General features: G+C 60.8%; 23 protein-coding genes, 1 tRNA gene and 1 pseudogene. 9 read left to right on the forward strand and 16 right to left on the reverse strand.

Annotated elements, in window-relative coordinates:
• The 3 genes from IFT44_RS20530 to gabD all read right to left on the reverse strand — a co-directional run.
• Nucleotides 1-1,197 (reverse strand): HDOD domain-containing protein (locus IFT44_RS20530; protein WP_192176475.1); only part of this gene is annotated, 1,197 nt, incomplete at its 3' end.
• A 188-nt stretch (nucleotides 1,198-1,385) separates the two neighbouring features.
• Complete coding sequence (gene gabT, locus IFT44_RS20535; RefSeq protein WP_122714248.1) at nucleotides 1,386-2,666, reverse strand: 4-aminobutyrate--2-oxoglutarate transaminase; 1,281 nt, start codon at nucleotides 2,664-2,666, stop codon at nucleotides 1,386-1,388.
• A gap of 124 nt (nucleotides 2,667-2,790) precedes the next feature.
• Complete coding sequence (gene gabD, locus IFT44_RS20540; RefSeq protein ID WP_122480676.1) at nucleotides 2,791-4,233, reverse strand: NADP-dependent succinate-semialdehyde dehydrogenase; 1,443 nt, start codon at nucleotides 4,231-4,233, stop codon at nucleotides 2,791-2,793.
• A 308-nt stretch (nucleotides 4,234-4,541) separates the two neighbouring features.
• Here gabD and IFT44_RS20545 point away from each other — a divergent pair.
• A tRNA-Arg gene (locus IFT44_RS20545) sits at nucleotides 4,542-4,618 on the forward strand.
• A 392-nt stretch (nucleotides 4,619-5,010) separates the two neighbouring features.
• Nucleotides 5,011-6,915, forward strand: a complete 1,905-nt coding sequence (locus IFT44_RS20550) for a HAMP domain-containing methyl-accepting chemotaxis protein (protein ID WP_192176476.1) — start codon at nucleotides 5,011-5,013, stop codon at nucleotides 6,913-6,915.
• Nucleotides 6,916-7,783: 868 nt separating this feature from the next.
• On the opposite strand, the gene IFT44_RS20555 is transcribed toward IFT44_RS20550, so the two are convergent.
• The 4 genes from IFT44_RS20555 to IFT44_RS20570 all read right to left on the reverse strand — a co-directional run bounded on the left by IFT44_RS20555 (nucleotide 7,784) and on the right by IFT44_RS20570 (nucleotide 20,644).
• Entirely contained in the window at nucleotides 7,784-8,308 is a 525-nt protein-coding gene (locus tag IFT44_RS20555; RefSeq protein ID WP_192176477.1) for a hypothetical protein, read from the reverse strand.
• Nucleotides 8,309-9,111: 803 nt separating this feature from the next.
• The gene (locus IFT44_RS20560; protein ID WP_192176478.1) at nucleotides 9,112-9,486 is read right to left on the reverse strand and encodes a barstar family protein; all 375 of its coding nucleotides are present in this window, start codon (nucleotides 9,484-9,486) and stop codon (nucleotides 9,112-9,114) included.
• Nucleotides 9,487-9,498: 12 nt separating this feature from the next.
• A complete protein-coding gene (locus tag IFT44_RS20565) occupies nucleotides 9,499-18,909 on the reverse strand; it encodes a two-partner secretion domain-containing protein (protein ID WP_192176479.1) in 9,411 nt (3,136 codons plus the stop codon).
• A gap of 25 nt (nucleotides 18,910-18,934) precedes the next feature.
• Nucleotides 18,935-20,644, reverse strand: coding sequence for a ShlB/FhaC/HecB family hemolysin secretion/activation protein (locus IFT44_RS20570; RefSeq protein ID WP_192176480.1), 1,710 nt, complete (start codon nucleotides 20,642-20,644; stop codon nucleotides 18,935-18,937).
• A gap of 393 nt (nucleotides 20,645-21,037) precedes the next feature.
• On the opposite strand from IFT44_RS20570, the gene IFT44_RS20575 reads away from it, so the two are divergent.
• Both IFT44_RS20575 and IFT44_RS20580 read left to right on the forward strand, forming a co-directional pair.
• A complete protein-coding gene (locus IFT44_RS20575) occupies nucleotides 21,038-21,925 on the forward strand; it encodes a bestrophin family protein (RefSeq protein WP_122480642.1) in 888 nt (295 codons plus the stop codon).
• Nucleotides 21,926-22,003: 78 nt separating this feature from the next.
• Entirely contained in the window at nucleotides 22,004-22,999 is a 996-nt protein-coding gene (locus IFT44_RS20580) for a zinc-binding alcohol dehydrogenase family protein (RefSeq protein ID WP_185794809.1), read from the forward strand.
• A gap of 46 nt (nucleotides 23,000-23,045) precedes the next feature.
• Here the strand turns inward: IFT44_RS20580 and IFT44_RS20585 are convergent, their stop codons facing one another.
• From IFT44_RS20585 to IFT44_RS20615, 7 genes are all read right to left on the reverse strand, one after another.
• Nucleotides 23,046-24,485, reverse strand: coding sequence for an efflux transporter outer membrane subunit (locus tag IFT44_RS20585; protein WP_122480644.1), 1,440 nt, complete (start codon nucleotides 24,483-24,485; stop codon nucleotides 23,046-23,048).
• A complete protein-coding gene (locus tag IFT44_RS20590) occupies nucleotides 24,482-25,372 on the reverse strand; it encodes an efflux RND transporter periplasmic adaptor subunit (RefSeq protein ID WP_192176481.1) in 891 nt (296 codons plus the stop codon). Before IFT44_RS20590 ends, IFT44_RS20585 begins: the two co-directional genes overlap by 4 nt.
• Nucleotides 25,369-25,578 (reverse strand): DUF1656 domain-containing protein, encoded by a 210-nt coding sequence (locus IFT44_RS20595; protein WP_043191852.1) that lies wholly within the window; start codon nucleotides 25,576-25,578, stop codon nucleotides 25,369-25,371. Before IFT44_RS20595 ends, IFT44_RS20590 begins: the two co-directional genes overlap by 4 nt.
• Nucleotides 25,575-27,665: an FUSC family protein gene (locus IFT44_RS20600; RefSeq protein ID WP_122480646.1), complete on the reverse strand. Its 2,091-nt coding sequence runs from the start codon at nucleotides 27,663-27,665 to the stop codon at nucleotides 25,575-25,577. Before IFT44_RS20600 ends, IFT44_RS20595 begins: the two co-directional genes overlap by 4 nt.
• Nucleotides 27,662-28,114, reverse strand: coding sequence for a MarR family winged helix-turn-helix transcriptional regulator (locus IFT44_RS20605; RefSeq protein ID WP_122480647.1), 453 nt, complete (start codon nucleotides 28,112-28,114; stop codon nucleotides 27,662-27,664). Before IFT44_RS20605 ends, IFT44_RS20600 begins: the two co-directional genes overlap by 4 nt.
• 208 nt (nucleotides 28,115-28,322) lie before the next feature.
• A complete protein-coding gene (locus IFT44_RS20610; RefSeq protein ID WP_122480648.1) occupies nucleotides 28,323-29,699 on the reverse strand; it encodes an HlyD family type I secretion periplasmic adaptor subunit in 1,377 nt (458 codons plus the stop codon).
• On the reverse strand, nucleotides 29,689-31,842 hold the full coding sequence (locus IFT44_RS20615; RefSeq protein WP_122480649.1) for a type I secretion system permease/ATPase: 2,154 nt from the start codon (nucleotides 31,840-31,842) through the stop codon (nucleotides 29,689-29,691). Before IFT44_RS20615 ends, IFT44_RS20610 begins: the two co-directional genes overlap by 11 nt.
• Before the next feature lie 847 nt (nucleotides 31,843-32,689).
• On the opposite strand from IFT44_RS20615, the pseudogene IFT44_RS21455 reads away from it, so the two are divergent.
• The 4 genes and pseudogenes from IFT44_RS21455 to IFT44_RS20630 form a co-directional block, all read left to right on the forward strand.
• Nucleotides 32,690-35,662 (forward strand): annotated as a pseudogene (locus IFT44_RS21455) (retention module-containing protein); the annotation flags it as partial.
• Nucleotides 35,657-39,264: immunoglobulin-like domain-containing protein (locus tag IFT44_RS21460; protein WP_446730967.1), on the forward strand; the 3,608-nt coding region annotated here is incomplete at its 3' end. The pseudogene IFT44_RS21455 and the gene IFT44_RS21460, both read left to right, overlap by 6 nt.
• 419 nt (nucleotides 39,265-39,683) lie before the next feature.
• Nucleotides 39,684-45,902 (forward strand): immunoglobulin-like domain-containing protein, encoded by a 6,219-nt coding sequence (locus tag IFT44_RS21465; RefSeq protein ID WP_446730968.1) that lies wholly within the window; start codon nucleotides 39,684-39,686, stop codon nucleotides 45,900-45,902.
• A gap of 121 nt (nucleotides 45,903-46,023) precedes the next feature.
• Nucleotides 46,024-46,362 carry a tryptophan synthase subunit beta gene (locus IFT44_RS20630; RefSeq protein WP_122480651.1) on the forward strand — a complete coding sequence of 113 codons (339 nt, stop codon included), beginning with the start codon at nucleotides 46,024-46,026 and terminating at the stop codon, nucleotides 46,360-46,362.
• Between the two features lie 72 nt (nucleotides 46,363-46,434).
• On the opposite strand, the gene lapD is transcribed toward IFT44_RS20630, so the two are convergent.
• Together lapD and lapG are read right to left on the reverse strand one after the other, a co-directional pair.
• A complete protein-coding gene (gene lapD / locus IFT44_RS20635) occupies nucleotides 46,435-48,387 on the reverse strand; it encodes a cyclic di-GMP receptor LapD (RefSeq protein WP_192176484.1) in 1,953 nt (650 codons plus the stop codon).
• 11 nt (nucleotides 48,388-48,398) lie between these two features.
• Nucleotides 48,399-49,061 carry a cysteine protease LapG gene (lapG, locus tag IFT44_RS20640; protein ID WP_264382018.1) on the reverse strand — a complete coding sequence of 221 codons (663 nt, stop codon included), beginning with the start codon at nucleotides 49,059-49,061 and terminating at the stop codon, nucleotides 48,399-48,401.
• A gap of 260 nt (nucleotides 49,062-49,321) precedes the next feature.
• Between lapG and IFT44_RS20645 the strand changes: the two genes are divergently transcribed.
• Nucleotides 49,322-50,014 (forward strand): GntR family transcriptional regulator, encoded by a 693-nt coding sequence (locus IFT44_RS20645; RefSeq protein ID WP_192176485.1) that lies wholly within the window; start codon nucleotides 49,322-49,324, stop codon nucleotides 50,012-50,014.
• Nucleotides 50,015-50,146: the final 132 nt, after the last annotated feature.

Raw genomic sequence — 50,146 nt, forward strand, 5'->3', positions numbered from 1 at the left:
CCGCCACCAGTTCAGCTGCGACACGCCTATCTTGAGCAACCGTGCTGGTTTGCCTTGGGCTATCTGGGTGACGTCTTCGTCGGCGCCCAGCGATGCCATCTGCGCTGCAATATTCACGATCAGTTTTTCCCTTGTGTACACCCCGCCGCCCAACTGGTAGGCCGCAGCGATCATCTCGCGCAGCTCGAGCGGCAATCGCCAGCGTCGGCGCAATTCCGAGCCATAAGGCGCACCAAACGTTCGTAGCGCGTAAGTCAGCGTCGTCTGGTCAAGCTCACCGCCTGCCAGACGCCATTCCTGCAAAACGCGCAGCAGCGCCAGATCGCCCAGGCAGTGCAACACGCCTGCGCAATAGCAGCGCCACTCGTCCACATTTTGTTGGCGGGCAATGTTGCGAGCGAATTCGGCCGTGTGGGTCGAGCGGTTCCAGCAGATTTCGGCTTGTTCGAACAGCAGCGGGTCACTCAGGTAGGCACTGGGCCGGGTGGTCATGCCCAGCAGCAGATTCATGCTCTGCGTAGGGCCCAGCGCTTGCAAGGCCTGCATCAGCGTCAACACCGGCGCCGCGCCCTGTTTCGCCGCACTGTTAGCGGCGCTCACCAGCACCCCGGTGACTTGCGGGTCGCTGCGCACGTTGGCTTCCAGCACCTTTAGGTTCAAGCCTTGTGGCCCTAGCGCCCGCTGTACCGCCGCCTGCACGTCGCACAGCAGCGGCCCACCGTCGCAGTCCAGGCGGCGGCGCGTCAGATACTGTTCCAAAGTGGTACCGGCAGCGATCTGCGGAATCCGGCAAACCACCACCTCTGCGGAGCCAGACAACAGCGTCTGCAGGCGCGCCTTCAAACTGGTCATATTCAAGGGTTTGGTCAGATAGGCCGTCGGCGCTAGGGGTAGCACTTCGCGCACGCTCGCGCTGTCGCTGCGCTCGCTCAACAAGATGAACGGCAAGGCCGACAGACGAGGGCTCTTGCGCACTCCGCGCAGCAAGTCCAGACCGCTGATGCCCAGCAACTCGCGCGTTGCAATCACCAAGTCCGGTGGCTCGCGCAGATGCTCCAGCGCCTCAGGTCCCGTGGCGCACGCCTGCAGGCGTGCATCGCAACGTACATCGAGCAGCATCTGCGACAACAGATCACGCATCCAAGGGTCGGATTCGGCGATCAACACACGAGGAGGCATGCTGGTAGCGGTATTCATAGGCGCACTCCATGGGCCAAGGGTGACAGCATGACTCTCGGTAGTGAGTCTGAACGGTACTGCAAAAAAACGGATTAAGCAGAGGGTTTTAGCGCATCACCCGCCTGGCTGCAAACGAGGTGCAAACTAAAACCACCCCATAAAAAAACCCGCCGAAGCGGGTTTTTCCTACCAAGCACTCACATCACTCACGCCAGCTCAGCGAAGCACTCTTCGATGATGGCCAAACCTTGGTCCAACAGCTCGTCAGGCGCAGTCAGTGGAACCAGGATGCGCAGGACGTTTCCGTAAGTACCGCACGACAGCAGAATCAAACCCTTGTCGCGCGCCTTGGCTACGACTTGGGCCACTGCTGCGGCGTTCGGCTTGTGGGTGTCGCCGCCTTCGAACAGCTCGATGGCAATCATCGCGCCCAGTGCGCGCACATCACCGATCACCGGGTACTTGGCCTGGATGGCGCGCAGGCCCGCTACCAAGTGCTCGCCGACTGCCTTGCTGCGATCGAGCAGGTTCTCTTCCTCGAACACTTCCATCACGGCCAGTGCCGCCGCGCAGGCGATCGGGCTGCCGGCGTAGGTGCCGCCCAGGCCACCTGGAGCGATGGCGTCCATGTACTCGGCTTTGCCGCACACGCCGGCCAGAGGGAAACCGCCAGCGATGGATTTGGCGAAGGTGGTCAGGTCGGGCGCAACACCCATTTGCTCCATGGCGAAGAAGGTACCGGTACGGCCTGCGCCGGTCTGCACCTCATCGGCGATCAGCAGGATGCCGTGCTGGTCGCACAGGGCGCGCAGACGCTGCATGAAGGCTTTCGGCGCGACATAGAAGCCGCCCTCACCCTGCACCGGCTCGAGAATGATCGCTGCGATGTCACGGGGCTCGGCGTCGTTCTTGAAGATGCGCTCGATGCTGGCAATCGAATCGTCGACGCTCACACCGTGCAGTTCGCAGGGGTACAGCGCGCGGAACACACCGCCGGGCATCAGGCCCATGCCAGCCGAGTACGGCACGACCTTGCCGGTCAGGCCCAGGGTCATCATGGTGCGGCCGTGGTAGGCGCCGGTGAAGGCGATCACCCCGGCGCGACCGGTGGCAGCGCGCGCAATCTTGATGGCGTTTTCGACGGCCTCGGAGCCGGTGGTGACCAGCAAGGTCTTCTTGTCGAAGTCACCGGGCACCTTGGCGTTGATCTTCTCGCAGACTTCAACGTACGGCTCGTATGCCAGCACCTGGAAGCAGGTGTGAGTCAGCTTGTGCAGTTGTGCCTGCACGGCCGCGATCACTTTGGGGTGGACATGGCCGGTGTTGAGCACCGCGATGCCGCCGGCAAAGTCGATGAACTCGCGGCCTTCGACGTCGGTAACCGTGGCGTTCTGCGCTGACTCTGCAAAGATCGGGTGAATCTGGCCCACACCGCGTGGCACGGCAGCCTGGCGGCGTTGCATCAGGGATTCGTTGGTCTTGCTCATGACATTCCTCATTCGCCGCTCATCGGTCGGCGTGATTCAAGGATAAAGCGGCCGGTACGTACCGCAGCAGCATACGATGATCGACTGCTGCGGCCGCCGGCCGCCAAGGGTTCTGCGCGGTGGGTTACACCGAAATGCAGAGGTATTTTATTTCCAGGTAATCTTCGATGCCGTACTTGGAGCCTTCGCGGCCCAGGCCCGAGGCCTTGATGCCGCCGAACGGCGCCACTTCGTTGCTGATCAGGCCGGTGTTGATACCGACCATGCCGTATTCCAGCGCCTCGGCAACACGGAACACGCGGCTCATGTCGCGGGCATAGAAGTACGAAGCCAGGCCGAACTCGGTGTCGTTGGACATGGCAATCACTTCGGCCTCGTCCTGGAAGCGAAACAGTGGCGCCAGCGGGCCAAACGTTTCTTCCTTGGCCACGGCGGCATCCTTGGAGACGTTGACCAGCACGGTCGGCTCGAAGAAGTTGCCCTGCAGCGCGTTGCCACCGGTGAGTACGGTTGCGCCCTTGCTGACCGCGTCGGCGATGTGTTCCTTGACCTTGGCCACGGCCTTGTCGTCGATCAGTGGCCCGGTAGTGGTGCCTTCTTCCAGACCGTTGCCGATCTTGAGCTTGCTCACTGCAACCTTCAGCTTCTCGGCGAACGCGTCGTAAACGCCGTCCTGCACATAGATACGGTTGGCGCAGACGCAGGTCTGGCCGTTGTTGCGGTACTTGGAAATGATCGCGCCTTCGACCGCCTTGTCCAGGTCGGCATCGTCGAACACGATGAAAGGAGCGTTGCCACCCAACTCCAGCGAGACTTTCTTGATGTCCTTGGCGCACTCGGCCATCAACTGGCGACCGATCTCGGTCGAGCCAGTGAAGCTCAGCTTGCGCACGATCGGGTTGCTGGTCAGCTCACTGCCGATGTCGCCAGCGCTGCCGGTCACGACGCTGAACACACCCTTGGGAATGCCTGCGCGTTCGGCCAGCTCAGCCAGCGCCAATGCCGAGAACGGCGTCTGCGAGGCAGGCTTGAGCACCATGGTGCAGCCTGCGGCCAGCGCCGGGCCCGCTTTGCGGGTGATCATCGCGGCCGGGAAGTTCCACGGGGTGATGGCGGCGGTCACGCCGATTGGCTGCTTGATCACGATCAGACGCTTGTCCGGCTGGTGGCCGGGAATGGTGTCGCCGTAGACGCGCTTGGCTTCTTCGGCAAACCACTCGATGAACGAAGCGGCATAGACGATCTCGCCTTTGGATTCGGCCAATGGCTTGCCCTGCTCCAGCGTCATCAAGCGCGCGAGGTCATCCTGGTTTTCGATCATAAGCTCGAACCAGCGGCGCAGCTTGTTCGACCGCTCCTTGGCGGTCAGCGCACGCCAGGCCGGCAGCGCCTTGTCGGCAGCCTCGATGGCGCGGCGGGTTTCGGCGGCGCCCATTTTCGGCACGGTGCCGAGGATTTCGTTGGTGGCCGGGTTGCTGACCTTGATGGCCTGCCCGCTGTCGGCGCCCAGCCACGCACCATCTATATAGGCTTGCTGGCGGAACAACGAGGTGTCTTTGAGCTGCATGTCGGCTTCCTTGATGGCGCCGTACGTGACGGCACGAATGGAGGGATGAAAAGGCGCCCGGGCTGAGGTGAAATACCGCATGGATGAACGCATGCGCATCAGCAACCAGACAAGAGCGTTTGAAATCTCAAACGAATCCTAGGATCTATGGCGGTAAAGGACAATAGCCGTTCGAAAAAAAGAACGATAAGCCTTGCAAGCCTGGGTATGCCCGGCTTGCGCGAGTGTCACCGTAGCAGATTACAAACGATGTGCCGGTTATCGCAATGGACGACCACCCCCGACATGGGTATCATGGCGCCCGCGTCGCACCAGTAGCTCAGCTGGATAGAGTACTGCCCTCCGAAGGCAGGGGTCATGGGTTCGAATCCCGTCTGGTGCACCATCTTCTCCTTTTCGTCCAACACGTCCTTGTGCTGCACGATCTCAGCTTGATCGCCTCAACCCCTCGCAGCCTTTCAAATCGTCTTCGCATCCAAAAATGGCGCACGCATGTCGGGTACAAACGTCAGTGTTCGTGTCTATGGCGTCAGGCCCACCCCAACGTGACGCTGTTGCTGCCATTCTGCGAGCGAGCAGTAGCTTCCTGGCGTTTCGACCCGCTACATTTAATATTAAAAAAATTGAACTTTTTATGCTTCAAGCAGCATGTAAGAAAACCTCATTTTCGTGAAAATCTTCGCTAAAGATTCCCTGTGCGCTGCCGATTGGATGAACGCAGCACTGGCATGGAGGAGCCGACCGGAGAAACTAAAACAGCGATTTCGAGAGGCTCACATGTTGAAAAGTGCTTTAACCAACTTAACGGTCAGATCGAAGTTAATACTTGGCTTCACACTAGTTATCATACTTACCGTATTGATCGCCTTGACGGGCTGGAGAGGCATCGCCTCCATGAGTGAGCGCAGCGAGCGCATCACGGACATTGCCAAGCTCAGCACACTGACGCGAGACATGCGCATAGCACGGCTGGTCTATGGCCAGACCTCTGACGACGCCAATGCCACGACTTGGCTGAAAGCCTACGAAAATCTCGATAACCATCTCGCCTACCTCAACAGCGTATTGAATTCCGAGCTTAATATTCCTCACGTGAAAGCGGCCATGGCGGCCATGAAGGAATACAAGGATCATTACAACAGCATCATTGCTGCCACCCACACGCGTGAAGCCAGCAGAGATGTCTTCGGCACTGCGGCCGACACCGCAGACGCCAAGTTGCGACAGCTGAATGGGCGGGCCAATTCTATGGATGGCGACGCCGCGCAACGCGATGCAGTGCTCCGGGCAATCATGCTGTTTCAAAAGATGCGCTTCGATGTTCGTGGGTACACCTACACCCTTAAACCCGAGGCTCAACAGCTGGCCGTCGCCTCGATTGCCGCAGCCTCCGACTACATGAAAAACCTGACAAGTTCCGGCCTGGATACCTCCGCTGTCGCCAGCCTGGTGGACTCGATGAACGCCTATGGATCCGCCATCAATGGATTCTCGTCTTCGCAAGCCACCATCAACCAGGGCCAGGCTGGGATCTCGAAGAACATCGAAGTCCTGCTCGGTTCGGCCAACCAACTGGCGCAGAACCAGGTCGACCTGCGCCTTGCAGACGTCAATCAGGCCAACCGGATGTTGATTTTGTGGCTCACCGCAGCACTCGTCATGAGTGCACTGGCGGCGTGGATCATCACTCGCCTAATAGTCGTACCACTGCGCGAGACACTGCAGTTGGCTGACCGTGTGGCCCGCGGTGATCTGACCCACAATGAGCCGAGCACGCGCAAGGACGAAATCGGCATGCTGCAGACCAGCATGTACCAGATGACCCTGAACCTGCGCCAGTTGATAGGCGGCTTGCGTGATGGCGTCACTCAGATCGCAGGCGCGGCCGAACAGCTCTCAGCCGTCACCGAGCAAACCAGCGCTGGTGTGAACAGCCAGCGCACTGAAACCGACCAAGTCGCCACCGCCATGAACCAGATGGCCGCCACCGTGCAGGAAGTTGCCCGCAATGCCGAGCAGGCTTCGGATGCCGCCGTCAGTGCCTCTCGAGAAGTGCGCGAAGGCGATGCCGTCGTTTCCAAGGCCGTCATTCAGATCGAAACACTCGCCACTGAGGTCGGGCGCTCCAAAGTTGCAATGGACGAGCTGAAGCAGGAAAGCAACAAGATCGGTGGCGTGCTCGACGTGATCAAGGCGGTTGCCGAGCAGACCAACTTGCTGGCCCTCAACGCCGCCATCGAAGCCGCCCGCGCGGGCGAGGCCGGACGTGGGTTTGCCGTGGTCGCCGATGAAGTCCGAAGTCTCGCCCAACGTACTCAGACTTCCACGGAAGAAATTGCCACCCTGATCGACGGTTTGCACAGCCGAACCGCACAAGTAGCGACCACCCTGGAAAACAGCCGCCTGCTGACCGATGACAGCGTTGCCTTGACCCGTGATGCGGGCACCTCCATAGGCAACATCAGCCGATCCATCACGACCATCGAATCGATGAACCAGCAGATAGCCGCTTCTGCCGAAGAGCAGAGCGCGGTGGCTGAGGAAATCAACCGCAGTGTGATCAACGTTCGGGACATCTCCGAGCAGACGGCTTCGGCGAGCGAGGAAACGGCATCGTCCAGTGTTGAACTGGCGCGACTGGGTGTGCATTTGCAGGGGCTGATGAGTAAGTTTGTTTTGTGATGTAGGGTTTGGAAGAACTGCGATTATGTGAAGCCCCAAGTGAGCGCTTGGGGCTTGTTTGTGGTGGTTACTGGAGTTGGTAGGGTTTGGTGCAAGTTGAGTGATTAGGCTGAGACGTGACCCAGCTTGGATCAACATCAACGAGTTCGATGCCAAATTGTTGAAAAGTCAGTGGCGCTTGGAAAATCCATAGAGCGTTCGTCACTACAGCGTTATGACCATACTTTCTAGCGGTTTCGTCGTAAATCAGCGCTGTGCGCGAAAGAGCGCAAGGACATCGGCGCAGGAGCGCTGACGGAAAATGCCGCTGTGATGAATTTAACTTAAGTCGACTGACTTCAACCTCCACCCTAATCAAACAAAATTACGACTGTGTCGTGGCGGCAATCCGAAGTTATTATCTTAAGCTTATGGTTAATATCAGCAACCCTAAACTCCTTGCCAACCAAGCAGCCAAATCTGATATTGGGAAATAGACTTCCCCATTCTCTTTATTTGGGAAGGCATTTTTACTGTCTTTGCACAGCCAAGATTTTTGAATCTCTTTGATATTAACTGAAGCCACAACCCCTTCGAAAAACAAAGCTTAAATTCGTCTAACCTAATTCGTTGATAATTCGAAAACCTATGAAATCCTCGCAGCACTGTTAGTCAATTTATATTCTAAAATCAATAATTTAGAGGCGCACTAACCTAAGCTAACACCCGCTTTTAGCGGCCCCACACATGCTAAAAAGTTCTGCATTAAGAAATACACCATCAACAGCGGATAGTTCACATTGTTAGTGCCCGGACGAGGCTGAACCGCCACAGCGCGCCAGGTTAGACATGTGCCACATAACAATTAAGTGAGCAACCCACTAGACCACTATCGGAGCGACCAATCATGTATCGAGATGAACTTTAGGGTTTGATTCGGAGCGTCCTCCAAGGATGCCCTATAATCCGTCACAAAACTTACACCTTCCACTGTATCGCCATCTTTTACAAAAAGAAAATCATCATCCATGCTATTGAACAAAAAATGAGAGCTTACGTCACTAGATACCAGTTCACTTCCAGGAATTAAGCCATAACAGCTTCCTCGACACCCTTTCCCGACAGAAATCCTGTAAAGATCTTCGCTTTTCTCAAAGTACAAAGAGACAAGCTCATTCAAATATACATATGACAACACCATTTCATCAAGCCCAATAGCTGGGCCACATTCCAATTTCAAACCAATCCAGGAATTATTTTTAGCAAGCACTTCGTCTGCTGACGAATCAGACTCATACCAGCTCACCTCCCCTACTCTCCTTACAACCTCAGAGATACTTCCCCCGAGCTTGAATCCTGCTGCACTTACCCCTGGAATAAGCTTTGCATCAATGTCTGGATAATATGCAGTCATTGCGTTACTCCCAAGTTCTCTGGTACCTGAACCAATGCCAAAATTACTTTTACTTTTCGAAGTCTCACTGAGCTGACCACTTAGGGTAGAGCGCGCATCAATTTCCTGCCGTATCGAAGAATACCTTCATCACGATAGTGGGGACGTTGTCATCCTTCGGGGTAATAGTGACAACATTCCGTATTCGCCTGCTGACAGCCCAAGCTAACCATCTAGATTTTTAGCCGCTTTTTCTAAGACAAACATCAATTCCAAAAGATCAACATCCCAAGCGTCGCCTCCGGAACGCGAATATATTTGGACATCAAGCGATCTGCCAGGCTCTTTCGAAACCTCGGCCAGCTGCTCATTTTCTAACCAAATCTCAAATACCGTATTCTCCCGATCTGGAGGGCTGCTCATTAAAGTGTGCAAACTCTTCCACCGCCCAGATAATAAACATCAGTCTCCATTAATTTTGCAACCCATTACGCATCACGCCAAAATATCCAGTCGACGGTTCAAATCTCAGTATAGAGCCATCTGCTCGAGTACCTTGCACAATGCCTTCCCTAGCAGAGGGCGCCCAGAAAGATCGTGCAGCACTAACGTAAGAATCTAATGAAGTAAACTCAGGGGTATCAGCACCGTCTGGCTTCGCTGTCGATTTACCCTTTCCGCCTAAAATCACCCTTTAGAGTGCTTTGCATAGTGCTCGAATGCTTTGCGACCATTTGAGAATTCAGGCAATAGCTGGAGTGCTTTAGAACCCTCAGCAGTGCTCGGGCCAGAACCACCTGTTACTTTTGCACCAGCGGCTTAAGCTATTTTTCTAGCAGATCCTCGACCGTGAGCCTATCAATTTCTCTGAAGACTACTTCTATCTCGTGCCCTTCGTCACCAACCCAATCAAACACCGCGTCACGTAAAATCTCAAGGTATACCTGTAGATCCTCTCTTGGCAATTCTGGAAGAGTCACATGTACAAGGACGATTTTGTGGCATGGAATCCAGCTAAGATCTCTTAAGCAATCATATAAGGCATCCCAATTAAATCCAAAAAACCCCGGCAGCCAAAGTAGGTAATACAGCGCTCTTATCAACTCCTCTGCAATCTCAATGGACGGGTCAATCCGCACATAAAAAACCTCGGCCGCGTCATATGAAGGCGGGATGTCCACAAACTTGAATGGCAACATTTTCGACAGGCCTCAATTTTTTATCGGGATGAAGGTTTTGTAGTGGTCGGCTGTGTAATACATTTCGCCGCCTTTTCCTACGACGATTCGCTGAGGTCCAGGCCCTGCAATACCGGGCGTAGGATGGACGTATTCAGTGTAGTAACCGGCCGGTTTCTGCGGCAGATCCGATGCGCGATTCTGGAATATAGAGCCGTCGTTTCGATGAGGGAAAGATCCACCTGACTTTATCCGATCCAAGGTTGGGCCAAGATCAACTGTGCCTTGGAGGACCTGACCAGTTTTTTGATCAACAACCTTGATGCCATCGATGAATCGAGTAGTGTCTTTCGCCCCACCCGCACTACCCCTACCCGCCTTCCCCCCAACCGCCATCGACGCAGCCGCCACCATAGCGTCGCGAATCATCTCCTTCCGGGCGTCGCTGAACCCTAGCCGGTTTTGCAGCTCCTGCACAACCGAATCGACCTTGGCGCCCGCCGTGACCTGTGCCAGGGCGTTTTGAACCTCATGGTTCTCGGCCAGCAGAAGCGAAAAAACGTGCTGAGCATCCGGAGCCACAGCCGTGGATGCGAGGTCTTTAAGCTGCTCTGCTCTGGCCTGAGCATTGGCCACCATCGACGATGTGGTGACACAAGAGTCAGGGTTGGCAGCGCAAGCCTGGAAGGCTGCAATTTCCTGCTCGCGGCTCAGCGTAACGAACTTCTGAAGAACGTCCTGGGAGCAACCACCGTCTTTGGCGGCGCAAGCGTTGAGCTCTTTGGCTGCGCGCGTGAGGTCGCTGTGGCTCAGGTGGTTGTATTGCGTGGCTGTCGCTGCAATGTCGGCTGCGACCTGAGAATCGCCGCCTGTCACCACGCTGGACAGCAGGCCTACCACATTCGACATGGCCAGCAGAGTGGCCTTGGCCTGTTCGGCGCCCCCTTTGCCGGGCTCATAGCCTTCTGGCATGACCAGGTCCGCCAGGTAGCTGACCATGGCTTCATTCGCGCCACCGGCCAGGGCACCAGTCTTGAAGTCCTCGCCCATGGCCAATGCCTTCATGCCGCCCAACAGGGCGTGCGCCGCGACCTTGCTGGGGCTACCTTCAACCATCGCAGAGTTGCCGAGGGCGGTTGCACCTTGGGCGCCCGCAGCAGTGATCAGTGCGCTGACCATGCTGCTTGCAAAGTTGTCGCTGAGGCTGCCACCGGTGATCGCTGTCTTGGCCAGTGAGTCGGCACCGGCTTTGGCAGCGACCATACCGGCACTCTCCGCGTTGAAGCCGAGCTGGGTGGGGTCGTAGCCCAGCTGACCTGCAATGCCAGCGCTGGTAGCAGCGAGTGCATACCCTTTGAGGCTGTTACTGTTGAAGGTATCGCTGAGCGTATCGCCGACATTACCTTTGTTGTTGATGGCGCTGACGGTTGCGGTACTTGCCATGGACGTAAGCGCGGCAGTCGCTGCCATATTGCCCAGCCCTGCAGAAGCGGTGGCACTGGCCGCGGCCATGGTGCCGGTGGAAGAAGCGCCCAATGCGGTGCCGGCTGAGGCAGCGGCGCCGCTGGCAACGCCTGCGGTGAGAACCGACACGATGATCACGATGGCCAATATCGCCCCTTGGCCCAGTCCAGAGTGTCCATACTTGAACGACTCGTGCACTTCCTTGATCTGCTGCCAGTTCACATCCCCGCGTGCCTCTGCCTCTTTCAACCAGGCCAATTGAGGGGCCGCTTGGACCATGGTGTCGATGGTCTGGCTAACGGTGTTCTGATCGATATGCTTGATATCGATGTTCAGGCCTTGGGTAGCTTTGATTGCCAAGGTTCCTTGCGCAACCAACTCACTCTGCCGCACCGTCTCATCAGTCCTGCCCTTGCCCCCCATCGAAGTCCAGGCAAGATCACTGCTGCTCTTCTCGTGGCTCTCCTGCTTGAGATCTGTCACTCCTTCGAAATCAATAGCGCCGCCGCTGTCTAGGGTCAGGTCTTTGCGGCTTTCCAGTTTGGCGACCTGATACTTTTGATCGCCGCCGCTTTCCAGGGTGAGGTTGCCACCGGTCTTGATTTCGGTGCCCACGTTGGTAACGGTGGTCGTCTCGTCGCGCTGGGTCTTTTTGCTGCCCAAGCTGCCTTTTTTCTTTTTATCGTAAAGGGAGTGGTCGCTGTCTTGAGCGGCCAGCAATTCCAGGTTTTTACCGGCGTACAGATAGGCTTCGTCGCCTGCAGTGATGCGGCTGGAGACCAGGGCCATGTCCTTGCCCGCCGTCAGGGTGATGTCGCCGCCGGCATTGAGCGAAGTGCCAACTTGGCTGACGTGGTCTTCCTGTGCGGTGACCTTTTTGGATTTGAAGTAGGCGTGTTGTTCGTCTGCGGCAGAACTCAATGTGAGATCGCCCAACGCTGCCATGGCAATATTGCGCTTGGCGTCGATGTCACTGGCAATGGCCGTGAGATCACGACCTGCAGTGACGATGACATCCCGGCCTGCGGCAAGGCTGGAGCGGTGCTGGGTTACAGAACTGCTGTTGGCTTTGTGGCCGCGGTCATTGCTTTCAACCTGCTCGGCCGAGGCGATATTGATATCTCGACCCGCGGCCAGTGTCAGGTCATTCCCACTTTGCAATACGCCGCCGACGTTACTGATATCGCGACCCGCCCATATGCTCAGATCATTCGCTGCCTCAATCCGAGCCGCCGTGGCCGCGAAGTCCTTTCGTTCGCTGCGATAGCCGCCACTGCTCTGATGACTGGTCACCGTGCGCTCGTTGATAACGTTGCCGTTGACGGCTGTCAGGCTCACGTCGCGACCGGCGATCACGCCGCCGGTCTTATTGACAATGGTGTTGCCGGCCAGCAAACCGAGTCGGTTACCAGCCTGTACCAAGCCGCTGTTGACGAGAGTATTGCGTGCATTGGCACTGAGGTTTCTGCCAGCTTTCAGAGTGCCTGAGTTGATGAGACTGTTACCGGAAACGAGGTTGACGTCGTGGCCGGAAATCAACGCGCCATTGGGGCCAAGGCGTTTGTTGGCCTGGGCCAGGTACAGCACTGGCACCAGCACGTTCTCGCCATTGACCTCGTACTCTTCCAGCCAGACGATGTCGTGGGTCAATGCTACGACTTGTGCCGAGGTCAGCGTGGTGCCGATCGACAGGTTGAGTCGTTGCTTGCTGGCGATAGCGTTGTTCATCAGGTACCTGAACAGTGCTTCGTCGGAGTGCTGGCCGTCGATGAAGCGTTGGCCGGTACGGGCGACCAAGGCCTGCTGGATCAGCTTCTGTTCATAGAAGCCATCGCCCAGGCGCTTGGCGCTTTCGTCCGGGTTGTAGCCCAGCCTTGCCAGCAGGTAGTCCGAGCTCAGAAATTGCCTGAAGTCAGTGAGTACCGGGTTGGTTTCGATCAGGTATTTGTGCGGTTGTGAAGTGCGCTGCGCATCGGGCAGACCCTGAGCGCGGTTGATGGTGACTGACGCCCCTTCCTCGGCGCGACCGGGCGGCGACACATCCGTCACTGTCGAACCGCCAGCGCCGGAGACGGGGCCGAGTATGTTATCGATGTTCGGAGCCTGGTGAGAGGCGACGTGAACGTCGGGCTTGATGACGTCGAAGGGAGCTCGGCCCTCTACCTGAAAGGTACGGCCCTGGCTTATGTCGGCGGTCTGGGTGCGCTGGACCACATCAATGCTGGCGCTGCCGAGTGTCCAGTGTTGCGGGCCGCTATCGGCCTGTTTGGCAGCACTGTCCGTGACGGGTCGGTCACTGAGGCGGAACAGGCCGTTTCGCCCGGTGGGGAGACTGAAGCCTGACAGGGCCAGCGGGTTGATCTGTTGTTGGGCGAGATCAGGAGGCAGTTGCGCTTTGAGACTGACCCGAGTGCTGAAATCGCTGCCTGATGCACTGGTGTCGGTGCGGGTGCCGCTGCCAACGTAATGGTAGTCGTTGCGTACCACGCTGTTGTCGACGTTGTTCTGGGTGGTGATGTTAACGTCACCGACCGCTTGAATGATCGCCGCATAACCTTGATCGCTGGTCGACAGTTGTGTCACACGGGCGAACTCCGGGAGCTCGGTCTCGGTGTAGGCCAGGAAGTTGCTGATACCCGCTTCCAGACCGCTCAGGTTATTGGCGTCGTATCGAGCACCTTCAAGCCAGTAGTGCTCGTTGAAGGCATTGGCTTCCGAAAGCAGCCCGCTTGCACTTCGCTGGCGGCTGGTGCGGAAGGTCCGCACGAATTCGGTATCGCCCGTTTCAATGCCGCGGTTGAACACGTTGGTGACCGAGGCGCTGAGGCTGCCACCCGTGGCAATGGTGCTGCTCTGGTTGAGCAGATCGCCACCATTGAAACTCAGGTTGCTGCCTGCGGTGATGCTGGATGCCTGGCTAGCCTCGGTGACTTCCAGCTTCTGGCGTTCCAGCACCTTGAAGACAAAATTACGTTTACCCGAGCAGTCGCCGGCGTTGACGCCCTCGATACAAGCCACTGGGTAGATCTTGCCGGTATAGATGCCAGCGTCATTGGCCGTGAGTACTGTGCGCACGTTTTCGATGGTGCTGGCAGCCAGACTCATGGTGCCGTCACTTTGCAGCGTCGAGGAACTGTTGCGAATCAGACTGGCGTGGCCGCCATTGCCGTCCCGATCGATGCGCAGATTGGCCAGGCTGTAGACGTCGGCGTAGCGGTTGGTGAAGCTGTCGACCTGCAAGCCCATATCTCCACCGCTGAAAAGCAGTGCTCGCTCGTTGAGCAAGGAGCCGGCCTTGAGCGTGAGGGATTGGGCGCTGCCGAAGGTGCCATAGTTGTCGATGGAACCTGCCGTGATGTCTGCGTTATCCACAGAAGTGATGCGACCCTGATTGAACAAGGCGCCACCGATGCCCAGCGACAGGTCACCGTTACTGGCCAGCTTGCCCTCGTTGCTCCAATTGGCGCCTTCGCCACGCAGGCTTTGCGAGGCGAGCAACTCGCCGCTGGCGGTTTGACGGAAGTTGGCGACTTTGATATTCAGGCGTCCAGCTTGCAGCGTGCCGCTATTGATCCAGTTGTCGGCATTGAGGGTGAGGCCACCCCGGGTGACCAGGCTGCCACCGGCCACGATGACGTTGGCGCTGGAGATACTGAACTCACCTAGGCCCACGTGTAACAGAGAGCCACTGGTATTGCGGAAGCTGCCAGCGTCCACCGTCAAATCCGAACTGGCAACCTCGATCACCCCGCCCTGGTTATCCAGTACACCGCCCACGCGATACACCGAGGCCCCGTGTGTGCCGAGTGCACGCACGGTGCCGCCCTGGTTATCGAAGTCAGCGGCAGTGATGTCGAAGGATGAGTCGCTTTCGATGATGCCGAACGGATTGATCAGCGCGCCGCCTAAGGCGAAACGTACGCGGCCTCCGGCAATTTGGCCCTCGTTGGTGACAGTGTTGCCGGTCACGTCGATCAGACCTTTGGCATACAGCCCGCCTGCACGGTTGTTGAAGTGGACGGCGGTGATACTGGCGTCGCCGCTTTGCGCGACGATGCGGCCATTCTGGTTGTCGAGCCCGGCCAGGGCCAGCAAGGTCAGGCGTTCGCTTTGAAGGGTACCTTGGTCGTTGAGCAGACCTCCAGCCATGCGCACCTCAAGAGCCCCACGCAGGCTTGAAAGGATGCCGCCGCGATTGTCCAGGCTACCGGCCCCAAGTATCAGGTCGTCGTTCTGGGTGATAAGACGACCGTTGGCGTTGTCGATCGCGCCACTGATTTGCAGGGTCAGGCCGGTTTGGCTTCGCACGACGCCCCCGCTGTTTTCCAGCGCATCAGCGCTGAGGCTGACGACGCCGTTGTGGCTGTAGATCAAACTGTCGGGGAGGCTCTGCTCGCTGCTACTGGCGTCGAGGGTCAGTTGATCGAGTAGAGCAAGCGGCCTTGGGCTGGGGTTGTCCAGGCTGCTGGTGAACAGGCTGCGCAGGTTATGCCTGACCATCTGCCCATCGAGGTTGTGGATGTTTGGGGCGTGCTGAATGCGCGGGGGGCCGCTGCTGGCGAGTTTGCGCTGAGCATTGATCAAAGTGCCCAGCAGTTCGAGGGTAATGTTGCCGTTGCTGGCCAATTGGCCGCCGGTATTGTCCAGCTCATTGCCGGTCAAGCTCAGGGTCTGCTGGCTATTGACGATTCCGGCACGGTTGCTCAGGTCCGTGGCACGGACAATCAGCTCCGCGCCACTGTCGATCAGGCCGCCTTGGCTGTTGTCGAGCGTGTCGTGCACTGAAAGGCTTTGGCCAGCGCTGCTGCTCAGAATGCCGCCTTGGCTGTTGTCCAGGCTGGCACTGTCGACGTCCAGACGTCCGCCACTGGCCAACGCTCCGACGTTGCTGTTGAGCATCGTCCCGCTCAGATTGACCGTCAGGTTGCCGCTGCGGCTGGAAACGGTACCGTTGTCGCGGTTGTCCAGGCTGCTACCCTGCAGATTCACACCCTGCCAGCCGGACAGCAGGCCATTGCGGTTGATGATGGCGCCGCTGACGACGGATAGCTGGGCGCTGCTGATGATTCTGCCCGCACTGTTATCAAGCTGCGCACTGGCCAGCGTGAAGCCTTGATTGCTGGAGATCTCGCCGTTGCGATTGTCGACGGTGCCGATGCGGGTGAAGGTCAGTGGTCCTTCGCCATTGATCAAGCCAGCGCTGTTGTCCAGCGTGCCGTCGTTGAGATCGAGGCGGACAGCGTGGTGGCCGAGCAACTGGCCGCCGTGGTTGTCGAGGTCGGCGCTGTAGATGTCCAGCACGGTCGCAGCATTGATCAAGCCATTGTTGCGGTTTAGCAGACTGCCTCGGCTGGTCAGGTTCAAGTCGCTGCGGCTGGTGAGCACGCCCTCGCTGTTGTCCAGGCTACCGGCCTGCACGCTAAGGGCGGCGGCAGCAATCTGGCCTTTGAGGTTGGTCAGGGCTCGCTCGATGTGCAGGGTCAGGGTGTGGTTGCTGAGCAGCTTGCCGGCGTTGTTGTCCAGGCTGCGGGCTTTGAGCGTAAAGGCCTGGCCGCTGGAAATTTCACCGCCCGGGTTGTACACGGCGCCGACATTGCCCAAGAACAGTTTCGGCGCGTTGAGCAGGCCTTGACGGTTGTCCAGGTCACCGCCGTTGAGGTCCAGCGTCAGGGCGCTGTTGCTGAAAAACTGCCCCGCCCGCGTCGCAAGACCTTGCAGGCTGGCAGTCAAGGCCAGTTGGCTGCCAATACGACCGCTGAGGTTACTGACCTGCTGTGCGCTCAGCTCGAGGGTGTTGGCACTGCTGACCAACCCGCCATCGTTGTTGAAAGCTCCGGTTGTCAGGTTTACTGCGCCCTTGCCGCTGATGCTGCCGCCCTGTTCGTTGTCCAGGCTGGTGCTGGAGAGGGTCAAGCCTTCATCAGTGACCAGTTCACCACCACGATTGAGGATCAGGCCGCGGCTTTCGAGGGTCAACAAGCCTGCACTGGACAGGCTGCCGCCACTGTTGTCGAGGCTGCCTGCACGCAGGTGCACAGTGCCTTCGCTGCTGATCAGGCCTTGTCGGTTAGTGGCCGCACTGGTGACCGAGAGGTCAATGTTGCGGGAACTCAGCAAACGCCCGCCGCTGTTGTCCAGGCTGCCTGCGTGTAGGCTGATGCCCGCCTTGCCGGACAGCAGGCCCTTGGCGCGATTGAGAACATCGAAGTAGGCGAGCGTAAGGGAGCCTTGCGCCAGCAACTGGCCGGCATCTTCGTTGTTGAGCCGGTTACCGGACAGCTCGATGTCAGCCTGCGAAGACAATTCACCGCCACGGTTATCCACAGTGTCGACGTGAAGTTTCAAAGCTCCGAGTGCCGCCACCAAACCGTTCTGGCGGTTATCGAGTCTCGCGCCCGCAAGCAGGAGCGCGCCTTCGGCGATGAGTGTGCCGTTCTGGTTATCCAGCCCTGCTGTACGAACTTCGACGTCTTGCTTGCCGGCGATCTCACCTTCACGGTTGTCGATGCCGGCCGCCTGCACACGCACCAGTCGGTCCCCGATCAAGGTCCCGGCGCGGTTGTCGAACAGGCCGCTGGATGTGATATCAACCGTACCATGGCTGCTGAGCAGACCTTGCCGATTGTTCAGGCTGGCGGTTTGCAGGGTCAAGTTGCGGGCCGCGACCCGGCCTTTGCGGTTGTCCAGGTCATGCGCGCGCAGGTCAAGACGGGTGCTGCTCAGCGTGCCGTTGCGGTTATCGACGTCACCTGCGCTGACAAGCTTCAGGTTGCGGCTGGCGATCACGCTGTTGCGGTTGTTGAAAGCTTGCGCATCGATGCGTACGTCGCCTCGAGCGTTGCGAGTGTTGTCTGCATTGACCCCGGCTTCGATGATGCCGCTGTTGGTCAACTTCCCGCCGCTGCTCAGGGCGACGCTGTCACGGGCAGCGAAGTTGTTGTTGACCGTGAGATTGCCTTGGGTTTGCGCCCGCAACAGGCTACCGGCATAGACTGGACCCACGGCATCGAAGCTTTGCGCCGTGATGTTCACGGCACCGTTGGCTGATGCTTGGCTCAGGCTCAGATGGCTATTGGCGTCGAGCTGAATATCACCGGCGCTGGCCGCCAGGTTACCGGCAAGTCTGACGCCAACCCCGGCTTCGGTGCCTACCAGCTTGATCGCACCGGCATACATGCCGCCCAGCGCGGAACTGTCGATGGCCAGTTGCGGCTTGGCCGAGCCGTCATCGGCACGGGAGGTGGCCATCAGGGTCGCGGCGTCAACATCGTTGCGCCCTGCCACGATGGCAATATTGCGCGCGTTGATCTGTGCATTGATCTGGGCCGAGCGGGTGATGATCTCGAAACCATCGACATTGCTGGCATTCAGGCCCTGGCCGTCGATGGAGATTGCGCCACCGTCGACCTGATAGCGCTGCACCCGGCCGTTCTCGACGATCGGCTTGCCGGTGGTCAGGGTCACCTGCGGGGTGTTGATGAAGCCGCAACCGTTGCAGGTCATGCCATAGGGGTTGGCGACAATGACTTTGGCCGACTGCCCGGCGACTTCGGTATAGCCACGCAGTTGGCTGGGATTGCCGCCGGTGACTTCGTTGAGAATGACGTTGGCTGCCGAGCCCGCCAGGTTGGGATTGCCAACGATGATACCGCCCAACTGAGTATTCTGGGTGTGGCTGATGGCGTTGTTGAGGATTACGCCCGGGCTGCCGACGTTGTAATCCTGGTACTGGTTATGGGACAGGCCTGAGGCATTGGGTGTGGCAATGTTGACGATCGGTACACCGTTGTCGGCCTGTTGCAGACTGGTGCCTGAGCCACTGACAACGATGCCTTCGGCTTGCGCCCATAACGGCTGCCAGAACATCACATTGGCCAGCAGCAACGCCAGTGCGCGCTTGGGCAAACCGCAGAATTTCTCACGGGGCTGAATCCGAGCCGAGGCTTGCCGGGCCAGAAAAGCGAACTGGCGAACGTCCATGTCGATTACCTACTGAAACGTGAGATCAGAGAAGAAGGTCGAGGCGAAAATAGATCGGCGTTTCGCGCTCGCTCAGCGCATCGGGGCGTTCCAGCGAGTGGGCGAAGGTCACCGACGTCGCGAAATGCTGACCGCGGGCGAACAGCTCGACCGAGTTGCTGGACACGCGACCATGCTGGTCGCCGTTGTACCGATCACTGCGGATCACGCCTTGGTCGTAACCCAGGCCGATGCCATATTCATCAAAGGCAGGTCGTAACCAGGCAAGATTGACGGGGCGAGTCCAGCGCAGGTCGTTGCGCCAATAGCCACCGCTGTCACCGGACAGGTTCTGGTCCCTGGTGCCACGCATTGACGACTGACCGCTCAGGCTCATGCGTTGCGGGCTGAACAGCACATCTTCACTGCGTTGACCGTTAGCCAGGCTGGTGAAGCTGAACGTTTCGCCCCAGAGGTTGAAGCCCTGCAGATAGCTCAAGGTGGCGGTGTATTTGCGATAGCGATCGTTGGGATCGCTGTGCTGTTCGATCTTGCGACTTTGTGCATCGAAGGCGCCGATGCCTTGCTGCATGCCTAGATCAAGGTTGACGAACGCATTGCCGATACGGCGGCCGTGGTTGATGCCGAACTGTGCCTCGCTGATGCGGTTGCTGCTGACTTCCAAGCGATTGCCGTTCAAGTGGTTGTTGCTGCGCAGATAGGCCAGGCCGCCGTTGACCGACGTTTTGCTGATGGAGTCGCGATGTATCACGCGCTCGGCACGAAGCTGATGGTTCTGGCTGTCACCGTTTTGCTTGAAGGCAAACCCGTTGCCGTGGGCCCGTGAGCCGTATTCGCTCTGGCTGTAGGAATAATTAAAGTTCCACCAGCCCCACGGCACGCTGTAGTACACGGTGGAGCTTTTGGAGCTTCGATGATGGTCACTGACCGCATCGTGGCTACCGCGCAATACCAACTGGTCGGCCAAGCCTAACGGGCTGTCCCAATCAATACCTGCACTCCACTGCTGCTGACCAGTACTGCGCTGGCCACCGTTGTTGCGCGACAGCGAAGCGCGCCAAGGCTTCTGGGTCGTGTTCCTGACCAGCACGTTACTGCCACCCAACACCTCGCCCGGCGCCAGCTCTATTTGTGCATGGTTGGATGGCAGGCGGTTGAGCTGGTCGACCAGTTGCTCGACTTCGCGCAAGTTGAGCAGTTCGCCTACTTGGCCCGGAAAAGCCATGTTCAGTTCGCGTGGTGTCAGGCCACTTTCACCAGCAGGATGAAGACCTTCCAAGCGGCCCTCAACTACTTGAAGAACGAGAATGCCGGTGGAGAGGTCCTGTTGCGGCAGATAGGCACGACTGGTGACCAGCCCCAGTTGCAGATAGCGATCGGTGATGATTTTCAGCAACTCGTTGAGTTGCGTAACGCCAAGGCATTGGCCCAGGTACGGCAGCACCAGACTGGCTTTTTGAGCAGGACTGAGGGTATCGGCGCCTTGAATGTCGATACGCTGGATGGCAAAGCAGCGCGCGTCTGTGGGCGCTGCAGGCGCAGAAGGGCTGATGTGCTCGCCAGGTAGCTTTTTTAGGTCTTCGAGACGACCTTGCTGTTCTTGCATCAGGCGATCCTGGCGGTCGCGGATGAAGTCCTGTTCGCCCGGCGTAATGGATGCAGCGTGAACTTGCGTTGCACAACAAAAGAAAAACGCAAAGCACACGTTTACGCGGCGTCGTGCCGTTATCCACATATTCAGTCCTTGAAGCCAGAATGATTTATATCCAATTACAGGCGACGGATAATATTGAGCAGACAAACTAACGTCAAAAATTAAAATGTATCTACTTCAGTCAGTCGTAGGAAGATTCAACTATTAACGGAGTACTTTTCGCAATCTACCGACTATATTTCCTTCGGAAAGGAACGCTGACTTATTTATAATTTTTTAAATTAAAAACATAGACCTTGCGGAGGCTCCAGCCTGTGCCTGGCGGGCGCTGGCCTGCTGTTCGCCCGCCGCGGACATACCTAAAACGCCACCATCACCCTGTAGCAACTGGTAACGGCCATTCGTTAGCGTGCAACGAACCTTGTGGCAAAGCCGGCGTCCGACCTAGGCACGCTCATCGCCTAGGGTCCGCTTATGAAAGAAGCCATCGCCAAGAAATACCGTCTGATCATCAAGACCATGGGCTATGTCGGTTGGTCGCTGTTCTGGCTGCTGCTGTGGGATATCGCGGTGACCGTCGACTTCATGCTGTTTCTCAACACCAAGCTGAGCCTGCCGATCATGCCGCTGACGCTGCTGGGTTCGGCGCTGATCGTGCTGATCAGCTTTCGCAACAGCAGTGCGTACAACCGTTGGTGGGAGGCGCGAACGCTGTGGGGGTTGCTGGTCAATGCGTCGCGCAGTTATGCGCGCCAGGTGCTGACCTTGATCGACGACGTGGGCGATGACGTGAATCCGGTCAAGGCCACCTTGCTGCGGCGCCATGTGGCCTATGTAAACTGCCTGGCAGCGCACGTACGGCACATACCCTGCCCACCGGAAGTGGCAGCCTTCATCAGCGCCGAAGAATTCGAACGACGCGACAGCACCAATAACTTTTCCAACGACCTGCTGACCGGCTCGGCGACTCTGCTTGCCCGCGAGTACAAGGCGGGGCGCCTGGACAGCATCCGCCTGGCGCGCCTGGAGTCGACGCTGGTGGACATCTCCAACTGCCAGGGCGGCATGGAGCGTATCGCCAACACCCCGCTGCCCTACCCGTACGTCTATTTTCCGCGCCTGTTCATCACCGTGTTCTGCCTGATCGTACCGATCGGCCTGGTGGATTCGCTGGAATGGTTCACACCGCTGGCGTCTACCGTGGTCGGTTTCATGCTGCTGGCCATCGAGCGGATCGGCACCGACTTGCAGAGTCCGTTCAAGGTCAGCGAACATCAGATCCAGATGGATTCGCTGTGTGAGAACATCGAACGCAACCTGCAGTCGATGCAGCGAGATACTCAGGAAATGCGCTCCGCCTAGTCCTCTGACCTTTTCGTGACCCGCGAGCGCCCTTTGCGAAGGGCGCGCCGACCCATAGCACCCACTTGGGAACCCCTTATGAAAGCCATTGCGTATACCCAGAACGGCACGGCGTCCGTGCTCACCGACCTGCAACTGCCCGCGCCCACCCCGGGCCCGCGTGATCTGCTGGTGCAGGTCCAGGCCATTTCGGTCAACCCGGTCGACACCAAGGTGCGCAGCGGCGCCGCCGTCACCGAGCCGCGCGTGCTGGGCTGGGATGCGGTCGGCGTCGTTCAGCAGGTGGGCGATCAGGTGAGCCTGTTCAAGGTCGGCGACAGCGTGTTCTACGCCGGCGCCATCGACCGCCCGGGCAGCAACAGCGAGCTGCATCTGGTGGACGAGCGCATCGTCGGGCACAAGCCGCAAAGCCTGGACAACGCCCATGCCGCCGCCCTGCCGCTGACTTCGATCACCGCGTGGGAGTTGCTGTTCGACCGCCTGGGCGTGCCCGAGGGCGGTGGCGAAGGCCAGAGCCTGCTGATCATCGGCGCGGCCGGTGGCGTCGGCTCGATCCTCACCCAGCTGGCGCGCAAGCTGACCAGGCTGACCGTGATCGGCACCGCCTCGCGGGACGAAACACGCCAGTGGGTGACCGACCTGGGCGCCCACCATGTTATCGATCACAGCAAGCCGCTGGTGGCGCAGCTGGAAGCCATCGGCGTCGGCCAGGTCGACCATGTCGCCAGCCTGACCCACACCGACACGCACTTCGCGCAATTGATCGAGGCCCTGCGCCCCCAGGGTCAGCTAGCCCTGATCGATGATCCGAAGAGCCTCGACGTGATGCCGATGAAGCGCAAGGCGCTGTCGCTGCACTGGGAGCTGATGTTCACACGCTCACTGTTCCAGACCCCGGACATGATCAAGCAGCACGAGCTGCTCGAGCGAGTGGCCGAACTGATCGACAGCGGCGTGCTGCGTACCACTCTGGGTGAGCACTACGGCGCGATCAATGCCGCCAACCTGATCCGCGCTCACGAGCTGATCGAAAGCGGCAAGGCCAAGGGCAAGATCGTTCTGGAAGGCTTCTAAGCCCCTCAACCGGCCCATTCAACCAGCCCGACCAACGTGGCCCGACTCAACGCGCGCCCGGCGCCTGCCGGGCGCTTTCCCAACCACCGCCCAGGGCCAGGAACAGGTTGATCTGCTCCATGGCCACCTGGGTGTTGGCCGCCGCCAGTTGGCCACGCACATCGGTGTAGGTGCGCGTTGCCTGCAGATCCGCCAGGAACGATGCACGGCCGGCTGTGAAGAACCGATGCGTCTGATCCGCTGCCTGCTTCGCTGACTGCTCAGCGTCGGCCAGGGCATCGCGGCGCTGCAGCAAGGCGGCGTATTGCGCCAGGCCCGTTTGGGTTTCGCGAATGGCATTGAGCACCACACCGTCGAAATTGGCCAAGGCGGCCTGGGTCGAGGCTTCGGTCTCACGAATCCGCGCACGCGCCCCGTTGGTGGGAACGTTCCAGTTGATCAACGGGCCGATGCCCCAGCGATTGGTCGCCGGGTGCCCAAGGTCGTCGAGAATACCGACCGTGCCAACCGTGGCGCCAATGCTGATGTCTGGATACAACTGCCCGGTCGCCACACCGATGTTGGCGGTGGCTGCCGCCAGCCGGCGTTCGGCCTGGCGGATATCGGGACGGCGCTTGAGCAACGCGGCGCCGTCGCCAACCGGCATCAGCTGGCTGATGTGGGGCAGTTCCGCACACCCGACCACATCGGCCGGAAGCTGTGCCACCGGTGTCGCCAGCAGCATCGACAGTTTGTACAGGCCCGCCTGGCGTGATGCCTGATAGCGAGGCAGCTCTGCGCCCAGGGACTTGTACTGTGTTTCGGAACGGGTGACCTGGGTCTCGTCGCCACGGCCGGCATCGCGCAGGCGCTGGGTCAGCTGCACGCCTTCTTGCTGCAACTGCAGCGAGTGCCGGGCGATCTCGTATTCCTCGTTGGCCGCGCACACCTGGGTATAGGCACGCACCACATCCGCCACCACGGTGATGCGCGCCGTGTCGGCAGCCGCCTGTGTGGCATCGGCATTGGCGCGCGCCGCTTCGATGCCGCGCTTGAGCGTGCCCCACAGGTCGAACTGATAGGACAGGTTGATGGACGCGCTGCCCAGGTTATCCACAGGCAACTTTTCCGTCATCAGGAACGCCTCGCCCGACTCCTGCAACCGCTGCGCCTCGGCCTTGGCGTTGAAGTCGAAACCGCCTTCGGCCTGGGCCTGCTCGATCTGCGCGCGCGAACGGGCAATGTTGGCGGCCGCCACGCGCAGGTCGGTGTTGGAGGCCATGGCCTGGCGCACCAGCGCATCCAGGCGCGGGTCGTGGTACAGCTTCCACCAGTCCTGCGGCACCGGTGCCGAGACCACGTTACTGTCACCTTCGGCCAGCGCACCCTGCAGGTCACTGCGGTTGAGCGCGGCCTCCGACGGGGTGTGGTAGTCGGGCCCGACCATCTGGCAGGCCGACAGCAACAGCGCGGCAGCGAGGCTGGATAGGCGCAGGGCCTTGCTCATGGCGTCGCTCCCGCCACCGCACCGTCTTCGATGATGGACACCGTGGCGGTGCGGCCGGCAATCAGGCGATAGCCGTCGGGCAGGTTCTCGAAAGCGATGCGCACCGGAATCCGCTGCGCCAGACGCACCCAGCTGAAGGCGGGGTTGACGTTGGGCAGCAGGTTGCTGCCACTGCTGCGATCGCGGTCTTCGATGCCCGCCGAGATGCTCTGCACCCGGCCCTGCAAGCGGGTGTTATCACCCATCATGCGAATGTCCACCGCCTGGCCAACATGGATCACGCCCAGTTTGGTCTCTTCGAAATAGCCATCGATATGAAACGAGGTACCATCCACCACGGCCATTACGGCGCGGCCTGCGGTGACGAATTCATGCGGGCGTGGTGCGCGATCATTGATAAAGCCGTCCACCGGGCTGCGGATCACCGAACGATCGAGGTTCAGTTGCGCGGCGTCCACCGCGACCTGGGCCTCGGACAAGGCGGCCTGGGCACGCAGCTGGCGCGACTGGCTCTCTTCGAGCTGCTCGCGGGCCACCAGATTGCCGAGGCTGCGGTTACGCCGCAGCTCGCGTTCGGCCTGGGCCACGGTTTCCTTGCGGTCGGCCATGCTCGCCTGGGCCTGGCGCAGGGCCAGACGAAAGCGGTCCTGGTCGATGGTGAACAGCACGTCACCGGCCTTGATCGATTGGTTGTCGTGCACGTTGACGTGTTCGATCAGGCCGGACACGTCCGGCGCGATCTGGATGATGTCGGCGCGCACGTGCCCGTCACGGGTCCAGGGCGCATACATGTAGTACATCACCATGCGCCAGACGATGAACGCGGCCAAGCACACGAACAGCAGGGTCAGTACCAGGCGGCCAAAGGTGAGGATCGGTTTTTTCATAGCATCAGGCTTCGACAGATGGCGTCTACCGCGCCGAGCAGCACAGCGTAGAGAGCGACGTTGAAAAGAGCCCGGTGCCAGACCAGGCGGTAGAAATGCAGGCGGTTGAGCACGCCATGCAGTAGCAGAAACAGGCCGTAGGTGAACACCATCATCACCAGCACGGTGGGCAAGAAGATCCCGCTGATATCCAGTTCACCAATCACAGCGGTGCTCCATCGATGCCATGCGGCAGGTGTTCGGCGGCATCGCCCGCCTCGGTGACCACTTCGGCACCTGGCAGCAGCGCCAGGCGTAGACCGCTCAGCGCGTGCAGCAAATGCTCGCGGGCTTCTTCGGCCTCGCCCATGGCTTGCACGGTCAGGCCACGGCGCGCGCGGTCCATGGTCATGAGCAGACCCATGGGGGCAGGCAGGCGTTCACTGGCCTTGCGACAGGCCTGGAAATACCCGCCCACCTCTTCTATCACCTGATGCAGCAACGGCCGTACGGCAGCGGGCACCCGCGGGCTGTAGGCCTGCATGTCGAGCAGGTTCAGCGCCACGCGCACATCGCGCAGCGCGGCACTGGTGTCCTGACCGGTCATGGTCAGGCGCGGCAGGTGCTGCATCAACCGGTCGAGCATCTGCACACCCATCGCCCGCTGTTCGGCCAGGCTCGCCGGACGGGTGATATGCACCACGTCGCGCCAACTGAAACGGGTCAGGCGCTTGGCCGCCAGCTCCACGCCGAAGGGGCGCACCACCAGGGTCCAGATGAACGCGAACAGCAGCCCGACAGGACCTGCCAGGTTGCTGTTGGCAAAATTCATGAAGTCCGCGTCGTAGGCGCCCTGGATGCTGATGAACGACGACGTGTTGACGATGGTCAGCAAGGTGCCGAGGAAGAAACGTGGCTGCACGGTCAGCGTGCCGACGACGATGAAAGGCACCGAGAAGGCCAGCACCAGCATCGGGAAGTCATGCAGGTTGGGCAGCACCAGAAACAGATAGAGGCTGGCAAACACCACCGACATCACGGTCCAGAAGAAGAATCGGTAGATCTGTGGCGCCGGGTCGTCCATGGCCGCGAAGAAACTGCACGCCACCGCCGCCAGAATCACCGCGCTGGCACCGTCGGTCCAGCCCAGCAGAATCCACAGTACCGAAGCGACGATGATCGCCGTGACCGTGGAAAACACCGAATACAACATCAGGCCGCGATCCAGGAAGGGCTTGAGTCGGCCCAGGCGCCAGTGCCGGTAGACCGCCCGCCAAGGCACGCGGCTATCGGTCTTGATCGCCAGTTCCAGGCTGCGCAGGTCCTGCCATAGGTCGACCCATTCGCCCAGTCGGTACACCGCGTTGGAAAACAGCAGCTCGCGACGGTCGTCCAGTTGCGCAGGGCTCGGGCGGATGGCCTGCAGCTCATCGCGCAGGGCTTGCCAGCGGGCCTGGCTGGGGTCGTCGACGCTGTCCTTGAGCCACTGCCGCGCCAGGGCCATGACCGGCGCCAGGCGTGCCACCAGGTCGGGGGTGCGGCGTTCGATGGCAAACAGCGCATCGTCCAAGGCATCGATGACCGGCAGCAGATGGATCATGCGCCCGCGCAGCTCCCCGGCGTTGCGCACCAACTGCGGCCGCGCGCCTTCGTGGGGAAGCTGGCCGATCATCATCTCAAGCGAGTTGAACGTGCCGACCATGGCCGAACGCAGCGGGCCTACTTCGTCGGCTTTCACATCGCGCGCCAGAAAGTGGTCGCTGTAGCCCGCGGCATCTTCGAACCATTTGCCGGCGGCGCCGATGAACACCGGCGTGAGCCGACGCGGCCAGAACATTGCGCCCACCACAGCGGCGCAGACGATGCCCAGGCAGATCTCCTGGAAACGCGAGCTGGCGATGTCGAACACGGCGGTGGGGTTGTCCACCACCGGCAGGGCGATCAGCGGCAGGGTGTAGCCCGACAGCATGAAGGCGTAGCTGTTGGCCGTGCGCAGGTGCAACGACAGGTACAGCAGCGTGCCGGTCCACAGGGCGATGACCGTGGCCAGCAGGAAGGGCGTCTGCACGAACAGCGGCACGAACAGCACCGCAGCGGCAGCGCCTGTGAAAGTGCCTACCGCACGGTACACCGCCTTGGAACTGGTGGGCCCGACGAAGGGGCTGGAGACGATGTAGACGGTGGCCATCGCCCAGTAGGGCCGTGGCATCTGCAGGAGCATGGCGATGTACAGCGCAATCATCGACGCGGCGAAGGTTCGCACGCCGTAGAACCAGTCACGGGCCGGTGGTACGTCGCTGAAGAAACCTTTCACGGGTAGCCACCCGGCGTGCCCTGTCCCGCTTCCTCGAAGGCACGCACCACACGCAATGCCGCTTCCAGATCCGCCGGGGCGATGTCCTTGAGCACTTCGCGGCGCAGGCGTACCAATTCGCCTTCGATGGATTCGGCCAGATCGCGGCCGCTGGTGGTCAGGCTCAGGGCCTTGGCGCGGCGGTCGGTCGGGTCTTCGGTGCGGACCACGAAGCCAGCCGTGCAGAGCTGGTCGAGCAGCCGCACCAGCGAGGGGCTTTCCAGGCCGGCCGCCTGGGCAACCGTAACCTGCCGGACGCCGTCACCCAGGCGCACGATGAGCAGCAGCGGCACGGCGCAGGCTTCGGACACGCCATAGTTGGCCAGGGTGGCCTGACAGATACGGCGCCAGTGCCGCGAAGCGACCACCATGCCGCTGCTGATGTTCAGCTGGAGTTTGTCGATATTCATCGGGAGCGAATATTCATAGTTTGCTAACTATCTATATTCGCGGAACGGAAACATTTCGTCAAGAATTGGCGACCGAATGCAATCCCTTGTAGGAGCGGTCATCGGCCGCGAAGAACACGCCGCAGGGTGTCAGACATACCCCACAAGCCCTTCGCGGCCGCAGACCGCTCCTACAGCGGAGCATAAGCGGCCGCGAACGGGTGAATCCTTACCGCTCGTGCAACGCTTCGGCGCGGGACTTGATGATGGGCTTGAGCAGGTAGCTCAGCACGCTCTTCTTGCCGGTAATGATGTCAACCGACGCCACCATGCCCGGGATGATCAGCAACGGCTTTTCATCGGAGCCCAGGTGGCTCTTGTTCGTCCGTAGCTTGATCAGATAGAACGTGTTCTTCTTTTCTTCATCCTGCACCGTGTCGGCACCGATCTGTTCGAGAGTGCCTTCCAGCCCGCCATAGATGGTGTAGTCATAGGCCGTGAACTTGATCATTGCCTTCTGCCCGGGGTGCAGGAACGCGATGTCCTGCGGACGAATGCGCGCCTCCACCAGCAAGCTGTCATCCAGCGGCACGATCTCGGCCATGTCGCTGCCGGGCTGGATGACCCCACCTACGGTGTTGACCAGCACCTGCTTGACGATGCCTCGCACCGGCGAGGTCACCATGGTACGGCTCACCCGATCTTCCAGGCCCTTGGCCGTGGCCTGGGTCTTGGCCAGATCGGTACGCGCCTCGTTCAACTGGGTCAGCGCCTCGCTGCGGAACTTGCCGCGCGTTTCGTCGATCTTGCGCTGCACCTCGCCAATCGCCGCCTGGGCCCGCGGCACTGCCAGCGTGGTACCGTCGAGCATGCCGCGGGTTTCCACTTCCGAGCGCCGCAGACGCAGCACTTCGACCGGCGAAATCGCACCCCTGGCCACCAACGGCTCCGACATGCTGATCTCCTGGCGCAGCAGGTTCAGGCTGCTGCGGTACTGTTCGGCCTTGGAGCTGAACTCACGCAGTTCCTGCTGACGCTGGACCAGCTGTTGCTGCAAGCCACCGATTTCATCGGCCAACTGCTGCCGACGGCTCATGTACAGCGACTCTTCGTTGGCCGCCTGGTTGGGCACCGACTTGCGTGCCTGGGCGGTAATGTTCAACGGTCGGTTCTCGACCTCGGCACTCAGGCGCTCCACGCGCAGCTCCATGGCCACACGATCGGCTTCGGTTTCACCGACGTTGGAAGCGAAGCGTGTGTCGTCCAGACGAATCAGCGGTGCGCCCGCCTCCACGATCTGCCCTTCCTTGACGTAGATCTGGGCGACGATACCGCCCTCCAGGTTCTGGATCTTCTGGATCCGCGACGAAGGGATCGCCTTGCCGTCGCCCTTGGTCACCTCGTCGATCACCGCGAAGTGCGCCCAGGTGAGGAGGAACACGAAGAATGCAATCACCCCCCAGATAGTCAGGCGCACGATGCGCGGCGCATCGTCGATCAGCGCCTTCTCGACCTCGGGCAAGGGCTGGCCTTCCAAGGAATCGGAGCCCTTGAAATAACGTACGAGGGAATTCTTGAAACCGCCGGAAGAGGATTTAAGCAACACTGATCTGCCCCTTCTTCAATGCTTCCATGACAGCAGCCTTCGGCCCGTCAGCCAGAATCTGCCCACGGTCGATCACCAACAGGCGGTCGACCAGGCTCAGCAGCGAAGCACGGTGGGTAACCAGAATCACGGTCTTGTTCTCGATGACGGCTTGCAGACGCGCCTTGAGGCGCTCCTCGCCGGTGTTGTCCATGGCGCTGGTCGGTTCGTCCAGCAAGAGAATCGGTGGGTTGAGCAACAATGCCCGCGCCAGCGCCACATTCTGCCGCTGGCCGCCGGACAGGTTCTGTCCGCGCTCGCCGACCTGCAGTTCATAACCCTGCGGATGCAGGCGGGCAAATTCGTGCACACCGGCCAGTTCGGCGGCCTGCAGGACCATTTCATCATCGACGTAGCGGGCCCCGGACACCAGGTTGTCACGCAGCGTGCCGGACAGCAGCTGAATGTCCTGCGGCACATAACCGATGTTGTGGCGCAGCTCGCTGACGTCGATCTGGCGAATGTCCACGCCATCGACCAGCAACGAGCCGGCATCGGGCTGGTACAGCCCCACCAGCAACTTGGCCAGCGAACTCTTGCCTGAACCACTGCGGCCGATGATGCCGATCTTCTCGCCGGGGCGCACGGTCAGGTTGATCCCGTGCAAGGCCTGGTTCTGCTGGTTGGGGTAGGTGAAGTCGACGTTGCGAAATTCCATTGCGCCCTGCAGCACCTGACGGCTCAGCGGACGCTCGTCGAAATTGCGCTCCTGCGGCAGCTCCATCATCTGGTCGACCGAGACCATGGTGACCTTGGCCTGCTGGTAGCGAGTCAGCAGACCGGACAACTGTGCCAATGGCGCCAGCGCGCGACCGCTCAACATGTAGCAGGCCACCAGGCCGCCCATGCTCAGGTTGCCTTCGATGATCTGGTACACACCGAAAATGATGATCGCCACACCGGCCAGTTGTTGGATCAGCAAGGTGATGTTCATGGCCAGGCTGGACAGGGTCTTGACCCGCAACTCCAGGCGGCTGAGCGTGCCGATGGTCTGTTCCCACTGGTACTGGCGCTCGCTTTCGGCGTTGTTGACCTTGACCGCATCGAGGCCGCCCAGGGTCTCGATCAGGCTCGACTGACGCTCGGCGGCCAGGGCCATGGTCCGCTCCAGAGTCTTGGTCAGCGGTTTCTGCAGGAAATGACCGATGCCCAGCGCCAGCGGGAAGGCGATGATCGGAATCCATACCAGGTGCCCACCCAGCAGGGCGATGACCAGCAAGATCAGAATGGTGAACGGCAGGTCGATCAGGCTGGTCAGGGTCAGCGACGTGAGGAAGTCGCGCATGCCCTGGAATTCGTGAATGTTCTGCGCGTAGCTGCCTACCCGAGCCGGGCGGCTTTTCATCGACATGCCGACGATGCGTTCGAACAGCGTGGCCGAGATGATCAGGTCGGTCTTCTTGCCGGCCAGATCCAGGCACAGGCTGCGCAGGCCCTTGAGCAACAGGTCGAACAGGTAGGCACCACAGATGCCCACCGCCAGCACCCACAAGGTCGCGGTGGCCTGGTTGGGCACGACTCGGTCGTACACGTTCATCACGAACAAGGGTGCAGCCAGGGCGATGATGTTGATCACCAGGCTGGCGGCAATGGCATCGGCATACAGCCAACGCGAGCGCTTGAGGGTGTCACGGAACCAGGAATGGGCGCGGGGGATCAGCGAGCCGTTGGTAACGTCGAACTTGTGCTGCGGCTGGGCGAAAAACACCCGGCCGGTGAAGTCTTGCGTCAGCACCTCGCGCGCCACGCGCACTTCACCGCCATCGCTTTCGCTGAGCAGCAAGCGCGCGGTATCGCCTTCCCAGCCCAGCAGCACGGCGCACCGTGCATCCTTGAGCATCAGCATGGCCGGCAGTGCGATGGACGGTATCTGCTCCAGCTTGCGCTGCAACACGCGGCCCTGCAGACCGGCACGCGCGGCGGCGCGCGGCAACAGGTCGGCGGTCAGGCGCTGCGAAGGCAGCGGCAGGCCTGTGGTGAGCATGGCCCGGCTGGCGGGCTTGTGATGCAGCGAGCACAGGGTCAGCAGGCCATCGAGCAACGGGTCGTCGTGCTGGCTGCGTGGATCCTGGCTGAGTAGTACCGAACTTAATTCCGAATCCACGCTGACACTCTCTTATCGCTCATTGAACACCTTGGTCCCATCGGGATCGCTTCATCCCGCCTGGTCTTGTAGCGGTTTGGGTTGTATTTGCACAACGGATGCCAGCGTACACGGGGGTGGCTGGCTGCGCATGGGCTCGTTTGATGAATGGCCGTCCAGGGTGTTTCACCGCTGAGCCAAGTCACCCGCTTCTGCAGCCTCATTCGCCAAGCAACGGTCGGTCGCCATTCGCTGCCCCGAGTGTCACTCAGCGATTTTCTTCAATAAACACAAAGAGTTAACCGTTATTACTTGCACACTAAGTATTGCGAACTTTCCAATGCGATATATGTCCATCGGTCGGCACTATCAGTGCGGCATTCATCGATGACTTGCCAACATGCGTTTCACATCCATGACTTGCATCATTGGCGCAGGGCTGACCTCGCGCTCATGCACAGGCTGCGCGGCGCCCAACCTGTGCCTGGCAGGATTCGTGCTACGTGCAGCCTGTGGTCAGGCCAAGTAGCGCGGACATCTCTCGTGTCGTCCCTGCGATATGTCACAAGCGACTTTTTTTGTCACATCCATCTGCAAAAAACGTCAGTCGCAGCCGTCTTGACGTCAATGAACTCACCCTGTTGAGGCGTTTTGCATAGCCGAGAAATATCAATGTGACATTACACAATGGATTGTTTAGGATGGCGCCAAATAGGTCAATACATTGTCAGAAAGTTCATTTCTGCGACTTTTAGACAATTAGTTGGCGTCAATATTACAGCATAAAAATGTACCGAATGCCCGTCGCCGTCTCTGGTGATGTTCAGGCACCGTACCAACGAATGGTCACCCCCGGAGAGTCCCCTACATGAGCAGTGTTGTTGCCATCGTCAAAAGCATTGTTGGCCAAGTGTTCGCAGTATCCCCAGAGGGGATTCGCCGTGTGCTCATCGAAGGGGATCGTCTGTTCGCCGGGGAGCAGGTGGTTACCGGCGCGGCGGGTGCCGTTACGCTGGAGCTGGCTGACGGCCGCACCATCGATCTGGGGCGCGAAACGCAATGGAGCGCCAACGCCCCGGACTCCAGCACTGATCTGAGCGCTGCCACTGCCCAGGCGGCCCCTTCGGTAGCGGAATTGCAGCAGGCCATCGCGGCCGGCGCCGACCCTACCCAAGACCTCGAAGCCACCGCTGCTGGCCCCGGCGCCAACGACACCGGCGGTGAAGGCGGCGGCAGTCACAGTTTCGTATTGCTCAGTGAAACCGCGGGTGAAGTCGATCCAACCGTGGGCTATCCCACCGAAGGCCCGAGCGGCGCTGCAGGTCCGAACGCGCGGGAGATCGTGGGCGATACCAACCCGATCAACGCCGATACCGATGCCGACGGGCCAGTCCCGCGTACCGCTACGCTGACCGTGACCGCGACTACCGCCATCACCGAAGCCGGCGGCGTGATCACCTACACCGCCACCCTGACCCAGGCGCCGTCCAGCGACCTGACCGTCACCTTGTCCAACGGCCAGTCGGTGCTCATTCCCGCAGGCCAGACCACCGGCGCGGTCAACGTCACCGTACCGGACACCAACACGCCCTATATCGACCCGTCGCAGATTTCCGTGGTGGTCACCGGTACCACTGGCGGTGGCGATCTGGTGGTCACTACCGACCCGACCCCAGCCGTTACCCGTGTCGACGACACCATCGACGTCACCACCGTGACCCTGACCGTGGGCAACAACCCGGTCACCGAAGGCACCACCATCACCTACACCGCCGTGCTCACCAACCCGGCGCAGACGCCGGTGACCGTGACCCTTTCCAACGGCTCCACCATCACCATCCCGGCAGGCCAGTCCTCGGGGTCGGTCGATGTCGCCGCGCCGGCCAATGACGTCTACAACAACCCGACGACCATCAACACCACGATCACTGGTGCTACCGGCGGCAACTTCGAAAGCCTGGTGCCGAGCACGACGCCTGCGGTGGTCAATATCGTCGACTCGATCGACACGACGACCGTCGTTCTGACCGCTGCGGTCCCTGCGGGCGGCGCCCTGGAAAACGGCACTATCGTCTACACCGCTACCATCGGTGCGCCAGTGACTGGCTCGCCTGTTGTCGTGACCCTGTCGAACAACCAGACCATCACCATTGGTGTGGGCGAAACCAGCGGTTCGGTTTCCTTCCCTCTGGGCAACGATGTCTACAACGGTGCCGACACTGTTTCTACTGCCATCACCGGCGTGACTGGCGGCAACTTCGAACAACTGACGCCGATCACCACCCCGGTCGTGACGCCAGTGGGCGACAGCATCGACGTCACCAACGTCGTGCTCACCGCTACCGCTCCTGCGGGCGGCGCTCTGGAAAACGGCACCATCCTCTATACCGCCACCGTTGGCGCGACAGTGACTAACTCCCCTGTCGTCGTCACTCTGTCGAACGGCCAGACCATCACCATCGGTGTGGGCGAAACCAGCGGCACCGTTTCCTTCCCTCTGGGCAACGATGTCTACAACGGCGCTGACACCGTTAGCACTGCCATCACCGGGGTAACCGGTGGTGACTTCGAACAGCTCACCCCGAACACCACTCCGGTCGTGACGCCTGTAGGCGACAGCATCGACGTCACCAACGTTGTACTGACCGCCACCGTCCCTGCGGGCGGCGCTCTGGAAAACGGCACCATCGTCTACACCGCCACCGTCGGTGCGCCAGTGACTGGCTCCCCGGTTGTAGTGACTCTGTCGAACAGCCAGATCATCACCATTGCCGTAGGCGAAACCAGCGGCACGGTTTCTTTCCCTCTGGGCAATGACGTCTATAACGGCGCTGACACTGTTTCTACAGCCATCACCGGTGTGACTGGCGGTAACTTCGAACAGCTCACCCCGATCACCACTCCAGTCGTGACGCCAGTGGGCGACAGCATCGACGTGACCAACGTCGTGCTGACCGCTACCGTCCCTGCCGGTGGTGCTCTGGAAAACGGCTCCATCCTCTACACCGCTACCGTCGGCGCGCCTGTTACCGGTTCGCCGGTTGTCGTGACCCTGTCGAACAACCAGACCATCACCATCGCCGTTGGCGAAACCAGCGGCACGGTTTCCTTCGCGCTGGGCAACGACGTCTACAACGGCGCGGACACTATCAGCACTGCGATCACTGGCGTAACCGGTGGCGACTACGAGCAGCTGACTCCAATCACCACCCCAGTCGTGACGCCAGTCGGCGACAGCATCGACGTCACCAACGTCGTGCTGACCGCCACCGTTCCTGCTGGCGGTGCTCTGGAAAACGGCACCATCGTCTACACCGCCACCGTCGGCGCGCCTGTCACTGGTTCGCCGGTCGTCGTGACCCTGTCGAACAGCCAGATCATTACCATTGCCGTAGGCGAAACCAGCGGCACGGTTTCTTTCCCTCTGGGCAATGACGTCTATAACGGCGCTGATACTGTTTCTACAGCCATCACCGGTGTGACTGGCGGCAACTTCGAACAGCTCACCCCGATCACCACTCCGGTTGTTACTCCGGTTGGCGATAGCGTCGACGTCACCAACGTCGTGCTCACCGCCACCGTCCCTGCTGGCGGCGCTCTGGAAAACGGCACCATCCTCTACACCGCCACCGTCGGCGCGCCTGTTACCGGTTCGCCCGTTGTCGTGACCCTGTCGAACAGCCAGGTCATCACCATCGCCGTCGGTGAAACCAGCGGTTCGGTGTCCTTCCCGCTGGGCAACGACGTCTACAACGGTGCGGACACTGTTTCCACAGCCATTACCGGCGTAACCGGTGGCAACTTCGAACAGCTGACCCCGATCACCACTCCGGTAGTGACGCCAGTCGGCGACAGCATCGACGTCACCAACGTCGTGCTGACCGCTACCGTTCCTGCAGGCGGCGCCCTGGAAAACGGCACCATCCTCTACACCGCCACCGTTGGCGCGCCTGTCACTGGCTCCCCGGTTGTCGTGACCCTGTCGAACAACCAGACCATCACCATCGCCGTCGGTGAAACCAGCGGTTCGGTGTCCTTCCTGCTGGGCAACGACGTCTACAACGGTGCCGACACCATCAGCACCGCGATCACCAGCGCCACCGGTGGCGACTACGAACAACTGACTCCAATCACCACCCCGGTCGTGACGCCAGTCGGCGACAGCATCGACGTGACCAACGTCGTACTGACCGCCACCGTCCCTGCAGGCGGCGCCCTGGAAAACGGCACCATCCTCTACACCGCCACCGTCGGCGCGCCCGTCACCGGTACGCCGGTTGTCGTTACCCTGTCGAATAACCAGACCATCACCATCGCCGTTGGCGAAACCAGCGGCACGGTTTCCTATGCGCTGGGCAATGACGTCTACATAGGCGCCGACACGATCAGCACCGCGATCACCGGTGTAACCGGCGGCAACTTCGAACAGCTGACCCCGATCACCACGCCAGTCGTGACCCCGGTCGGCGATATCATCGATGTCACCACCATCGGCCTCACCGGCGATGCGTCGGTCACCGAAGGCCAGTCGGCGACCTATACCCTGACATTGAGCAACCCGACCAATGTCGACACGCAGATCACCCTGAACCTGAGCTACGGCGGCACTGCTTCGCGCAGCGACTTCCAAGGTCCGGATACGATCACCGTGACCATCCCGCGCGGCCAGACCAGCGTGCAATTCCAACTGCCGATCCTCGATGACAGCCTGGTGGAAGGCCGCGAGAACGTCGTGGTGACCATTGCCACGCCGACCGGCGACAACTTCGAGAGCCTGGTGGTCGATCCCCAGGCGTCCAGCGTCGATACCGCGATCATCGACAACGATGCTCCGGTGGTGGGTGACAACGACGGCGTTCCAGGCAACAAGCTGACGGGCACCGAAGACACCGTACTGGCACTGGACTGGGCCTCGTTCAACATCCAGCCGACCGCCAACCCCGGCCTCGACCTGGGCATCAAGTTCACCAGCCTGCCGGCGAACGGCTCGCTGCAGTTCAACGACGGCACGGGCTGGAGAGACCTGACCCAGGCCGATCTGGGCACCACCTTCAGCAAGGCCCAGATCGACACCGGCGCACTGCGTTTTGTCCCGGTAGCCGACGAGTCGGGCAGCGACGCCTACAACAACGGTGGCACAGGCGACCAGCGCAGCGATTACGCCAACTTCACCTTCACCCCGACGGTCGATGCCCTGGTGGGCAAGCCGGGCACCATGGTCATCGACATCAGGCCGGTGGCTGACGTCCCCGTGCTGTCCGTGGCCCAGGGCATCTCCGGCCTGATCAAGTACACCTACACCGACTTGCAGGGCCTGGGCACCAACGGCGAAGGCGCGGATCCTGCGCTGATCAAGTCCACCATCGAAGCGGCCGGCAGCCGTCCGGGCGTGATCATTTCCGATGTGGGCGACGCCAACATCGTGCAGGGCACCGGGACCAAGGTCACCGGCCTGATCTTCCTCGAAGCCGGCAAGGTCTACACCTTCAGCGGCAAGGCCGACGACGGCCTGCTGATCAATGTCGGCGGCAAAGACCTGGACGGCGCTCACTGGGGCGCAGGTATCGACCCAACCTCGGGCGACTACAGCGGCAGCATCACGCCGACCGAAACCGGCTACTACAGCATCGACCTGTACCACTACAACCAGAACGGCCCAGGCTTCTACGGCCTGAACCTCTCGGTCGACCAAGGTCCTGCGACCTCGATCGGCCAGAGCGGCGTGCCGGTCTACAGCGATATCAGCGACATCATCAAGCAGGGTATCGATGTGGTTCCGCACGTCGACGCCAATGGCGATGGCTACTATGCCGGCTACGAACTGAACCACGGCGCCGAAGACACCGCGATCCAGCTGAGCTCCATCGTTGTTTCCTTCGGCGACGTGCGCGACGGCTCCGAGCAGCACGTTCTGCAGATCAGCGGCATTCCAGTCGGTGCAGAACTGCGTGACGCCGCTGGCCACAGCTACACGGCCCAAGCCGGCGGCAACGGCACGGCCAACATCACCGACTGGGATCTGACCACCCTGACGTTCACCCCACCGACCGATTTCAACGGCACCGTGGCCCTGACCGTCACCGCCATCGCCACCGAAAACGCCGACCCGGCGAACCCGGCGTCGGTCAGCCAGCAATTGAACGTCATTGTGGACCCGGTCACCGACGTGACCAACGTGGTCCTCACTGCCGAGGTTCCAGCAGGCGGCGCGGTCGAGAACGGCACCATCGTCTACACCGCCACCGTCGATTCGCCGGTGACCGGCGCACCCGTGGTGGTGACCCTGTCCAACAGCCAGGTGATCACCATTGCCGTCGGCGCCACCAGCGGTTCGGTGTCCTATGTCATCGGCAACGATGTCTACAAGGGCGCTGATACCGTCAGCACTGCAATCACCGGTGTAAGCGGCGGCACCTACGAGCAACTGACCCCGAACACCACTCCGGTCGTGACCCCGGTCGGCGACAGCATCGACGTGACCACCATCGGCCTGACCGGCGATGCGTCGGCCACCGAAGGCCAGTCGGCCGTCTACACCCTGACCCTGAGCAACCCGACCAACACCGACACCCAGGTGACCCTGAACCTGACCTACGGCGGCAGCGCGACACGTGCCGATTACCAAGGTCAGGACAGCATCACCGTGACCATTCCGAAGGGCCAGACCAGCGTCCAGTTCCAGCTGCCCATCGTCGATGACAGCCTGGTCGAAGGTCGCGAGAACGTCGTGGTCACCATCGCCACGCCAACCGGCGATAACTTCGAAAGCCTGGTGGTCAACCCGCAGGCTGCCAGCGTCAACACCGCCATCATCGACAACGATGCTCCGGTGGTCGGCGACAATGGCGACAACAACGGCGTGGCGGGCAACAAGCTCAGCGGTACCGAAGACACCGCTGTGGCGCTGAACTGGGCCTCGTTCAACATCCAGCCGACGGCCAACCCCGGCCTCGACCTGGGCATCAAGTTCACCAGCCTGCCGGTCAACGGCTCGCTGCAACTCCAAAACGACAATGGCGAGTGGAGAGATCTGACCCAGGCAGATCTGGGCACCACCTTCAGCAAGGCCCAGATCGACAACGGCGCACTGCGCTTTGTACCGGTAGCCGACGAGTCGGGCAGCGATGCCTACAACAACGCCGGCACCGGTGATCAGCGCAGCGACTACGCCAGCTTCACCTTTACCCCAACGGTCGATGCCCTGGTGGGCAAGCCGGGCACCGTCACCATCGACATCGCGCCGGTGGCCGACGCGCCGATCCTCAGCCTGACCCCGGGCTACGTCGTTCCGACCGGTCTGATCAAGTACACCTACACCGACCTGCAGGGCCTGGGCACGACCGGCGAAGGCGCCGATCCCGCGCAGATCAAGTCCACCATCGAAGCAGCAGGCAGTCGTCCGGGCGTGGTCATCGCCGATGTCGGTGACAGCAACATCGTGCANTGGCGGCAAGGACCTGGGCACCGCCCATTGGGGTGCCGGTGTCGACCCAACCTCGGGCGATTTCAGCGGCAGCATCACGCCGGCTGAAACCGGCTACTACAGCCTCGACCTGTACCATCACAACCAGAACGGTCCAGGCTTCTACGACCTGAACCTGTCGGTCGACCAGGGTCCTGCGACCTCGATCGGTCAGAGCGGCGTGCCGCTGTACACCGACATCGCCGACCTGGTGAACCAGGGCATCAACGTAACCTCGCACGTCGACGCCAATGGCGATGGCTACTACGCCGGCTACGAACTGAACCACGGCGCCGAAGACACCGCGATCCAGCTGAGCACCATCAACGTCTCGTTCGGTGATACACGTGACGGCTCCGAACAGCACGTGCTGCAGATCAGCGGCATCCCGGTGGGCGCAGTGCTGCGCGACGGCGCCAACCACAGCTACCTTTCCAACGACGGCGGCACCGGTACAGCCGACATCACTGGCTGGGACCTGAAAACCCTGAGCATCACGCCACCGGCCAACTACAACGGCACTCTGGCCTTGACCGTTACGGCCACTGCCACCGAAAGTGCCGATGTCGCCAATCCAGCGTCGGTCAGCCAGCCGTTGAACGTCATCGTCGACCCCGTCACCGACGTCACCAATGTCGTGCTCACGGCACAAACGCCTGCAGGCGGCGTGCTGGAAAACGGCACCATCGTCTACACCGCGACCGTAGGTGACATTGTGACCGGCACACCGGTCGTCGTGACGCTGTCGAACAACCAGACCATCACCATTCCCGTCGGTCAGACGTCGGGTTCGGTGTCCTACGTGGTTGGCAACGATGTGTACAAAGGCGCCGACTCGATCTCCACCACGATCATTGGCGCCACCGGCGGTACCTACGAGCAACTCACCCCGAACACCACTCCGGTCGTGACCCCGGTCGGCGACAGCATCGACGTGACCACCATCGGCCTGACCGGCGATGCGTCGGCCACCGAAGGCCAGTCGGCCGTCTACACCCTGACCCTGAGCAACCCGACCAACACCGACACCCAGGTGACCCTGAACCTGACCTACGGCGGCAGCGCGACACGTGCCGATTACCAAGGTCAGGACAGCATCACCGTGACCATTCCGAAGGGCCAGACCAGCGTCCAGTTCCAGCTGCCCATCGTCGATGACAGCCTGGTCGAAGGTCGCGAAAACGTCGTGGTCACCATCGCCACGCCAACCGGCGACAACTTCGAAAGCCTGGTGGTCAACCCGCAGGCCGCCACCGTCAACACCGCCATCATCGACAACGATGCTCCGGTGGTCGGCGACAACGGCGACAACAACGGCGTGGCGGGCAACAAGCTCAGCGGCACCGAAGACACCGCCGTGGCACTGGACTGGGCCTCGTTCAACATCCAGCCAACCGCCAACCCCGGCCTCGACCTGGGCATCAAGTTCACCAGCCTGCCGGTCAACGGCTCGCTGCAACTCCAAAACGACAATGGCGAGTGGAGAGATCTGACCCAGGCCGACGTGGGCACCACCTTCACCAAGGCCCAGATCGACAACGGCGCACTGCGCTTTGTGCCGGTAGCCGACGAGTCGGGCAGCGATGCCTACAACAACGCCGGCACCGGTGATCAGCGCAGCGACTACGCCAGCTTCACGTTCACCCCGACGGTCGATGCCCTGGTGGGCAAGCCGGGCACCGTTACCATCGACATTGCGCCGGTGGCCGACGCACCGATCCTCAGCCTGACCCCGGGCTACGTCGTTCCGACCGGTCTGATCAAGTACACCTACACCGACCTGCAGGGCCTGGGCACGACCGGCGAAGGCGCCGATCCCGCGCAGATCAAGTCCACCATCGAAGCAGCAGGCAGTCGTCCGGGCGTGGTCATCGCCGATGTCGGTGACAGCAACATCGTGCAAGGCACCGGGACCAAGGTCACCGGCTTGATCTTCCTCGAAGCCGGCAAGGTCTACACCTTCAGCGGCAAGGCCGACGACGGCCTGCTGATCAACGTTGGCGGCAAGGACCTGGGCACCGCCCATTGGGGTGCCGGTGTCGACCCAACCTCGGGCGATTTCAGCGGCAGCATCACGCCGGCTGAAACCGGCTACTACAGCCTCGACCTGTACCATCACAACCAGAACGGTCCAGGCTTCTACGACCTGAACCTGTCGGTCGACCAGGGTCCTGCGACCTCGATCGGTCAGAGCGGCGTGCCGCTGTACACCGACATCGCCGACCTGGTGAACCAGGGCATCAACGTAACCTCGCACGTCGACGCCAATGGCGATGGCTACTACGCCGGCTACGAACTGAACCACGGCGCTGAAAACACTGCGATCCAGTTGAGCACCATCAACGTGACTTTCGGCGACACCGCCGATAAATCCGAGCAGCATGTGCTGCAGATCAGCGGTATCCCGGAGGGCGCGGTGCTGCGCGACGGTGCCAACCATAGCTATGTTTCCGAAGCCGGTGGCAACGGCACGGCCGATATCACCCAGTGGGATCTGAAGACCCTCACCATCACGCCGCCGACCGACTTCACCGGCACTCTGGCCCTGACAGTCAAGGCCACTGCCACCGAAAGCGCTGACCTGGCCAACCCTGCGTCGGTCAGTCAGCCGCTCAACGTCATCGTCGACGCCGTGAACATCGCGCCAGTGGTGGTCATGGACGAGCAGGTAGTCTTCAATGAAGGCTCGGCAGAATCGGTCAACCTGGTCTCGGGCCTGAGCATCAGCGACAAGGACAACAGCGCCGGCGATCAACTGCAGGGTGCGAAGATCATCATCCAGAACACCATGGCCGGTGACACCCTGAGCTCGGCGTTCGAAACCGGCAATGGCACCACTGCCCAGGGCATTGGCTACAAGGTCGGTGGCGTTGCCAGCGATGGCACCATGACCATCACCCTGGAAGGCATGGCCAGCCGTGCCGCGTATCAGGAGCTGATCAACTCGATCAAGTTCCAGGCGACCGGCGAACATCCGGAAAGCACCGTGCGCCAGGTGTCGGTCGAAGTGACCGATACTGGCGTGCAGAGCAATGGCGTGAACGGCGCGACTTCGGTGGTGGCCAACAGCATGCTGGCAGTCAAGCCAGCGGTGGTCGTGACCCTGTCCGCCGAACCGCAGGCAGTCGAAGGCGGTGTGATCAAATACACCGCGACCCTGACCGACCTGCACGGCAATACCGTCAACGCCTTGGAAACCGTCCGGGTCGACATCGGCAATGGCGACAGCATCAGCATTGCCAAAGGTGCCTCGGCAAGCGCCATCACGGTCGCTGCGCCGCTGGATGACGTCTACAAGGATGCCGACTCGGTCAGCCGCACTATCCAAAATGTGACCGGTGGCGGCGACGTCACGCTGGTCCCAGGCACCACGCCGGTCAATGTGCTGGTAAACGACACCATCGACGCCACCAAGGTCACCTTGAACGCCACCTCGGCGGTCAACGACGGCGGCGTGATCACGTACACCGCCACGCTCGACCATGCCGCCGACAAGGCATTGAAACTGGTACTGTCGAACGGCCAGACCATCGATATCGCTGCCAATGCCAAGCAAGGCTTCGTCAACTACACGGTGGGCAACGATGCATCGCGCGCCGGCATCCTGACCGTTGCCATTGCCGGCATCGCCAGCGCTGCCGACGGCAAGCTGATCGACGGCAACTTCGAAAACCTGCAGTACAAGGATGCCTCAGCCAGCACCACCGTGACCGGTCCACAGACCACCATTGGTATCACGGGTGCCGAGCGGATCATCGAAGGTCAGTCGGCGATCTACACCCTGACCCTGAGCAACGAAACCAAGAGCCAGGTCACCGTCACCCTGAACTACTCGGGCAAGGCCGCCAACGGCGCCGACTTCCAGGGTCAGACCACCGTGGTCATCGACGCCGACAAGTCCTCCGCGACCTTCCCCATCAGCGCCCTGAGCGATCAACTGCGCGAAGGCACCGAACAGCTGGTGGTGACCATCGACTCGGTCACCGGTGGCAACTTCCAGAGCCTGACCACAGATCCGGCCCACGCCAGTGTCGCCATCAACATCATCGACAACAACTTGGTGGTCGATACCGCCACGGTCGATGAAGGCGTCACACTGAACGGCAACGTGCTGACCAATGATCGCGACGGCGACAACAGCCTGACCGTAGCCAAGTTCAGTATCGGCGGCACCAACTACGCGATGGACGCCAGCGGCCATGCCTCGGCGCCGGTCACCGCAACCGTCGGCAACCAGTCGGTAACGGTCGGCAACCTGACCATCGCCAGCGATGGCAGCTACACCTACACCCCGATCAAGGCCTACGAAAACTGGAGCGGCAGCCTGCCGACGGTCACCTACACAACCGATACCGGTGCCGTGAGCACCTTGAACGTCACCGTGGCGCCCGTCAGCGATACCCCGCTGCTCAGCGTTGCCAGCCCGACCACCTGGTCGCTGGCAGCCGATGCCAACACCGTTACCAGCGCTCAGGTCAGCCAACTGGGCGAGGCATGGAAAACCAACAACGCCGGCAACTACATCGAGGTCAATCCGTACAGCGTCTACAACGGCACGGCCAGCACCACCAAGGTCATCGAACTGGAAGGCCGCGAAAGCGATGCCAGCGACCTCTACACCGTCGTGTCCAACGCCAAGGCCGGTTCCCTGTACACGCTGGACTTCGACTACTCGCCACGTAAAGGCCATGAAGGCGATTCCGACATCAGGGTCATGTGGGGCGACAAGGTTGTGGCCGTGATCAACGGCACCACACCGGGCATGGTGCATTACAGCCTGCAATTGCCGGTGGACAGCACGGCGAGCAAGACCTTGACTTTCGCTTCGGTGGACAAGAACTCGTTCGGCGGCCTGCTGGACAACATTACGCTGGCCACCACCAGCAATACCGGCGTGGCCGGCAAGGCAATCGCGCTGTCAGCGATCTCTTCGGAACTGGTCGACCGTGACGGCTCCGAAACCCTGACCACGACCATCTCCAACATTCAGGCCGGTGCCACCCTCAGCGACGGTACCCACAGCTTCACCGCCAGCAGCACTGCCCAGACGGCGGATGTCAGCACTTGGAACCTGTCTGCCCTGACGCTCACCACCGCAGCTAACGCCCCGGTCGGCGACATCAACCTGAAGGTCAATGCCACTGCCAAGGACTGCAATGCCGAGGCCGCATCGGCGGCCGAGCAAACGCTGACCGTGCACGTCGTGGCGACCCTGCAGAGCTACAGTGTGATCACCGGCAACGCCGGCACCGAAACGCTGGACGGCACCACCGGCCGCGACATCATCGTCGGCGACGTGACCCCGACCCAGACCCAGAACGGCGCCAGCTACAACATCGCCTACATCCTGGATCGCTCGGGCAGCATGAAGGACACCCTGGCCAGTGCGAAGGACTCGGTCGCCACCGCAATCCAGCAGCTCTCGCAGAACCTGGGCGGCGGCACGGTCAAGGTGACCATCGTCGACTTCGGCACCGACTCCAAGCAAGGCGCCACGCTGACGCTGACGCCGAACATGTCGGTGGATGCCATCAAGGCAGGCCTGGGCCTCAATGCGATCACGGCAACCGGTGGCACCAACTACGAGTCGGCGTTCTTCAAGGCGGCGACCTGGTTCAACGGTACCGAGGCCACCAGCAACACTGGCGCGGTGAAGCTCAGCTACCTGATCACCGACGGCGAACCGAACTACTACCTCGACGCTGCCGGCAATCGCCAGGGCAACGGCTCTACCACCACCAGTGCCGTCATCGATGGCTCCGCCGAAGGCTTCGCAGCCTTGGCCAAGGTGTCGACCGTGGAAGCCATCGGTGTTGGCAACAACGCCAACAGCGCCACCGTGGCAACCTTGCAGAAATTCGACAGCGATGGCGAAGTACAAAGCAAGATCGACGTCACCAATATCGCTGCGGCACTGAAAAACAGCCTCATCACTGCCGGTGGCGACACCATCAACGGCGGCGAGGGTCACGACATCCTGTTCGGCGACACCATCTCCTTCACCAAGGCAGGCGTCACCACCGAGGGCACGACGGCGCTGAGCGAGTACGTGAAGTCGGTCACCAACACCAGCTCCGTCACCTCCGAGCAGGTGCATGACTACATCACCAAGCACGCCAGCGAGTTCAACGTCGGCGCTGCCAGCTCAGACGGCCAGGCCGGCCTGTTCACCGTCGCCAAGGGGGGCAACGACTTCCTCAACGGTGGTGATGGCAACGACATCATCTATGGCCAGCGCGGCGATGACACCATTCGCGGCGGCGCCGGCAACGATGTACTGTTTGGCGGCGCCGGCAAGGATACGTTCGTGTGGAAGACCGGTGACGTAGGTACCGACACCATCAAGGACTTCAGCCATGCCGAGGGTGACAAGCTGGACTTGTCCGACCTGTTGCCATCGGACGCCGAGACCAACCTGGCGAACTACCTGAAGCTGAGCACCGACACGGCCGGCAACTCGACCCTGCAGATCAGCACCAAGGGCGGCATGACCTCGGCTTCGGCCACGGTCACGCCAGACGTCACCATCAAGGTCGACAATGCGCACTGGGGCAGCGGCACCGATGCCATCAAGTCGCTGATCTCCGGTGGCGACCTGCTGGTCAAGCACCACGACTGATGCAGTCGGCAGCCGGCCCAGCAAGTCGGCCGCCAGCGGCATCCACTGGTTCTGAATCCGTGTAATCTCTGCCGAGGCTGCCCTGCAGTCTCGGCAGGTTTTTTTCGATGGGAGCGCTTCGATGTTCTACGTGCAACGCGATCGACAAGGTGCATTGGTCCGCGTGGAAGCGGCAGCCTTTGCCGAGGCCACAGAAACCCTGCCTGCCGATCATCATGAGATACAGGCGTGGTACGCCAACGATGTGGTCGAAACCAGCCTGAAACAGCTCAAGCAGAGCGATCTGGACATGATTCGGGTACTCGATGACCTGATCCAGGTATTGACCAGCAAAGGCATCATCCGTGTGACCGATCTACCGGCAGCGGCCCAGGCCAAGCTCAAGGATCGTTCCAGCGCACGGGTGGCGCTTGGCGGCCTGAATCAATTGATCAACGACGACGAAACCGGCTTGATCTGAAGCCTGCGCCCCCTCCACCACCGCGCCCGAAACGGCACGGTCCGAAGGCAGGCGAAGGCACGCGCAACAGCCCTAGCCAAGCTTCCAGGGCTGCGGCTCGCCCACCAGCTGTCCTTGGACGCCGGCAATACCCATCTCGCGAATCACCTGCAATTCCCCTTCCGTCTCGACCCGCTCGGCAATCAGCGGCAAGTCGATACTGTGCGCTGCCCGCTGAATGGCTTCGATGAACAGACGCTTGTGGCTTTCCTCGTTGATCGCGCGAATGTAGCTGCCGTCAATCTTCAGGTAGCCAAGGCCCAGGTGGGCCAGGTTGCCGATCATGCTGAAACGCCCGCCAAAACGCTGCAGGCTCAGGCTGTAGCCCAGGCTGCGCAAACGCCGCGTGAGCTGCTCGAGCACGTTCTGCTCGGGAATCTGCTCCTCGCCTATCTCCAGGGTAAGGCGCGGGCCCAGGGCAGGATGCTGCGCCAGTCTGTCGAACAAACCCTCCAGCGCCTGGGGATCGTTCAAAGTGGCCGCCGACAGGTTCAAGGCGAGTGTGGCATCGTGCTTGCGCAGATGCTCAAGGACCAGCTCCAGCATCAGCCGATCCAGTCGCGCCGACCAGCCGAAGCGTTCCAGCCAGGGCAGGAATCGCCCAGCAGCGACCGCCTGGCCCTGCTCGTCGATCAGCCGCGACAGCACCTTGTGATGCAGCACGCGCGTGGTATCCACGCTGCTCACCACCGGCTGGAAGTACAGCTGGAAGCGGCCTTTGGCCAAGGCCTCGTCGAGCAGCATGTGCCAGGTGTGGTGATCGTTCTCCACGGTCGCCAGCGCCATGTGCTCCAGACACACCCAATTGCACTCGCCAGCACCCTCGGCTTGCGCCAGGGCCTCGTCCGCCAGCTTGAGCAATGCCTGCGGGTCGTCACCGGGGGTGTACGGCGCCAGCCCCAGGTGAGCCACCGGCAGCAGATCGGTAGCGCCGGTCTGCGCCAGACTGCGCAGGTTCGCGTCGAGCTCCTGAGCGAGCTGCTGAGCCTCTTCGCGCACCATGCCCGGTGCCAGTATGGAAAACTCCCCACCCCGGCTGCGGGTGATCAGGTTGTGCGTCTCAGGATGGCGCGCACAGGTGCGCAGCAGCTGCTGCCCCACCGCCTGCAGCAACTGATCGGTTCGCTGTCCGCCCAGGCGCTGGTTGAGGCCCGCAAGGTCGTTGATGCGCAACAGCACCAGATAACCTGCACTGGCTTCCTCAAGATTGCTGACACGGGTGTGCAGCTGCATCTCGAAATAGCGTCGGTTGGCCAGGCCCGTCAGACTGTCCTGGTACGACTCGATACGCAGCCGTTCGCTGCGCACGGTCTGCTCGTGGAACAGTGCCTTGAGTTTTTCCACCATCTGGTTCATCGCCTGCACCACCCGGCGCAGCTCGGGAGTGCGCGGCAGATCCGGCAGGCTGAGGAATTCCCTGCGCGCAATGGCGTGCGACTGCTCGACCATGTAGTCCAGCGGCTTCAGCTGGCGCCGCAACAGCAGTGCGCCCAGCGCGGCACTGACCGCGCCGCACAGCAACAACCAGCCCAGGCTGCCCAACGCGCCCTGCCACAGCTTGGCCACGGCAAACATCGGGTGGCTGACCACCTCGACCCGGGCTGCCTGCTCCCAACCGCGGCTGACGATCGCGTCACCGCCGGCCGGCGCCAGGTTGATCATCTTGACGAACCAGGCCGGCACGCCGCTGCCGTCCGGCTCGGCCGCACGTTCGACGATGACACTGTCGTCCGCCAGGTTGACCACGCGAATACTGGCGTAATAGCCGCTGTCGAAGATCGAGCTGACCATCAGTTCGACCATTGCCGGGTCGTCGATATTGGGCGTGAGCGACAACGCCAGCGCCGTGGCCGCATCCTGGGCGTGGGAGCGCAGCTGGTTGACGTACTGAGTGCGCGAACTTTCCAGGCTGACCATGAAGCTGCCAGTGAAAGCCACTACCAGAAACAGGCATATCGCGATCAACAGTTGTTTGAACAGAGACATCGTTGCTCCACTTAATTATCCAGACTCGCCGGAAAGCCTTCTGCGGTCATTTTCTTCAGTACGTCCTGCCAACGCGACAGGCGCTTGGTATCCCCTACCTTCTTGTTGCCACCAGCGCCGGTGAGCCACAACCCCTCACCGTTGAAGGCGTAGACGGGCAGCAGGTCCTGGCGCTGGCTGGCAGGCAGAATTGGGTCCATCAGACTGTCCAGCACCAGGGGCATGGCCGTCGGTGTGGCGTAATAGGTGAGTACCATGTGCGCACGGTTCTGTCGCAATGCCTTGACGTAAGTGATGCGCAGCTTGTCCGCCGCGACACCCAGGTGGCGCAGGCTGAAGTACTTGGCGATCGCGTAGTCCTCGCAGTCGCCGGCACCCTTGAGCAGCGACTGCACCGGCGTGGCCCAATAGTCGACTTCGCGCCACAGATCGAGATCCTCTCGATACCGCAGTTGATGATTGAAGAACTGGTTCACCACTTCCAGCTGCTCGCCCTCGCTCAGCGGCTTCTGGGTTGCCAACAACCGTTGCCACGCATCAATGCGCTGCGCGCCTTCACCCAGAGGCCCATACAGACCCTCGGCACGGCGACTGATCTGATTGAAGTCCCAGTCGGCGCGAAGCCCGCCCAGCAACGTGCCTGCCAAGGCAAAGGCGATCGCGAGACAGCGCACCGTCTGTAGGTACTTCAGCCGTGTAACCAACGTGTTCGATCCGCCAGGGAGGCAATTCAGCCCACCATGGTGCGGGGGCGCATGACAAAAAACAATGGCACGATGAAATCACTTTCTCATGACCCTGTGCAGCCTGTTCGTCGCTTCGGCACTGCACTTCGTCTGGCTATCGGCTTGGCTGGGACGTTATTCAAACCTGCCATCTTTCAATGTGTAACTGCTTACGTCAGGATGGCGCAAATTGACTGAGGCTGTTTGGCGTGACTGAAAAATCCACTGTGCTGGCCAGCATCCTGGGCAGTGAACAGGTGCCCGCGCACTTGGCACGCTCGGTGATCGAAGAAAGGATTCGCGCAGCGATCTACGACGGGCGCCTGCCCTGTGGCATGGCCATCCGGCAGCAAGAACTCGCCACACTGTTCGGCGTCAGTCGAATGCCCGTGCGCGAAGCCCTGCGTCAACTCGAAGCACAAGGCCTGCTGAAAGTCGTGCATCACAAGGGCGCGGTGGTAGCCCCACTGATCAACCACGATTCCGTGGAAACCTACGCCCTGCGCATGCTTCTGGAGTGCGAAGCCTTGCGCCTGTCGGTGCCCCTGCTGGAAGAGCCTGATTTCGCCTTCGCCCAGGACTGCATCGAGCGCCTGGAACGGACGTCGGACTACGTCGAGATCAGTCGTCTCAACCGGGCCTTCCACTGGACGCTATACGCACAGGCCGGTAACCGCCGGTTGTTGAACCTGATAGATGAAGGGCTGATCGAGGAAGAGCGGTTCCTGCGCTTCAATCTGGAAGCCATGGGGTTGCGCAACATGGCTCAGGACGATCACCGCAACCTGTTGCAGGCTGCAAGACAGCGCGATGCAGTACGGGCTGTCGAGTTGCTGCGAGAGCATCTACAGCGCGGCGTGGACGCCATCCAGCGCTACCTGACCCAACGGGCGACAACTTGAGATACTGGCTGCACTAAGGTTGTGAAGTCCGGAAAGCAAAAACCCCTGTCTGCGTGGGCAGACAGGGGTTTTTTATTCAATCTTGACGATGACCTACTCTCACATGGGGAAACCCCACACTACCATCGGCGA

The sequence above is a fragment of the Pseudomonas sp. CFBP 13710 genome, assembly GCF_014842235.1.
In the GTDB taxonomy this organism is placed as follows: domain Bacteria; phylum Pseudomonadota; class Gammaproteobacteria; order Pseudomonadales; family Pseudomonadaceae; genus Aquipseudomonas; species Aquipseudomonas baltica.

Coding starts and splice junctions, on each gene's coding strand:
- gabT (WP_122714248.1), bottom strand. CDS start 2,666: ATGAGCAAGACCAACGAATCCCTGATGCAACGCCGCCAGGCTGCCGTG.
- gabD (WP_122480676.1), bottom strand. CDS start 4,233: ATGCAGCTCAAAGACACCTCGTTGTTCCGCCAGCAAGCCTATATAGAT.
- IFT44_RS20550 (WP_192176476.1), top strand. CDS start 5,011: ATGTTGAAAAGTGCTTTAACCAACTTAACGGTCAGATCGAAGTTAATA.
- IFT44_RS20555 (WP_192176477.1), bottom strand. CDS start 8,308: ATGACTGCATATTATCCAGACATTGATGCAAAGCTTATTCCAGGGGTA.
- IFT44_RS20560 (WP_192176478.1), bottom strand. CDS start 9,486: ATGTTGCCATTCAAGTTTGTGGACATCCCGCCTTCATATGACGCGGCC.
- IFT44_RS20565 (WP_192176479.1), bottom strand. CDS start 18,909: ATGGACGTTCGCCAGTTCGCTTTTCTGGCCCGGCAAGCCTCGGCTCGG.
- IFT44_RS20570 (WP_192176480.1), bottom strand. CDS start 20,644: ATGTGGATAACGGCACGACGCCGCGTAAACGTGTGCTTTGCGTTTTTC.
- IFT44_RS20575 (WP_122480642.1), top strand. CDS start 21,038: ATGAAAGAAGCCATCGCCAAGAAATACCGTCTGATCATCAAGACCATG.
- IFT44_RS20580 (WP_185794809.1), top strand. CDS start 22,004: ATGAAAGCCATTGCGTATACCCAGAACGGCACGGCGTCCGTGCTCACC.
- IFT44_RS20585 (WP_122480644.1), bottom strand. CDS start 24,485: ATGAGCAAGGCCCTGCGCCTATCCAGCCTCGCTGCCGCGCTGTTGCTG.
- IFT44_RS20590 (WP_192176481.1), bottom strand. CDS start 25,372: ATGAAAAAACCGATCCTCACCTTTGGCCGCCTGGTACTGACCCTGCTG.
- IFT44_RS20605 (WP_122480647.1), bottom strand. CDS start 28,114: ATGAATATCGACAAACTCCAGCTGAACATCAGCAGCGGCATGGTGGTC.
- IFT44_RS20630 (WP_122480651.1), top strand. CDS start 46,024: ATGTTCTACGTGCAACGCGATCGACAAGGTGCATTGGTCCGCGTGGAA.
- lapD (WP_192176484.1), bottom strand. CDS start 48,387: ATGTCTCTGTTCAAACAACTGTTGATCGCGATATGCCTGTTTCTGGTA.